The organism is Pseudomonas sp. BGI-2 (assembly GCF_004310295.1).
Classification (GTDB): Bacteria; Pseudomonadota; Gammaproteobacteria; order Pseudomonadales; family Pseudomonadaceae; genus Aquipseudomonas.
In genome coordinates this window covers 1-54541 of sequence record NZ_SISB01000047.1, presented here as the reverse complement: position 1 = coordinate 54541, position 54541 = coordinate 1, and the positions used below count along the sequence as shown (strand labels likewise).

At 58.9% G+C, this 54541-nt stretch carries 52 protein-coding genes and 6 pseudogenes; 31 read left to right on the top strand and 27 right to left on the bottom strand.

The window, feature by feature from the left end; all coding sequences use genetic code 11:
- Positions 1-197 (top strand): annotated as a pseudogene (locus EYC95_RS30385) (CopD family protein); the annotation flags it as partial.
- 93 nt (positions 198-290) lie between these two features.
- Here the strand turns inward: EYC95_RS30385 and EYC95_RS25645 are convergent.
- Positions 291-677: pseudogene (locus EYC95_RS25645) on the bottom strand (potassium transporter Kup); the annotation flags it as partial.
- Between the two features lie 26 nt (positions 678-703).
- Between EYC95_RS25645 and EYC95_RS25640 the strand changes: the two are divergent.
- Positions 704-1069 carry an SDR family oxidoreductase gene (locus tag EYC95_RS25640; protein ID WP_371928435.1) on the top strand — a complete coding sequence of 122 codons (366 nt, stop codon included), beginning with the start codon at positions 704-706 and terminating at the stop codon, positions 1067-1069.
- Here the strand turns inward: EYC95_RS25640 and EYC95_RS25635 are convergent.
- Positions 1043-1807, bottom strand: coding sequence for a tetratricopeptide repeat protein (locus EYC95_RS25635; protein ID WP_131062808.1), 765 nt, complete (start codon positions 1805-1807; stop codon positions 1043-1045). The genes EYC95_RS25640 and EYC95_RS25635 overlap by 27 nt on opposite strands.
- A gap of 298 nt (positions 1808-2105) precedes the next feature.
- Positions 2106-2219: pseudogene (locus tag EYC95_RS30760) on the bottom strand (hypothetical protein); the annotation flags it as partial.
- 289 nt (positions 2220-2508) lie between these two features.
- Here EYC95_RS30760 and EYC95_RS25620 point away from each other — a divergent pair.
- The 3 genes from EYC95_RS25620 (at position 2509) to EYC95_RS25610 (ending at position 4453) form a co-directional block, all read left to right on the top strand.
- A complete protein-coding gene (locus EYC95_RS25620; protein ID WP_131062806.1) occupies positions 2509-3051 on the top strand; it encodes a DUF3455 domain-containing protein in 543 nt (180 codons plus the stop codon).
- A gap of 107 nt (positions 3052-3158) precedes the next feature.
- Entirely contained in the window at positions 3159-3725 is a 567-nt protein-coding gene (locus tag EYC95_RS25615; protein ID WP_131062805.1) for a sigma-70 family RNA polymerase sigma factor, read from the top strand.
- The gene (locus tag EYC95_RS25610; protein WP_131062804.1) at positions 3722-4453 is read left to right on the top strand and encodes an anti-sigma factor domain-containing protein; all 732 of its coding nucleotides are present in this window, start codon (positions 3722-3724) and stop codon (positions 4451-4453) included. Before EYC95_RS25615 ends, EYC95_RS25610 begins: the two co-directional genes overlap by 4 nt.
- Before the next feature lie 49 nt (positions 4454-4502).
- On the opposite strand, the gene EYC95_RS25605 is transcribed toward EYC95_RS25610, so the two are convergent.
- Positions 4503-6404 (bottom strand): potassium transporter Kup, encoded by a 1902-nt coding sequence (locus EYC95_RS25605; RefSeq protein ID WP_131062803.1) that lies wholly within the window; start codon positions 6402-6404, stop codon positions 4503-4505.
- A gap of 410 nt (positions 6405-6814) precedes the next feature.
- Complete coding sequence (locus EYC95_RS25600) at positions 6815-7501, bottom strand: N-acetyltransferase (RefSeq protein WP_131062802.1); 687 nt, start codon at positions 7499-7501, stop codon at positions 6815-6817.
- A 662-nt stretch (positions 7502-8163) separates the two neighbouring features.
- On the opposite strand from EYC95_RS25600, the pseudogene EYC95_RS25585 reads away from it, so the two are divergent.
- The 6 genes and pseudogenes from EYC95_RS25585 to EYC95_RS25560 form a co-directional block, all read left to right on the top strand.
- A pseudogene (locus tag EYC95_RS25585) lies at positions 8164-8256 on the top strand (LysE family translocator); the annotation flags it as partial.
- A 102-nt stretch (positions 8257-8358) separates the two neighbouring features.
- A complete protein-coding gene (locus EYC95_RS25580; RefSeq protein ID WP_131062812.1) occupies positions 8359-8829 on the top strand; it encodes an arsenate reductase ArsC in 471 nt (156 codons plus the stop codon).
- A complete protein-coding gene (gene arsH, locus EYC95_RS25575) occupies positions 8829-9518 on the top strand; it encodes an arsenical resistance protein ArsH (protein WP_131062801.1) in 690 nt (229 codons plus the stop codon). The genes EYC95_RS25580 and arsH overlap by 1 nt, the downstream gene beginning before the upstream one ends.
- 64 nt (positions 9519-9582) lie before the next feature.
- Positions 9583-10665 carry a bifunctional transcriptional activator/DNA repair enzyme AdaA gene (locus EYC95_RS25570; protein ID WP_131062800.1) on the top strand — a complete coding sequence of 361 codons (1083 nt, stop codon included), beginning with the start codon at positions 9583-9585 and terminating at the stop codon, positions 10663-10665.
- Positions 10666-10706: 41 nt separating this feature from the next.
- Complete coding sequence (locus EYC95_RS25565) at positions 10707-11510, top strand: isocitrate lyase/phosphoenolpyruvate mutase family protein (RefSeq protein ID WP_131062799.1); 804 nt, start codon at positions 10707-10709, stop codon at positions 11508-11510.
- 5 nt (positions 11511-11515) lie between these two features.
- A complete protein-coding gene (locus tag EYC95_RS25560) occupies positions 11516-12133 on the top strand; it encodes a DNA-3-methyladenine glycosylase (RefSeq protein WP_131062798.1) in 618 nt (205 codons plus the stop codon).
- A 115-nt stretch (positions 12134-12248) separates the two neighbouring features.
- On the opposite strand, the gene EYC95_RS25555 is transcribed toward EYC95_RS25560, so the two are convergent.
- The 3 genes from EYC95_RS25555 to EYC95_RS25545 all read right to left on the bottom strand — a co-directional run bounded on the left by EYC95_RS25555 (position 12249) and on the right by EYC95_RS25545 (position 15443).
- Entirely contained in the window at positions 12249-13346 is a 1098-nt protein-coding gene (locus EYC95_RS25555) for an extracellular solute-binding protein (protein WP_131062797.1), read from the bottom strand.
- A 2-nt stretch (positions 13347-13348) separates the two neighbouring features.
- A complete protein-coding gene (gene aguA, locus EYC95_RS25550) occupies positions 13349-14458 on the bottom strand; it encodes an agmatine deiminase (RefSeq protein ID WP_131062796.1) in 1110 nt (369 codons plus the stop codon).
- Between the two features lie 100 nt (positions 14459-14558).
- Complete coding sequence (locus EYC95_RS25545) at positions 14559-15443, bottom strand: LysR substrate-binding domain-containing protein (protein ID WP_131062795.1); 885 nt, start codon at positions 15441-15443, stop codon at positions 14559-14561.
- 250 nt (positions 15444-15693) lie between these two features.
- Here EYC95_RS25545 and EYC95_RS25540 point away from each other — a divergent pair, with 250 nt between their 5' ends.
- The 3 genes from EYC95_RS25540 (at position 15694) to EYC95_RS25530 (ending at position 17524) form a co-directional block, all read left to right on the top strand.
- A complete protein-coding gene (locus EYC95_RS25540; protein ID WP_131062794.1) occupies positions 15694-16098 on the top strand; it encodes a PaaI family thioesterase in 405 nt (134 codons plus the stop codon).
- Between the two features lie 46 nt (positions 16099-16144).
- Positions 16145-16633 carry a GFA family protein gene (locus EYC95_RS25535; RefSeq protein WP_131062793.1) on the top strand — a complete coding sequence of 163 codons (489 nt, stop codon included), beginning with the start codon at positions 16145-16147 and terminating at the stop codon, positions 16631-16633.
- A 102-nt stretch (positions 16634-16735) separates the two neighbouring features.
- The gene (locus EYC95_RS25530) at positions 16736-17524 is read left to right on the top strand and encodes a MipA/OmpV family protein (RefSeq protein ID WP_131062792.1); all 789 of its coding nucleotides are present in this window, start codon (positions 16736-16738) and stop codon (positions 17522-17524) included.
- Positions 17525-17660: 136 nt separating this feature from the next.
- On the opposite strand, the gene EYC95_RS25525 is transcribed toward EYC95_RS25530, so the two are convergent.
- The 3 genes from EYC95_RS25525 to EYC95_RS25515 all read right to left on the bottom strand — a co-directional run bounded on the left by EYC95_RS25525 (position 17661) and on the right by EYC95_RS25515 (position 20510).
- Positions 17661-18947: an ATP-binding protein gene (locus tag EYC95_RS25525; RefSeq protein ID WP_131062791.1), complete on the bottom strand. Its 1287-nt coding sequence runs from the start codon at positions 18945-18947 to the stop codon at positions 17661-17663.
- Positions 18948-19655 carry a response regulator gene (locus EYC95_RS25520; RefSeq protein ID WP_131062811.1) on the bottom strand — a complete coding sequence of 236 codons (708 nt, stop codon included), beginning with the start codon at positions 19653-19655 and terminating at the stop codon, positions 18948-18950.
- 246 nt (positions 19656-19901) lie between these two features.
- Positions 19902-20510 carry a tRNA-(ms[2]io[6]A)-hydroxylase gene (locus EYC95_RS25515; protein ID WP_105345386.1) on the bottom strand — a complete coding sequence of 203 codons (609 nt, stop codon included), beginning with the start codon at positions 20508-20510 and terminating at the stop codon, positions 19902-19904.
- 162 nt (positions 20511-20672) lie between these two features.
- On the opposite strand from EYC95_RS25515, the gene EYC95_RS25510 reads away from it, so the two are divergent.
- A complete protein-coding gene (locus EYC95_RS25510) occupies positions 20673-21536 on the top strand; it encodes a universal stress protein (RefSeq protein ID WP_131062790.1) in 864 nt (287 codons plus the stop codon).
- A 134-nt stretch (positions 21537-21670) separates the two neighbouring features.
- Here EYC95_RS25510 and EYC95_RS25505 read toward each other — a convergent pair whose 3' ends face one another.
- A complete protein-coding gene (locus EYC95_RS25505) occupies positions 21671-22141 on the bottom strand; it encodes a DUF1289 domain-containing protein (protein WP_131062789.1) in 471 nt (156 codons plus the stop codon).
- A gap of 510 nt (positions 22142-22651) precedes the next feature.
- Between EYC95_RS25505 and acnB the strand changes: the two genes are divergently transcribed.
- On the top strand, positions 22652-25261 hold the full coding sequence (gene acnB / locus EYC95_RS25500; RefSeq protein WP_131062810.1) for a bifunctional aconitate hydratase 2/2-methylisocitrate dehydratase: 2610 nt from the start codon (positions 22652-22654) through the stop codon (positions 25259-25261).
- Between the two features lie 216 nt (positions 25262-25477).
- Here the strand turns inward: acnB and EYC95_RS25495 are convergent, their stop codons facing one another.
- On the bottom strand, positions 25478-26758 hold the full coding sequence (locus EYC95_RS25495) for a serine/threonine transporter (protein WP_131062788.1): 1281 nt from the start codon (positions 26756-26758) through the stop codon (positions 25478-25480).
- A 266-nt stretch (positions 26759-27024) separates the two neighbouring features.
- Here EYC95_RS25495 and EYC95_RS25490 point away from each other — a divergent pair, with 266 nt between their 5' ends.
- The 3 genes from EYC95_RS25490 (at position 27025) to EYC95_RS25480 (ending at position 29145) form a co-directional block, all read left to right on the top strand.
- The gene (locus EYC95_RS25490; RefSeq protein WP_131062787.1) at positions 27025-27408 is read left to right on the top strand and encodes a tautomerase family protein; all 384 of its coding nucleotides are present in this window, start codon (positions 27025-27027) and stop codon (positions 27406-27408) included.
- 70 nt (positions 27409-27478) lie between these two features.
- A complete protein-coding gene (locus EYC95_RS25485; RefSeq protein ID WP_131062786.1) occupies positions 27479-28066 on the top strand; it encodes a TetR/AcrR family transcriptional regulator in 588 nt (195 codons plus the stop codon).
- 110 nt (positions 28067-28176) lie between these two features.
- Positions 28177-29145 (top strand): 2-hydroxyacid dehydrogenase, encoded by a 969-nt coding sequence (locus EYC95_RS25480; protein WP_131062785.1) that lies wholly within the window; start codon positions 28177-28179, stop codon positions 29143-29145.
- Between the two features lie 2 nt (positions 29146-29147).
- Here the strand turns inward: EYC95_RS25480 and EYC95_RS25475 are convergent.
- Positions 29148-29312 (bottom strand): annotated as a pseudogene (locus EYC95_RS25475) (type VI secretion system protein TssA); the annotation flags it as partial.
- A 211-nt stretch (positions 29313-29523) separates the two neighbouring features.
- Between EYC95_RS25475 and EYC95_RS25470 the strand changes: the two are divergent.
- The 3 genes from EYC95_RS25470 (at position 29524) to EYC95_RS25460 (ending at position 32861) form a co-directional block, all read left to right on the top strand.
- The gene (locus EYC95_RS25470; protein WP_131062784.1) at positions 29524-30591 is read left to right on the top strand and encodes a phosphotransferase family protein; all 1068 of its coding nucleotides are present in this window, start codon (positions 29524-29526) and stop codon (positions 30589-30591) included.
- Positions 30592-30654: 63 nt separating this feature from the next.
- A complete protein-coding gene (locus EYC95_RS25465) occupies positions 30655-31407 on the top strand; it encodes an SDR family oxidoreductase (RefSeq protein ID WP_131062783.1) in 753 nt (250 codons plus the stop codon).
- A gap of 338 nt (positions 31408-31745) precedes the next feature.
- On the top strand, positions 31746-32861 hold the full coding sequence (locus EYC95_RS25460) for a Gfo/Idh/MocA family protein (protein WP_131062782.1): 1116 nt from the start codon (positions 31746-31748) through the stop codon (positions 32859-32861).
- 3 nt (positions 32862-32864) lie between these two features.
- Here the strand turns inward: EYC95_RS25460 and EYC95_RS25455 are convergent, their stop codons facing one another.
- The 7 genes and pseudogenes from EYC95_RS25455 to EYC95_RS25430 all read right to left on the bottom strand — a co-directional run bounded on the left by EYC95_RS25455 (position 32865) and on the right by EYC95_RS25430 (position 38256).
- Positions 32865-33263 (bottom strand): trimeric intracellular cation channel family protein, encoded by a 399-nt coding sequence (locus tag EYC95_RS25455; RefSeq protein WP_256656999.1) that lies wholly within the window; start codon positions 33261-33263, stop codon positions 32865-32867.
- 24 nt (positions 33264-33287) lie between these two features.
- Positions 33288-33406: pseudogene (locus EYC95_RS30755) on the bottom strand (TRIC cation channel family protein).
- Positions 33407-33508: 102 nt separating this feature from the next.
- Entirely contained in the window at positions 33509-33730 is a 222-nt protein-coding gene (locus tag EYC95_RS25450) for a hypothetical protein (RefSeq protein WP_131062781.1), read from the bottom strand.
- A 170-nt stretch (positions 33731-33900) separates the two neighbouring features.
- Positions 33901-34155 (bottom strand): DUF1652 domain-containing protein, encoded by a 255-nt coding sequence (locus EYC95_RS25445; RefSeq protein WP_131062780.1) that lies wholly within the window; start codon positions 34153-34155, stop codon positions 33901-33903.
- Positions 34156-34350: 195 nt separating this feature from the next.
- Positions 34351-35847: a helix-turn-helix transcriptional regulator gene (locus EYC95_RS25440; protein ID WP_131062779.1), complete on the bottom strand. Its 1497-nt coding sequence runs from the start codon at positions 35845-35847 to the stop codon at positions 34351-34353.
- 321 nt (positions 35848-36168) lie between these two features.
- On the bottom strand, positions 36169-37452 hold the full coding sequence (locus EYC95_RS25435) for a Zn-dependent hydrolase (protein ID WP_131062778.1): 1284 nt from the start codon (positions 37450-37452) through the stop codon (positions 36169-36171).
- 183 nt (positions 37453-37635) lie between these two features.
- The gene (locus EYC95_RS25430) at positions 37636-38256 is read right to left on the bottom strand and encodes a TetR/AcrR family transcriptional regulator (protein ID WP_084320882.1); all 621 of its coding nucleotides are present in this window, start codon (positions 38254-38256) and stop codon (positions 37636-37638) included.
- Positions 38257-38394: 138 nt separating this feature from the next.
- On the opposite strand from EYC95_RS25430, the gene copC reads away from it, so the two are divergent.
- Both copC and copD read left to right on the top strand, forming a co-directional pair.
- Entirely contained in the window at positions 38395-38760 is a 366-nt protein-coding gene (copC, locus tag EYC95_RS25425) for a copper homeostasis periplasmic binding protein CopC (protein WP_131062777.1), read from the top strand.
- Between the two features lie 3 nt (positions 38761-38763).
- Entirely contained in the window at positions 38764-39621 is an 858-nt protein-coding gene (copD, locus tag EYC95_RS25420; protein ID WP_131062775.1) for a copper homeostasis membrane protein CopD, read from the top strand.
- A gap of 25 nt (positions 39622-39646) precedes the next feature.
- On the opposite strand, the gene EYC95_RS25415 is transcribed toward copD, so the two are convergent.
- Positions 39647-40447: a sulfite exporter TauE/SafE family protein gene (locus EYC95_RS25415; RefSeq protein ID WP_131062774.1), complete on the bottom strand. Its 801-nt coding sequence runs from the start codon at positions 40445-40447 to the stop codon at positions 39647-39649.
- Between the two features lie 162 nt (positions 40448-40609).
- On the opposite strand from EYC95_RS25415, the gene EYC95_RS25410 reads away from it, so the two are divergent.
- Positions 40610-41473 (top strand): MBL fold metallo-hydrolase, encoded by an 864-nt coding sequence (locus EYC95_RS25410; RefSeq protein ID WP_131062772.1) that lies wholly within the window; start codon positions 40610-40612, stop codon positions 41471-41473.
- Here the strand turns inward: EYC95_RS25410 and EYC95_RS25405 are convergent.
- On the bottom strand, positions 41460-43181 hold the full coding sequence (locus EYC95_RS25405; RefSeq protein ID WP_131062771.1) for a hypothetical protein: 1722 nt from the start codon (positions 43179-43181) through the stop codon (positions 41460-41462). The genes EYC95_RS25410 and EYC95_RS25405 overlap by 14 nt on opposite strands.
- 134 nt (positions 43182-43315) lie before the next feature.
- Positions 43316-43804 (bottom strand): Bkd operon transcriptional regulator BkdR, encoded by a 489-nt coding sequence (bkdR, locus tag EYC95_RS25400; protein WP_131062770.1) that lies wholly within the window; start codon positions 43802-43804, stop codon positions 43316-43318.
- Between the two features lie 186 nt (positions 43805-43990).
- Here bkdR and EYC95_RS25395 point away from each other — a divergent pair, with 186 nt between their 5' ends.
- From EYC95_RS25395 to EYC95_RS25375, 5 genes are all read left to right on the top strand, one after another.
- The gene (locus EYC95_RS25395; RefSeq protein ID WP_131062769.1) at positions 43991-45226 is read left to right on the top strand and encodes a 3-methyl-2-oxobutanoate dehydrogenase (2-methylpropanoyl-transferring) subunit alpha; all 1236 of its coding nucleotides are present in this window, start codon (positions 43991-43993) and stop codon (positions 45224-45226) included.
- A gap of 1 nt (position 45227) precedes the next feature.
- Complete coding sequence (locus EYC95_RS25390) at positions 45228-46286, top strand: alpha-ketoacid dehydrogenase subunit beta (RefSeq protein WP_131062768.1); 1059 nt, start codon at positions 45228-45230, stop codon at positions 46284-46286.
- Positions 46287-47558, top strand: coding sequence for a dihydrolipoamide acetyltransferase family protein (locus EYC95_RS25385; protein ID WP_131062767.1), 1272 nt, complete (start codon positions 46287-46289; stop codon positions 47556-47558). It abuts the gene before it with no gap.
- A gap of 16 nt (positions 47559-47574) precedes the next feature.
- The gene (gene lpdA, locus EYC95_RS25380; protein WP_131062766.1) at positions 47575-48957 is read left to right on the top strand and encodes a dihydrolipoyl dehydrogenase; all 1383 of its coding nucleotides are present in this window, start codon (positions 47575-47577) and stop codon (positions 48955-48957) included.
- A gap of 253 nt (positions 48958-49210) precedes the next feature.
- The gene (locus EYC95_RS25375; RefSeq protein WP_131062765.1) at positions 49211-50230 is read left to right on the top strand and encodes a branched-chain amino acid aminotransferase; all 1020 of its coding nucleotides are present in this window, start codon (positions 49211-49213) and stop codon (positions 50228-50230) included.
- Between the two features lie 53 nt (positions 50231-50283).
- Here EYC95_RS25375 and EYC95_RS25370 read toward each other — a convergent pair whose 3' ends face one another.
- From EYC95_RS25370 to EYC95_RS25360, 3 genes are all read right to left on the bottom strand, one after another.
- Positions 50284-51120 carry a TIGR03915 family putative DNA repair protein gene (locus EYC95_RS25370; protein ID WP_131062764.1) on the bottom strand — a complete coding sequence of 279 codons (837 nt, stop codon included), beginning with the start codon at positions 51118-51120 and terminating at the stop codon, positions 50284-50286.
- Complete coding sequence (locus EYC95_RS25365; protein WP_131062763.1) at positions 51117-52337, bottom strand: putative DNA modification/repair radical SAM protein; 1221 nt, start codon at positions 52335-52337, stop codon at positions 51117-51119. The genes EYC95_RS25370 and EYC95_RS25365 overlap by 4 nt, the downstream gene beginning before the upstream one ends.
- A gap of 80 nt (positions 52338-52417) precedes the next feature.
- Entirely contained in the window at positions 52418-53167 is a 750-nt protein-coding gene (locus EYC95_RS25360; protein ID WP_131062761.1) for a helix-turn-helix transcriptional regulator, read from the bottom strand.
- 82 nt (positions 53168-53249) lie between these two features.
- On the opposite strand from EYC95_RS25360, the gene EYC95_RS25355 reads away from it, so the two are divergent.
- Positions 53250-54362 (top strand): cytochrome P450, encoded by a 1113-nt coding sequence (locus EYC95_RS25355; RefSeq protein ID WP_131062760.1) that lies wholly within the window; start codon positions 53250-53252, stop codon positions 54360-54362.
- Positions 54363-54541 lie beyond the last annotated feature (179 nt).

Sequence of the window (54541 nt, the reverse complement as noted above, 5' to 3'; positions counted from 1 at the left end):
TGCTGGTACTGGCCGCACTGAACCGATTTCACCTTGGCCCGCTTTTGGAGCGGTCGTTGCGGGAGGGGGAATATCGAGTGGCGGCGAATGCGTTAAGGCGCAGCGTGTTGGTCGAGTTATCGACAGCAGTTTTGATTGTGGGGCTAGTGGCTTGGTTGGGAACGTTAAGTCCTGATATGGAGATAACCTCCCAATAGTGTTTCCAATGAGCAGGAAAATGACCTCCTGCTCGATTAATGCCTGCCTCAACAGAGAATTTCGTGCTGTCAGATGTTTGTGTGCGGGCCGCTTTACGGCTTCGTTTGCCTCCACATCTCTACTTGTGTTCCCAGCTCGATCACTCTATTCAACGGTAACTTGAAGTATTTCAAGTTGCTGTTGGCATTTTTCAGCAGGAACGCGAACAGGCTTTCGCGTCAGCGCGCCATACCAATGCGCTTGGTGGGGATCACTGTCTCCCGGCTGAGGAAATAGGTCGTGCGCATCGGACTGAGATCCAGTTCCTTCAGCTGACAAAGACTTAGCGCCATGGGTACGTCGGGCTCCTCCATGAAACCAAAGTGCAGACGGACCCGAAAAAACCCTTCGCAATAAGCTTCAACCTCAAACCGGCGTTCAGCAGTCACCCGAGGGCTGTCTTCGGACACTACCGTCAGCAGCACCACCTGCTCGTGTAGGCGAACAGAAGAAGAAACCGATCATGTTGTTGAACGTCAAAGACAAAGTCATCGCAATCACCGGCGCAAGCAGCGGTATCGGTGAGGCTACCGCGCGGCTGCTGGCAAGCCACGGCGCGAAAGTGGTGCTCGGTGCTCGTCGTACCGACCGACTTGAAATGATTGCTGGCGATATCAACGCCTCCTGCGGCAAGGCGGAATTACGTGCTCTAGACGTCACAGACCGAAAGGATGTCCAAGACTTCATCGACTTCGCCGTTACCCGGGTCGATCAGGTCGATGTGCTGGTGAACAACGCTGGAGTGTCCGGAATGGCGGCAACTGTAGTTCGGACCGATATCGGACAGAAGTGGATGTTCAGAAACTCAACCGTGCACCAAGTAGGCCCCTGACGGAACCCGTTTTCGCAGTTTCTTGCATTTGCCGGGTGCGGGCTGATGCCCCGGCGGGCGATCAGGAAACCAGATTCGGCATTTACCTGGAGGCGGCAAATGGCCGCGGGGAATCTCAACCTCATCGTACGCAGGCCCTGGCTCGACGGAAGCCATTTGCGATTTTCCTTCGGGCCGAGGCCTGCCAACTGTCGATGAATCCAATACCTGGTCTGCCGTTGCGCGAGCGAAGTTGCCAGCGTCGCGCCCAGTGTCCTGAGTGGATTGTTCAGCAACGCCCATTTCTGCTTCGCTGAGCCTTTGGGTCTCCACTTCCAGCCTCTTCTGAACTGCGACCTGGTCCGCTTTGGCGCTGGGCGGGATACCCGAAGACTGGGCCTGCTGCGCCGTCTGGATCAATTGGAAGTTGCGATTGCGTAACTCGACGTTGCGACCAACCCGCATATTCGAGCGCGTCGCCAAGGTTTCAGCCTGCTGATACTGCCCCTGCTGAAGACGCAACACACCGAGGTAATGCAGCGTCGCGGGATTGTTCGGCTGGATATGCAGGGCTCGCTCCAGCGTGGCAGCGGCTTGTTCCAACTGACCATTTCCATACTGCCGCGAGGCGGTTTCGATTAGGGTGGTTGATGCGCTGTTGCTTTGCGCTGCCGCTCTTCGCTCAGCAGCAACCGAACAAAGAGACGCGACGGCGCAGAACACCAGGATGAGACCCGGCAGAAAACTCTTGGTTGGCATCAGGGGGCGGACTCGACTGATCTCGGATGGCACTGCCGTAAAAAAGACCACAGCGCTAATCGGCATTTCCAATACAGGCACCAATTGACCTGGCCGGTACCCTGAAGTTCCCGCTGCAACGGCCACCTCAACCAGCATCTTTTTTTACCTCCCCATCATCTAAGCGTGAAGTCAGAGTGGGGAACCCCTCGGTCAAGGGGACGATATGAATGTCTGCAAAGGGGCCAGGCTGTGTGAAAACGCGCTAAATACGTCGAAAACTGAGAGTCGCGAGGATTGCCTCTGGAATAAGCGGGCGGTTGCGGTCGCGATTATTGACGGCTTTGAATTTGCTGCCGTCGATGGCGATGATCGATTGAGAGAAGAGATTGAGGTAGCCGTAGATATAGATCTTCAGCAACACCGCTGGGTGTGCGTCCGAGCCTCACCCTCAATAAATCGCTTCATGATCGTCCCCGATACGATCCAGACAATCAGAAGGTTAGACAATCACTGGTGTTTTCACACAGCCTGGGCCGTTAGCTACCCTTCACCACGGGCAGCTGTTGGCCTGACACTCACATTGTCAAGCTATCAAGCAGTGACGCTACAACCCTTTCTGCTCGATATTTTTTAATCAGCTGCATCCAGTTTGTCCTCCAGCGGGTAGTACAGGCAGTAGCCATAGCTGCTGAACTGATCACCTTTCTGGAGAGATTTGCATGAACGCTAAAAGATTCCTGCGCATTGCCAGTACTACGCTTGCTGCCACCTGCTTGTTGGTCACAGTGCCAGCTGCGTATGCGCAAACAGATCTGCCCGACAGCATTAAGGTCCCGGACGGTCATAAGGTCGCGTTGGAGACCGTGGGCGTGGGCGAAATCACGTATGAGTGTCGCGACAAGGCTAACTCCGCCGGCCAGACTGAATGGACTTTCGTAGGACCCAAAGCGGTACTAAATGATCGCAGCGGCAAACAAGTCGGCACCTACTTCGGCCCCCCGGCTACCTGGCAAGCTAATGACGGTTCTAAAATCACTGGAACGCAACTGGCGGTTGCACCCTCAGGTACTGGTGACCTCCCTTATCAGTTGGTCAAAGCCAACCCTGCGGAAGGCAAAGGCGCGATGAGCAATGTCAGTTATATCCAGCGGGTGGCCGTTAAAGGCGGCGTGGCGCCAATGATCGAATGCTCCGCCGCAAACAAAGGCAAACGTGAGGTAGTGAAATATCAGGCTGACTATATTTTTTGGGCAGCCAATTAAGCCAACGATCCAGGACAGGTTGTTAACGCACAAAGTCGTCTACTCTGCTCCGATGGAACCCCAGCCTTAGGGCTGGGGTAATTACCACCTGCTGGCGGCTGAAAACCTTGTCCCTACCTGAGCCCTGTTTTGACTACGAAGCCTGTTTAGCTGCTTGTGCCCGAGGCGAGCAGCAGGCATTGCAAGACTTGTATGAGCAGGAAAGTGCTCGTCTTTTGGGTGTTGCCAAGCGAATCGCTCGCAGTAACGCCTTGGCCGAAGACATCGTGCACGATGTCTTTATCAAAATATGGACCCGTGCCGCCAGCTTCGATCCGGCACGAGGTTCTGCCCGTGGCTGGATCTTCAGCGTGACGCGGCATTTAGCACTCAACTTCATGCGAGATAACGCCCGGGAGATACAGGTCAGCGAGCAAAGCGAAATGGCATTGCTCGCTTTAGCATCCATGGAGGCATCGTCAGAGTGTGTGGACGCCTTCGATTTTCGAGCCCGTTCAGGACGTATTTATATGTGCCTTGAACAACTGGAGCCGGCGCGTCGCAACTGCATACTCCATGCGTATGTAGACGGCTATTCGCATTCAGAAATATCGCAGAAACTGGGCGCACCTCTGGGGACCGTCAAAGCCTGGATCAAACGCAGTCTGGTGGCATTGCGGGAGTGCATGGGATGACCATAAGCCCAGAGGATGACAGCGCCGACAACATTGACGAACTGGCGAGTGAGTATGTGTTAGGCACGTTGCCGGCCGAGCAACGCATCGAGATACAAAAGCGTCTTGCCCAGGAGACAGATTTGCGAGCTGCTGTTGATGCATGGGAACAGCGTTTGCTTGCCTTGACCGAACTGGCTGAACCGCAACCCCCTACTCCACTTCTCTGGCGGCGAATCGAGCGCAGCTTGAACAGCAATGACCGGCGAGCACCAAGAGTGACGGCCGCTGTGAAGCCAATCTCGTGGTGGAACCTTCTACCGCTATGGCGCGGGCTCGCGGGGACTGGTCTTGTCGCAACGCTGTTGCTTGGAACAGTTGTTCTGACACGAACAGCTCCGTTGAATCCGACCACCTACCTGGTAGTTCTGGTGGCTCCGCAGAACCAGGCACCCGGCTGGGTCATTCAGGCGAGCAACCGAAAGGAAATCCAACTGATTCCTTTAGGGGAAGCGCAAGTCCCAACCGACAAAGCACTTGAGCTCTGGACCAAAGCGGACGGCTGGCAAGGACCGGTGTCCCTTGGATTGGTCAAACCTGGGCAAACGCTTTCTGTCCCTTTGGATAAATTACCGCCGCTGGAATCCAACCAGCTCTTTGAATTGACTCTGGAGAACCCCCATGGATCGCCGACGGGCAAACCCACAGGACCGATTCAGTTCATTGGCCGGGCGGTTAAAGTGATCTGACCTCGGGTGTCTTAGAGGAAAAGGCCGCATAGGCGGCCTTGTTTGTCCGTCACATCTCTACCTGAGTTCCCAGCTCAATCACTCTATTCAGTGGCAGTTTGAAATACTTCAGGTTGCTGTTGGCGTTCTTCAACAAAAACGCGAAAAGACTTTCCCGCCAGCGCGCCATCCCAATGCGCTTGGTGGGGATCACCGTCTCCCTGCTGAGGAAATAGGTCGTGCGCATCGGACTGAAATCCAGTTCAGTCAAGTGACACAGACTTAGCGCCAAGGGTACGTCGGGCTCCTCCATAAAACCAAAGTGAAGACTGACCCGGAAAAACCCTTCGCCATAAGCTTCAACCTCAAACCGCCGTTCAGCACTAACGCGAGGGCTGTCTTCAGACACCACGGTGAGCAACACGATTTGCTCATGCAAGACTTGGTTATGCAGCAAGTTGTGCAGCAACGCATGTGGTACAGCGTCGGCTCTGGCCGTCAGAAACACTGCGGTGCCTTGTACGCGATGGGGTGGCAGTGAACGGATACTACTGATGAACAGCGGCAAAGGCAGCGCGGTTTCATCCAGTCGTTCAACAATGATTTTCCTGCCCCGCTTCCAGGTGGTCATCAAGATGAACAGGCCAATGCCGGCGATCACAGGGAACGCACCGCCTTGGAAAATCTTCGGTGCATTGGCGGCAAAATACAGGCCGTCGACCAGCAGAAAACCAAGCAGCATAGGGATGGCCAGCCAACGTGGCGTTTTCCAAAGGAGCAGGACGACAGCCGAAGACAAGATGGTGGTGATCAACATGGTGCCCGTGACCGCAACCCCATAGGCAGCAGCCAAGGCACTGGACGACTCGAAACCGATCACCAACAGCACGACACCGACCATCAATGCCCAGTTAACGGTACCGATGTAAATCTGCCCTTGTTCCTGGCTCGAGGTGTGCTGGATAAACATGCGCGGGACGTACCCTAGCTGTATTGCCTGGCGTGTCAGGGAGAAAGCACCAGAGATCACGGCTTGAGAAGCAATGATGGTGGCGAGAGTAGAGAGAGCAACCATCGGCAGCAGTGCCCAGCCAGGCGCGAGTAAATAGAATGGATTGCGCACCGCCTCCGGGTTCTCCAGGATCAAGGCACCCTGACCAAAATAATTGAGTACCAGTCCTGGCAACACCAGAATGAACCACGCACGAGAAATGGGTTTGCGGCCAAAGTGGCCCATGTCGGCATACAGTGCTTCAGCACCGGTCAACGCCAACACGACAGCCCCCAAAATCGCCACGCCCATGCCCGGATGAACCACGAAAAACTGCACTGCCCAAGCAGGGTTGAGCGCTTGCAGCACCTCGGGGCGCTGCAAAATCCCGTAGATCCCGAGCGCGCCTAACACCACAAACCACAGCACCATGACCGGGCCGAACAGAATCCCAATGCGAGCAGTGCCGTGTTTCTGTATCAGGAACAGCGCCACCAGCACGATCACGGACAGGGGCACCACCCAGTGCTCGATCCCGTCAAACGCCAGCTGTAACCCCTCCACCGCAGAGAGCACCGAAATCGCCGGGGTGATCATGCTGTCCCCGTAAAAAAGTGCGGCGCCGAACAAGCCGAGCAACACCAATACCTTGCTCATGTGCGGATACGGGGTGGAGGCGCGACGGGCCAAAGCCGTCAGCGCCATGATGCCGCCCTCACCCTGGTTATTGGCACGCAGGATGAACAGCACGTATTTGATCGAGACGACCCAGATCAGCGACCAAAAGATCAACGACAGAATACCCAGCACGCCGTCGTGATTCACCTGGACGCCGTAGTGGCCGGAAAATACTTCTTTCAGCGTGTACAGGGGGCTGGTGCCGATGTCCCCGTAAACCACCCCAACAGCAGCGACGAGCAAGCCCACGCCTGAGGTTTTGGATGGGGAGTCTTCGTTTGCAACGGTCGCTGTCTCACTCAAGGGGCGAATCTCTCAATTAGCGGGAAGTAACTGCACGCCATCCTTGGGCAATACATTTTTCCAGGGCCATCGGAAAAGCGAGGCGCATGGACGATCTAAAAAATCGCGGCCAGTATCGTTGCGGTCAAAAACACTGACCGTAAAGAAAGCGTAAAAATTTTACGGCGATTACGCCCCATTTTCGAATACTCGGGCTTCGAACCGGCTTCGGTTGTACTTCAATGTGCAGGAGCTTGACACCGTGCAGTAGCGAGCGAAAGGAGTCCTCGTTTACCGGAAACTTCAGAGTCGTCGAGAAAAGGTCTAATGCGCCACAAGGGTGTTTGTTCCTATAAAGAACAGCCAGCCGGTGGCGGAATAGACAATGAGGTGTTCATGTGGTGGAAGCAATCGATCTCAGCTTTTGCATCTCACGCTGAGGCAGCCACTGTCGGACGCCCGGGTTTGCGTAGGAGATCGAGTCGCGAGCCGCTGTAGCGGGATTCGCGGAACAAACGCCAGCGCCCGAAGAAGCCATAGACATGCATGACCCGACCCTGCTCGTGGTACCCCATGCGGATGTGCAATTTGAGCGCCGGGACGTTATGCGTCTCACAGACGTCCACTACCTTGTTACACCCTTGCGCTTGCATGGTCTGCCACAATCTGATTTGGGCATCGACTGAAAGGGCCGTACCGAAGTAAGGTCGCGTCATCTCGCCCCCGAACTCGAAGAACTCGCCGTCCTTGACCGGGAACCAGCAGCCGTAGTAGTGGCGATCATGGTAATTGCGTTTGCTGCCCCAAATGAAGGCCACGGCATCGTCGTTTTCGTCCAGGTACATGTGACCTGTATGCCCTTCGGCGGCCAGTTCGCGCATGGTTTCCACGCGGTCGCCAAAGTGCTTGGTGAACGCATCAGCGTTCTGTGTATCGATGTCGACCAGGCGTAACCCCGAATAGGGTCTGAGCGTGCAGGGTGGCACCGGCGTGACCAAGTCACGCTCCATCCACAGCAGCTCCCAGTGGAAAAACACATAGCGCTCCCACAGTGTACGGAAGGTGCGACGCAGGCCTTTTTGTTTGATTCGGTCTTGTAGCTTCTGCAATGCACTCATAATGCTCTCCCGGCGGAACTGGGGCGCCGTTATAAAAGTCAGTGACGATTGAAATCCACAATGGACAATCAGCAACGTTTCAGTTGAGTGGGTATATGAGCAGCTAATGGGCTGCAGTCGATGCGACTCTTGGGATGAAGTGCCAGCCACATCCATACACTTGAAGTGGGTATAGATCAGCGCGGCAGGCACATATCAAAAAGACACCAACAGTTTTGTAACAAACTATTCTGCTTTTCGCTGAATGAAGCTAAGTCTTCGCTGCACATGAATTTTTAGGCCACGCCGTTCTTCGCGACCGAGCGATGCCTGCTGGAACCAACCCTTCAGGGAATCAAAGAAACAGGAGCGAGTCAGCTCGGGGACACATGCCCAGTCAGTTTGTGCGGATGCGAGACGCAGGTCCTCAACACCTGCTGTTTTTCTCATGCCTCTTTAGGCAGTTTTTTTGCCTGACAGTTTTGGCAGCAGTTTTGCCAAGTCAGCTAATTGAGCTTCTGCTTTTTCGAGTGTGGTGGCTGAGCAGCTTTTCCAGACCTTTTCCAACGGGCGCAAGTCAGATTCCTTTGGAAACAGCCGACGACGCGTTAACTCATTTATTGGAAAGGCACGGCCAATGCCCGCTGGTAATTGTTGATCTGGGTTTGCCTGGACAAATACAAGCCGAGCCTCGGGGCACGCGGATATTCAACCGCTGCTGTGGGGGGCTCTTGTCGGCGGCGGCTTCGGTGTTGTTGAGGGCGCGCCGTGCTTGAAGGTGACGGTGCGGAAAACGGAGTTGGCAACTCGGGTCGGCATCCGTATATTCGGATATCCATATATTCGAGCCTTCAGCGATGACCCCACTTCCCTATCCCATCAGGATTCTCTTCATGTGCACCGCCAACAGCTGCCGCAGCGTGTTGAGCGAAGCGCTGTTCAATCACCTGGCTCCCGCGGGTTTTGAGGCGGTGAGTTCCGGCAGTTTCCCCAGCGGCCGGCTAAACCCTCAAGCCGTGCAGACACTGCACAACCTCGGTGTCTCGACCGAAGGCCTCTACAGCAAAGATTCTTCGGTGTTCGCCGATTCCCCACCCGATATCGCCATCACCGTGTGCGACAAAGCCGCCGGGGAAGCCTGCCCGGTGTATTTCGGCCCGGCGATCAAAAGCCATTGGGGACTGGCCGATCCGTCGGAGGTGCATGGCACCGAGCAGGAGATTCAGGCAGCGTTTGCCAGCACCGTTGAAACGATCAAGCAACGGTTTGCAGCGTTCTTCGCGCTGGACCTGAAAAACCTTTCGGACGCCGAACTGAAAGTCGAACTGGACCGCATCGGAGCCCTGTGATGAACGACGACCTGCCCAATCTCGACCTGGAACTGCTGACGCTTTCAACCGAAAGCACCCACAAACCGCGCATCCTGCTGCTCTACGGCTCGACTCGCGAGCGCTCCTTCAGTCGGCTGCTGACCGAGGAAGCCGCACGAATTCTGCGTCTGCTGGGGGCCGAAACGGTGATCTTTGATCCTTGCGGCCTTCCCCTCCCCGACGATGCGCCCAGCGACCACCCGAAGGTCCAGCAACTGCGCGAGCTGGTGCTCTGGTCGGAAGGCCAGGTCTGGTGCTCACCGGAACGCCACGGTTCGATGTCGGCGGTGTTCAAGGCGCAAATCGACTGGATCCCGCTGACGATGGGCGCGGTTCGTCCGACCCAGGGCAAAACCCTGGCGGTGATGCAGGTCTGTGGCGGCTCCCAGTCGTTCAACACGGTCAATCAACTGCGCGTGCTGGGCCGCTGGATGCGCATGTTGACCATCCCCAATCAATCCTCGGTGCCCAAAGCCTTTATGGAGTTCGACGAGGCTGGCCGGATGAAGCCTTCTGCGTACTACGACCGTGTGGTGGATGTGATGGAAGAACTGATGAAGTTCACCGTGCTGGTGCGTGGCCGGGAGGAGTTCCTGGTCGACCGCTATTCGGAGCGCAAAGAGAGCGCTGAAGAACTGTCGAAGCGGGTCAATCAACGCTCGATCTGAGGGAGCGGAATTCTCTGTCGATTTTCCGGTGGAGGCGCCGGCCAACGCGTCTTATGCTCAGCCCATGAACCTACAAAACGCTTTGCTTCCGCCCCACGCCGAGATGGTTCGCGCCATGCTCGAACGAGACACCGCCTACGAGGGGGTGTTCTTTACTGCCGTGAAGACCACTGGGATCTTCTGTCGCCCCAGTTGTACGGCGCGTAAACCCAAACCGGAGAACGTCGAGTTCTTCGCCCATGCCGATGAGTGCATGTCGGCGGGCTACCGCGCGTGTCTGCGCTGCAGGCCGCTGGACGCCGCCGCCATTGCGCCGGACTGGGTGCAGGCATTGCTCAAGTCGGTGGAGAGCGATCCCGACCTGCGCTGGACCGATGCCCAGCTCGTGGCCGAGGGCATCGAGCCGCTGAAACTGCGGCGCTGGTTCAAGCAGCATTTCGGCATGACCTTCCACGCCTGGCTGCGCACCCGGCGCCTGGGCATGGCGTTGGGTGGTATCAAACAGGGTGATTCCATCGACAACGCGGCGTTCGACTCGGGTTACGAATCCCTGAGCGGTTTTCGCGATGCGTTTCAAAAATCCTTTCACATCACACCGGGCCGCGCGGCAAACAGTGAACCGCTGCTGTTCACTCGCCTGATCACGCCGCTGGGGCCGATGATCGCCATGGCCGAACACCGTGGGCTGGTGCTGCTGGAGTTTCTGGATCGTCCGGCGCTGACCCGGGAAGTCGAAGAACTGCAAAACCGTTATGGCTATGCCGTGGCGCCGGGACACAACGCCCATTTGCAGCAGATTGAAGCCGAGTTGACGCAGTATTTCGCCGGCAAACTCACTGAGTTCCGCGTTCCGCTGCACCTGCCCGGCAGTGATTTCGCGCGGCTGGTCTGGGCCGAACTGGCAAAGATCCCCTACGGCCAGACCAGCACCTACGGCACCATCGCCGCCACACTGGGCAAGCCCGGCGCCAGTCGTGCAGTGGGCATGGCCAACGGGCACAACCGTCTTTCGATTGTGTTGCCCTGCCACCGGGTGACCGGTGCAGACGGCTCGTTGACGGGCTATGGTGGAGGACAACCGCGCAAGGCGTTTTTGCTCCGGCTGGAAAAAGCCGCCGTGCAGGTGACCGAACAACTCGCATTCTGACCCCTTGGTTTTCTCTAAAAAGTCATAAGGAAGGAGACTCGATGGACACGCAATTTCATCAACTGCACCACGACGGCTTGTTGATCCTCACCAACGTCGCCGATGCCACCGGGGCGCGCATCGTCGAGCAACTGGGCTGCAAAGCCGTGGCCACCAGCAGCGCGGCGGTGGCCTGGGCGCATGGGTATGCGGACGGCAATGCCCTGCCCCTCGAACGCCTGATATCGACCGTCGAATCCATCGCCCGCGTGATTTCGGTGCCGTTGACCATCGACGTCGAGGCCGGTTATTCCGATGACCTGACGCGGGTAGCCGAAGTCATCGAAGCGGTGATCGCGGCCGGTGCGGTCGGGATCAATATCGAGGACGGCGCTGCCTCGCCGGAGTTGCTGGTGCGCAAGATCGAAGTCGCCCGGCAGGTTGCCGATCGCCGCAACGTGAAGCTGTTCATCAATGCCCGCACCGACGTGTACCTGAGGGGCCTGGTGCCTGCCGAAGATCGCGTCGCCGAAACGCTCAAGCGTGCCGCGTTGTATCAGGCGGCGGGCGCCGATGGGCTGTTCGCAGCGGGCGTCACTGCAAAATATGAAATTGAGGCGCTGTGCCAGGGCACCTCGTTGCCGGTGAATGTACTTGGGCTGCCGGGTTTGCCATCGCCTGAAGAGCTGCAAGCGCTCGGCGTGCGGCGTCTGAGTGCCGGCTCGGGCATCGCCGAGTTTCTGTATGGCGCCATGGCCTCCCTGGCCAAAGGCTTTCTGCAGACCGGCAAACTCGACAGCAGCCACCTCAAGGCCTTCACGTATGGGGAAGTTAATGCTCTGTTGAAAATGGCCGGGAACACTTGATCGCCATGCCCGATCCCTACCTGCCCGCGACCGAGTTTCTGTCATCGATCGATGACGACTGGCGACGCCATATCGCCGCCGTCGGCCCGTGCCTGCATCAGCCCCATGCGGCTCGCGATCCGTACGAGTCGCTGGTGCGGGCGATTGCCTATCAGCAACTGCACGCCAAGGCTGGGGATGCGATTGTCGGTCGGTTGCTGGCTTTGTTTCCGTCGACGACGTTTCCAAGGCCCGAGCAGATTCTGGCGACAGGGTTTGATCAACTGCGCAGTTGCGGGTTTTCCGCGGGCAAGATCGCCACCATTCAAGGAATTGCGCAGGCGGCTTTGGACGGTGTGGTGCCGGATTACGCAACAGCACTGGCGATGGACGATGAGGTGCTGATCGAGCGCTTGATCACCTTGCGTGGGGTTGGGCGCTGGACGGTTGAGATGCTGCTGATTTACAGCCTGGAGCGCCCGGATATTTTGCCGGCGGATGACTTTGGAGTGCGCGAGGGGTATCGGCGGCTGAAGGGGCTGGAGGTTCAGCCTACGCGCAAGCAGATGGTTGAGATCGGATTGGCGTGGAGTCCGTATCGCACGGTGGCTTCCTGGTATTTGTGGCGGATGACTGGCAAATAGACCGCGTTATCGTTCTTCGCGAGCAAGCCCGCTCCCACATTGGAAATGCGTTCCCTAGTGGGAGCGGGCTTGCTCGCGAAGGCGATTTCACAGTCACCGCAGCACCCAAAGCCAATCACAACCCGGATTTCAACCGAGTAAACGCCCGAATCAGCGCCCGGTTGAATGCCTTGCCATTGTCATTCTTGCTATATAACGAAGCCCTCACCTGCGCCGACGGATACGTCCCCGGATCATTGCGAATCGCCGGATCGATCAACCCATCCGCCGCCGTAATCGCGTTGGCGTAGTGAATGGTGTCAGTGATAGGCGCAATCACTTCGGGCGTCATCAGGTAATCCATCAACGCCAGCCCGGCCTCGGGGTGCGGTGCATCCTTGGGAATGACCATGGCGTCGAACCAGATCAGCGTGCCCTCTTTCGGTATCCGGTAGCTGAGCTTGAACGGCTTGTTCGCCGCTTCGGCCTGCCCGGCCGCAATGGCCACGTTGCCGTTCCACGACATTGCCACGCAGGTGTTGCCGTTGGCCAGGTCGCTAATGTTCAGGTCATTGTCAAAATAGCGAATGTACGGCCGAATCTTCGCCAGCTGTTGCTCGGCCAGTTTCAGGTCATCGAGATTCTGCCTGTTGATGTCCAGGCCCATGTACTTCATGACCGCGGCGAAAACCTCGTTGGGATCATTGAGCAGGCTGACCCCGCAATCGGCAAATTTCGACACCACGGTCGGGTCGAACAGCATCGCCCAACTGTCCCGTGGCGCGTCCGGCAGGCGCTGCTTGATCGCCTCTTCCTGATAGCCGACGCCGGTAGTGCCCCAGGCGTAGATCCCGGCGTAACGATTGCCCGGATCGAACGCCGCCATGTGTTGGCGGAACTCCGCCCCTACGCCGGCGAAGTGCGGCAATTGCTGCGGGTTCAATGTCTGAATTGCCCCGCTCTGGATCGCCCGGGACAGGTGCTGCCCCGCCGTCAGCACCAGGTCATAACCGCTGCGGCCGGTCAGCAGTTTGGTCTCGACGGTTTCCAGGGAGTCGAAGTGATCGACCACCACATGGATGCCGGTTTTCTTCTCGAAATTGGTCAGGGTATCCGGGGCCAGGTACTCGCCCCAGATGTACAGGTTCACTACCGGTTTCGCGGAGTCGGCGGCCTGCACACACAAGGGTGCAAGCACCAGCAATAACGCTTGAGTCAGTTTGTGCAGGCCCATGTTTACACCCCCTTCCCGGCGTATTGCGGCATGGTGATGCAGGCGACATTGCCGCCACCGAGAAGGATTTCCCGAGAGTTTTCGATGCCGACGATTTTGTGTTGCGGGAACAGTTCGGCCAGGGTCGCCTGCGCCGCCTGATCATTGCGATCACCAAACAGCGGCACCACGATCGAGCTGTTACCGGCGTAGTAATTGATGTACGACGCGCAGATTTGGGTCCCGGCCTGACGGGTATGAGTGCTGTCCTGCTGGTCGAGGCCCTCGGCTTCTTCAGCGGTCCACTCCAGCACATCCGGTTGCGGCAGCTTGTGCACGATCAACTCGCGGCCACGGCTGTCGCGGGTGCTGCGCAGAATGTCGTAGGCCTCTTGATAGATCTCCCACTGCGGGTCATCGCGATTGTCGGTCCATTGCAGCACCACTTCGCCGGGGCGCACGAAGCAAGCGAGGTCGTCGACGTGGCCGTCGGTTTCGTCGAACTTGCAACCCCGTGGCAACCAGATGATTTGCTCGGCGCCGAGGTAGTCGGTCAGACGGCGTGTGACTTCTTCCTTGCCCAGATGCTGGTTGCGATTACGGTTGAGCAGGCATTGTTCGGTAGTGAGGATGCTGCCTTGGCCGTCACTCTGGATCCCGCCCAGTTCGGCAATCAACGGCGCGCGATAACGGTCGAAGCGTTCGATTTCTAGGATTTTGCTGGCGATCTGATCGTCCTTGTCCCACGGGTAGTACAAGCCGCCGTCGAGACCGCCATAGGCGTTGAACTCGAAGTCGACGCCGCGCACTTCACCGCTGGCGTCGTTGACCACAAAGCACGGGCCGCTGTCGCGGAACCAGGTGTCGTTGCAGGTCATTTCCACGACTCGCACCTGCGGCGGCAACTGGCGGCGAGCGGTGGCGAATTGCGCGGCCGAAGCACACACGGTCACAGGTTCGCTTTGGGCAATGGCGGCGACGATTTGCACCCAGACCTTCTGCGCAGGCTTGGCACCGTTGCGCCAGACGTCGGTGCGCTCCGGCCAGCCGAGCCAGCAACCGGCCTTGGTTTCGAATTCGCCGGGCAGGCGGAAGCCGTCGAGTTTCGGGGTGGAATCGAGCAAGCGTGCCATGGTCAGACCTCATCAACGGGGATTGGAATGACCACAGGCTAAGGTCGTCGGCACCCTCCTCGCCAACGATGATTATTTCGGAATACTTGAATTCAACTCATCAATCGATCAACTGATCGTTGAACCATTCCAGCATCTGCGCCACAGCCGGACGCTCCAGGCGCACCCGCTCACACACCAGTGCATATTGCCCGAGCGCGGTCATGCTGGCGGTGAAGGGCCGGACCAGACGACCGCTGAGCAAGTCTTCCTGGGCCGTCAAATTGTCGCCCATGGCCACGCCCTGACCTTGCACCGCGGCTTCCAGCGCCAGGCCCGCATGGGCAAAATACAGTTGCCGTTCGGGACGCTGATCGCCGGCATGACTGGTGAGCCATGCGGTCCAGGTCTTGCCGTCCTGATCGTCGTGCAGCAGGCAATGGCGCGCCAGGTCCTTGGGTGTTTTCAGGGTGCCCTGGTTGAACAAGCCGGGGCTGCACACCGGGAAGAATTGCAGCGCCGGCAAGGGTCGGACGAAGTACGCGCTACTGTCGACCGGACCCGTGCCGTAGGTGATCGCCAAGTCAATGTCTTCCCCCGGTGCCGTGGCGTCGATCGGTTGTTCGTAGAGGTGCAGCGTGATGTGTGGATAGCGCGCGTAGAAGTCCGTGAGGCGACTCATCAGCCACTTTTGCGCCAGCTCGGCGGTGACCGCCAGACGCAACACGGCCAGCGAGGACGGGTCGCGCAATTCATCGCAGGCTTCTCCGATCAGCTCGAAGGCTTGCTGCAGGCTTTGCATCAATCGGCCAGCGGCCATGGTCGGGCGAATTTGCCGGCCTTCGCGGATGAACAGCGAAACGCCCAAGTGCTCTTCGAGCTGGCGGATTTGATGGCTGACGGCGCTGTCGGTGACGCACAGCTCGGCGGCTGCGCGGCCGAAATGGGCGTGACGGGCGGCGCATTCGAAGGTTCTGAGTGCTGCTAAGGAAGGCAGTCGTCGCATGAATTCAGCCCCGGTGATGAAGGCGACCATGCTGCCTTGGGTATTGTTGGGCGTCCAGTCAGACCGAGTTATCGTTCTTCGCGAGCAAGCCCGCTCCCACAGTTGAAATGCGTTCTCCTGTGGGAGCGGGCTTGCTCGCGAAGGGGCCGGTACATTCACCACAAATCCTGCTGCCCATCACCCACCCTTATCCACCATGACTTCCCCCCAAACCCGGCGCATGTTGGTGCCTCAACCGGAGGGATTCGCCATGCTCAATGCACTCAAACAGATCAACTCAACCTCAGCCTTCAACCGCTGGGCCGGTTTCGAAGTGACCGCTGCCGCGAGCGGCGAAGCCGAGCTGACCCTGGCTTTTCGCGAGGCCGACATGGCGCAATATGCCGGTTTTCTCCACGCCGGCCTGATCGGCGCGTTGCTCGACACGGCCTGCGGATTCGCAGCAGGAACGGTGGCCGGCAACGTGCTCGCTTCGCACTTTTCGGTGAACTGCCTGGCGCCCGCCGTTGGTGAAGTGTTCATCGCTCGGGGTCGGGTGGTGAAGGCCGGTAAGAAACAGGTGTTCGCCCGCGCCGAGCTGTTCGCGCAAACCGGCGACCAGTTGAAACTGGTGGCGACCGGCGATGCGATTCTGGTGCCGGTCGAGGGACGCTGACGGTCTAGGCTGTCTTGGGTAAACCCAACCCTCGTCGGAGGTTCCCATGCAACTCGAAGGTTCGTGCCATTGCGGCGCTGTGTCGTTCAGTTTGACCAGCGCCCACCCCTACCCGTATCAACGTTGCTACTGCTCGATCTGCCGCAAGACCCAAGGCGGTGGCGGTTACTCGATCAATATTGCCGGTGATGCCGCCAGCCTGAAAGTCCACGGTCGCAAGCACGTCGCGATCTACCATGCGCAACTCAAGAACGAAGGCGACAAGCGCGCCCATCGCAGTAGCCTCGGCCGGCATTTCTGTTCGGTCTGCGGCTCGGGCTTGTGGGTGTATAGCCCCGAATGGCCGGAGCTGATTCACCCGTTCGCGTCAGCCATCGACACCCCGCTGCCGGTGCCGCCGGAACACACGCACTTGTTGCTCGGTTCCAGGGCGCCGTGGGTAGAAGTCGAAAAGCGCTCAGGAGACAAGCAGTTCGACGTCTATCCCGAGGAGTCCATCGCCCAATGGCATGAGCGTCTGGGTTTGAGCCGCTGAAGCCGCGTCACAGTCTTTGACAGTTTCCCGACAAAGCTCTCAAAGATTGCGGGCCAGCAGCCGCCTAGCATGGGCGTATCCAATCTCCCTTCGGGTACTCCCATGTTACGTTCGCTGCCTCTGTCGTTGACTTCGCTTGCCCTGCTCTTTCCCGCCGACTCATTGCGCGCTGAAGACTGGCAATACACTTTACGCGCCGGTGCCGCCAGCGTGCCGCGTTACAGCGGCAGTGACGAGCGCGTGGTCGCGCCGCTGCTGGGCGCCAAGGTTGTCAGCCCGTATGGAATCTTTCTGGACACTGAAAAGGGATTGGGCTGGGCGTTCGATGAAGACGACTTCGGCCTGAGCGTGTACATCGGCGCGAGCGATGTGCGCAAGGATCGCAAGACCGGCTTCAAAGGCTCGGATGAGCTGGACGGCATGGGTTCGATCAAGTCGCGACCTGTGTTGGGTCTGGACGGGACTTACCACATGGGCCCGATCATTCTCGGTGCCAGTTTTGAGCATGCGCTGGAAAAGGACGATGATGATCACGACACCGGCACTGCCTGGAATCGTCTGAAGCTGAGCATCAGCGCGCCGTTTTATGAGGGTGATTACGGCAAGGTCGTGGGCAGCCTGAACAGTCAGTTTGGTGACAGCAATTACGTGCGCACCTGGTATGGCGTGAGTGCCGCCCAGGCTTCGCGCAGTCAGTTCAGGGCGCATGACACTCACGGTGGGCTGGTGAGTCGCGGAGCGGATTTGACCTGGTCGTTGCCGATCAATGAGCAATGGAGTGTTTCGACGGTGCTGGCCGTGCAGTATCTGGCGGGTGATGCGGCGGACAGTCCGATTGTTGAGCGGCGGATGCAGACTTCTGTGGGTGGGCAGGTGGAGTTCACCTTCTGACAATGCTTTGTTGCTGATGGCCTCTTCGCGGGCAAGCCTCGCTCCTACAGGATTCAGTCGCTCAAATAATAGGTGTACGACTTCGGATCTGTAGGAGCGAGGCTTGCCCGCGAAGGGGCCGGTGAGATCGACACAATTAATCCAGATGCGCCCACGTCATGCGAAACGACGCCCCACCCCACGGCGAATCCGCCACTTCCACTTGCCCGCCATGGGATTGCGACACCCGTCTGACCAACGCCAGCCCCAGACCAAACCCACCCGTGCGGCGGTCGCGGCTGGCGTCCAGGCGCGAGAACGGTTCGAAGATTTTCTCGCGCCCGTCCACCGGCACGCCCGGGCCATCATCGTTGACCAGCACTTCGTAGCGATCACCGGTACGGACCAGCGACACTTCCACCCGCCCATCGGCATAACGAATGGCATTGCGCAGCAGATTGATCACCGCGCGGGCCATGAAGCGCGGTTCAAGGCGCACCTGATCGACCTTACACTCGACAATCAACAACTGCACCCCGGCGGCCTCGGCCTCCAGCGCCACGCTGCCGACCACGCTGTCCAGCCAGCTGTTGGCCTGAATATTTTCCCGAGTGATGACCGTGGCGCCGCGCTCAAGGCTGGCGTAGGTCAACAGCTCGGAAACCATCTCCTCCAGCTCGCCAAGGTCGGCGTACATGTCGGCAATCAGCTCGCGGTTCTGGGCCGGATCGGGTTGTTGCTTGAGCTGATCGAGTTCGAAAGACAACCGGGCAATCGGCGTGCGCAGCTCATGGGACACCGCGTTGGTCAGCTCGCGCTGATTGGCGATCAAGCCTTCGATGCGCGCCGCCATCAGGTTGAAGTGTTCGGACAAATCACGAATGTTCGAGCGCTTGGACAGCTGGATCCGCGACGACAGGTCGTTATCGCCAAAACGCTCAGCCGCCAGGCGCAGCTTCTCCAGGTCTCGCCAATGCGGCCGAACCCAGAACATCAACACGAAACCGATCATCACCGCGATCATCAGATACGCCGCAGCGATGTAGAACGGCATCAGGCTGGGCTCGGCCGGCAGCTTGATGCTGAGCAACTGAGAACCTTCGTCGATGCGCGAGATAAACTGCGTGTACTTGTCGCGAATCACCAACAGCCCCAGGGCCAATTCGGCTTTCTCCTGATCGGTCAGGGACAGTCGACCGCTCTCGACCAAGGTCAGGCCCAAGCCATAGTGGGGGCGCACCGCGTCCAGTTGTCGCTCCCGGTCCGAAGCGTCCAGATCGCGTAACTGCTCGACCAGCGACCAGGCCTGGCCACGCACCGCCTCGCGGTTGTAGCTCTGCATCTGACCGTCGAGCAGCGCGTCGAACGTGCGCTCGACCGTTTGCAGCCCCAGTACCAGGCCAACCGTCATCACCAGAAACAGCCCGAGAAATAACCGCAGCATTTACAGCTCCCACGCAAACGGATTGAACAAGTAACCCTTGCCCCAGATGGTCTTGATGCACACCGGTTCGCGCGGGTTGTCCTTGAGCTTGCCGCGCAACTTGCTGATGTAGACGTCGACACTGCGGTTGAGGCCGTCGAAAGCGATGCCGCGCATGCGGTTAAGGATGTCGTCGCGGGACAGAATCTTGCCGGCGGCACTGGCCAGCAACCACAGCAGCTCGAATTCCATGGTGGTCATTTCAATGACATCGCCCGCCAACCGCACCTCGCGACAGCTGCGGTCAATGCTCAGGTGGCCGAATTCCAGGGCGCTGCACACGCTGCTGTCCGGGGTCTGACGCCGTTGCAACGCACGCAGACGGGCCAGCAGCACCGGCGGTTTGATCGGTTTGATCACGTAGTCGTCGGCGCCGGACTCCAGGCCGAGGATGTGATCGAGGTCATCTTCCTTGGCCGTGAGGATGACGATCGGCGTGTCGGACACGCTGCGGATCTCGCGGCACACGTGCAAGCCGCTCTGACCCGGCAGCATCAGGTCAAGCACGACAACTTTCGGTTTGAACTCGAGAAATGCGGCCAGCGCGAGGTCACCGCGATGCACCTGTCGGACCTCAAAGCCATGTTGGGACAGGAAATGCGCGATCAGCCCGGCGAGCTTCTCGTCGTCTTCCACCAGCAATACTTTGCCAAAACCCAGGTTATCCATAGCTGCCGTCTGCTGCCCCTTGTGTGAAGTGGGCGGCATTATGGCGCCAATCGGTGACGGGACGGTTATGACGGGCAGCAAAAACCGGCCTCGGGGGCCGGTTTTGGGTGATGTTTCATGTTTTTAAGAGTTTTTAAGAGTTTTTAACAATGTTGAATCAAAGCATGACGTTTTTTGTAGGAGCGAGGCTTGCCCGCGAAGGCGATCTCAAGGACGCCTTCGCCGGCAAGCCGTGCTCCTACAGGGTTATGCGGCGGCCGGGACGCCACTGTGAAAACGGAACTCCACGTCCGGCGACTCAATCAACTCCTGCTCGGCAGCGCGAACCCGGTCTATCACCTGGGCAATGTCCTTGGCATCACCGTACTGGTAAGCCAGTTTCAGGTAACCCTGAAAATGTCGCGCTTCGCTTTTCAACAAGCCGAAATAGAATTTGCCCAGTTCTTCGTCCAGATGCGGCACCAGCGCCTCGAAACGCTCGCAGCTGCGGGCCTCGATAAAAGCGCCAACCACCAGGGTGTCCACCAGTTTGACCGGCTCGTGGCTGCGCACCACTTTGCGCAGACCCGAGGCGTAACGCCCGGCCGAAAGCTGACGCAACTCGATTTTGCGTTTTTTCATCAGGCGCATGACCTGCTCGTGGTGCACCAGCTCTTCCCGGGCCAGGCGCGACATCAGGTTGATCAGGTCGACGTGGGAGTGATACTTGGCGATCAGGCTCAACGCCGTGCTGGCCGCCTTGAACTCACAGTTCTTGTGGTCGATCAGCAGGGTTTCCTGATCGGCAAGCGCGGCCTGGACCCAGCCATCGGGGGTGCGGCAGCCGAGGAACTCGTGAATTTCGGGAAGGATCATGGGGCTCACGGAATAAAAAGGTATAAATCGAAGGGCGCCGATTATACCGGCCTGCCGCAAGACCACCAGTCGCGACCGTTGATATGCATCAAGTACCGGGTTGGCGGCGAACAACTATAGTTGTCCAACGCAGTATTCTTTACCTTCCTGGAGATCCCGATCATGCAAGCCATTCGCAGCATCCTGGTGGTCATCGAACCCGAACACTCGGAAAGCCTGGCGCTCAAACGGGCCAAACTGATTGCTGGCGTGACCCAGGCGCATCTGCATCTGCTGGTGTGCGATCGCAAGCATGACCACAGCGGCATGCTGGGCGTGCTCAAGGCGGCCCTGCTCGAGGACGGCTATAGCGTCACCACCGAGCAGGCCTGGAATGAGAGCCTGCACGAAACCATCGTCGGTGTGCAGCAGGCTGAAGGCTGCGGGCTGGTGGTCAAACAGCACCACCCCGACAGCCCGTTGAAAAAAGCCCTGCTGACCCCGGCAGACTGGAAATTACTGCGTTATTGCCCGACACCCGTGCTGCTGGTGAAAACATCAAAACCGTGGACGGGCGGGGTCATTCTGGCGGCAATCGACGTCGGCAATACCGATGGCGAACACCGCACCTTGCACGCCTCCATCGTCGATCACGGTTACGACATCGCCAGCCTGGCCAAGGCTCGTTTGCACGTGGTCAGCGCCCATCCGTCACCGATGCTGTCGGCGGCCGACCCGACGTTGCAGCTCAGCGAAACCATCCAGGCGCGCTATCGCGAGCAGTGCAAATCGTTTCAGGCCGAGTTCGATATCGATGATGAACACCTGCACATCGAGGAAGGCCCCGCGGATGTGTTGATTCCGTTCATGGTGCACAAGCTTCAGGCGGCCGTGATCGTCATTGGTACTGTCGCGCGGTCCGGGCTGTCCGGGGCGTTGATCGGGAATACGGCGGAGGTGGTGCTGGATGCGGTGGAGAGCGATGTGCTGGTGCTGAAGCCGGATACGATCATGGATCATCTGGAGGAGATTGTGACTCAGCATTGATACAGGCGGCGCCAATAAGGACGCCTTCGCGGGCAAGCCTCGCTCCTACAGGTTATCGGTGTTGTCATGATCGACGCATGACCTGTAGGAGCGAGCGGTGCGGCGATCCGACTTGCCCGCGAAGCTTTTAAGATTTACCCACCGAAAGCGTCTTTGAGGAAACCGGGCGCTATGTAGCGCTGGTAATGCGCCTCAGACAGCAAAAAGAATTCCCGATCAATGGCATCGCGCAACTCCGGCAAGTTCCAGTCGCGAAACTCCGGCATCAGCACCATCCCGTAGGCTTCCAGATTGTTGATCACCCGCGCACCACGGGCGATCAGCTGATAAGCCCAGCAATATTCGGACTGATGCGGCACAAAGCGGATCTTGCGCTGCTCCAGCTGCAAGCGCAGGCGCTGGGCATCGAAAACCTCCAGCTTGCTGGCCATCACCTGGGACAACAGCTGCTCAAGACGCAGCCACACCGCGCGCTTTTCCTCCTCGTTGTAACCATTCCAGTTGATCACTTCATGGTGGAAACGCTTGCAGCCACGGCACACCAGATCACCGTAAACAGTGGAGCAGAGGCCGACGCAGGGGGTCTTGATGGTCTGATTGGGCATAGGTAGGCAAAACACGGGAAAGCAGAACAGGCCGGCATGTTAGCCCTTTGTCCGGCATTCATCACCCCTCAAAATGCAGGGGCTCAGGGTCTGTGGGACTTCGGTGACGCCCGTAAGGGATGCCCGCGCGTTGCTTCGCACACGTCGGCCCGGCAACGCGGCTCGCCACCAAAGTCCAATAGCCCCTGACTTACCTTTAATTTTTTTTTGCCGTAGAATCAGCCAGCCTTTTAAGGCGCCAATGTCCGTTAGAAGCTGTTTTCAAAGCGTCACGAGCACAGTCGTTCCTTCAGAGCGGTGTTGGCGATGGGTTTTTCCAGCGGGGAAAAGCCAATCGCCAACCCTCATCAGCTCCCGTTCTGCAGGCGTAAAACTTTGAAAGCAGCTTCTGTAAGGAATTGTCGGTAATTCTGGCTAAGTGGCCCACAACGCCACGCAGCGCATGAGTACGGCAATTTCGGGATGAGCGTCCCGGACACCCATTTGGGACCACTGATGAGGGTAATAACTGTGCTTGAAGCCTACCGCAAACATATCGAAGAGCGTGCAGCACTGGGTATCGTTCCCCAGCCGCTAAACGCCGAACAAACTGCAGGCCTGGTTGAGCTGCTGAAGAATCCCCCGGCTGGCGAAGAAGCTTTCCTCGTTGACCTGATCACCAATCGAATTCCGCCTGGTGTGGACGAAGCGGCCTATGTAAAGGCTGGTTTCCTCTCTGCCCTCGCCAAAGGCGAAGCAAAATCCCCTCTGATCGACAAGAAACGCGCTGTTGAACTGCTTGGCACCATGCAAGGCGGCTACAACATCGTGACGCTGGTTGACCTGCTCGACAGCGCCGAACTGGCCCCTGTCGCTGCCGCTCAACTCAAGCACACCCTGCTCATGTTCGATGCGTTCCACGATGTTGCGGAAAAAGCCCGCAACGGCAACGAACATGCCAAAGGCGTGATCCAGTCCTGGGCTGACGGCGAGTGGTTCCGCAACCGCCCAACCCTGGCCGACAAGATCAGCCTGCGCGTGTTCAAGGTCACCGGCGAAACCAACACCGATGACCTGTCCCCTGCTCCGGACGCCTGGTCCCGCCCGGACATCCCGCTGCACGCCCTCGCCATGCTGAAAATGGCTCGTGAAGGCATCGTGCCTGACGCCCAGGGCGTTACCGGCCCGATGAAGCAGATCGAAGAAATGCGCAACTCCGGTTTCCCAATCGCCTACGTCGGTGACGTGGTCGGTACCGGTTCGTCGCGTAAATCGGCCACCAACTCGGTGCTGTGGTTCTTCGGCGACGACGTTCCTAACGTTCCGAACAAACGTGCTGGCGGTTTCTGCTTCGGCAGCAAAATCGCTCCGATCTTCTACAACACCATGGAAGATGCCGGCGCACTGCCGATCGAATTCGACGTCTCCAACATGCACATGGGCGACGTGATCGACCTTTACCCGCATGCTGGCAAAGTCTGCAAACACGGCACCGACGAAGTCCTGACCACCTTCGAAATGAAGACCCCGGTGCTGTTGGACGAAGTTCGTGCTGGCGGCCGTATTCCGCTGATCATCGGCCGCGGTCTGACCGACAAGGCCCGTGCCGAATTGGGCCTGGGCCCTACCGATCTGTTCAAACTGCCTGAAGCACCTGTCGACACCGGCAAAGGCTTCACCCTGGCACAGAAAATGGTCGGCAAGGCTTGCGGTCTGCCAGAAGGCAAAGGCGTTCGTCCAGGTACTTACTGCGAACCGAAAATGACCACCGTCGGCTCTCAGGACACCACCGGTCCTATGACCCGTGACGAACTGAAAGACCTGGCGTGCCTGGGCTTCTCGACCGATCTGGTGATGCAGTCCTTCTGCCACACCGCGGCCTATCCAAAGCCGATCGACGTGACCACCCACCACACCCTGCCAGACTTCATCATGACCCGCGGCGGCGTTTCCCTGCGTCCGGGCGACGGCATCATCCACAGCTGGTTGAACCGCATGCTGCTGCCGGACACCGTCGGTACCGGTGGTGACTCGCACACCCGTTTCCCGATGGGCATTTCGTTCCCGGCCGGTTCCGGCCTGGTAGCGTTCGCCGCAGCCACTGGCGTGATGCCGCTGGACATGCCGGAATCGATCCTGGTGCGCTTCAAAGGCAAAATGCAACCGGGCGTCACCCTGCGCGACCTGGTTCACGCCATTCCTTACTTCGCGATTCAGGCTGGCCTGTTGACCGTTGAGAAGAAAGGCAAGAAGAACGCCTTCTCCGGCCGCATCCTGGAAATCGAAGGCCTGGACAACCTGAGCATCGAGCAAGCGTTCGAGCTGTCCGACGCCTCGGCTGAACGTTCGGCTGCCGGTTGCACCATCAAGCTGTCGAAAGAGTCGATCACCGAGTACCTGAACTCCAACATCACCCTGCTGCGCTGGATGATCGGCGAAGGCTACGGCGATGCTCGTACCCTGGAACGTCGTGCTCAAGCGATGGAAGCCTGGGTTGCCAACCCTGAGTTGATGGTTGCCGATGCTGACGCCGAATACGCTGAAATCATCGAAATCGACCTGGCCGACATCAAAGAGCCTGTGCTCTGCGCGCCAAACGATCCGGACGACGCCCGTCTGCTGTCCAGCGTTGCTGGCGAGAAGATCGACGAAGTGTTCATCGGTTCGTGCATGACCAACATCGGTCACTTCCGCGCTGCCGGTAAATTGCTGGATCAGGTCAAGGGTCAGCTTCCAACCCGTCTGTGGCTGTCGCCGCCGACCAAAATGGACGCTCACCAGCTGACCGAAGAAGGCTACTACGGCATCTACGGCAAGGCCGGCGCACGCATGGAAATGCCAGGCTGCTCGCTGTGCATGGGTAACCAGGCACGTGTAGAGCCGAACTCCACTGTGGTGTCGACGTCGACCCGTAACTTCCCGAACCGTCTGGGTGACGGCGCGAACGTTTACCTGGCTTCGGCTGAGCTGGCGTCTGTTGCTTCCATCCTGGGTCGCCTGCCGACCGTCGAGGAGTACATGGAATACGCTGGCAAGATCGACAGCATGGCGGCCGATGTCTACCGCTACCTGTCCTTCGACCAGATCGCCGAGTTCCGTGAAGCTGCTGCGAACGCCAACATTCCGGTCGTTCAAGCCTAACGCTGCAACGCAATAGAAAACGCCGCCCATCGTGAGATGAGCGGCGTTTTTTTATGCCTGAACAAGTATGGGGTTCACAGCTTGGCTTACTTGAGGATCGAGTCGCCCCAATCGCGAGCAGGCTCGCTCCCACAAGGACCGCGCAAAACCTGTGGGAGCGAGCCTGCTCCGGGCGGCGTTCCGACGATAGCGGACTCTCATCCCCCACAGAATCCATCAGGCAGTCAGCGAATAGATCAACGCCGAAATCGCCACCAAACCAACCGCCGTCACGAACACGTTGGACGCTTGGCCACGGAACCGTGCCATCGCCGGCACCTTACGGATCGCGTACATCGGCATCAGGAACAGGATCGCCGCGATGACCGGGCCGCCGAGGGTTTCGATCATGACGAGGATACTCGGGTTCAGCGTGGCGACAATCCAGCACACCACCAGCATGAACGCGGCAGTCATGCGGTCCAGGGTCTTGGGCGCCGGGCGTTTGCCGCTTTTCATGATCAGGCCTTTGAGGCCTTCACTGGCGCCGATGTAGTGGCCCAGGAACGACTTGGAAATCGCCACAAAAGCAATCAACGGCGCCGCAAACTCGATGGTCGGGTTGCTGAAGTGGTTGGCCAGGTACGACAGGACCGACAGGTTTTGCGCCTTGGCTTCCGCCAGTTGCACCGGCGACAGGGTCAGCACGCAGCTGAAGACGAAGAACAGCACCATCACCACCATCAAGGCGTGGGCCCGGGACAGGATCTGCGAGCTGCGCTCTTCAGCGTGTTCGCCGTAACGACGTTTCTGGTCCACCGCAAACGCCGAGATGATCGGCGAGTGGTTGAACGAGAACACCATCACCGGAATCGCCAGCCACAGCGTGTGCAGCAGCGCCGACGGTTCAGGCAGGGTCGACGCGGTGGCCAGGATGCCGCCGTTCCAGTGGGGAATCAGGAACACCGCCAGGAATAGCAGCGCCACAATGAACGGATAGACCATCAGGCTCATGGCCTTGACGATCATTTGCTCGCCGCAACGCACCACGGCCAACAGGCCGAGGATCAATACCAACGACAGCACGGCGCGTGGTGGCGGCATGATGTGCAGTTGATGCTCGAGGAAACTGCCCACGGTATTGGTCAGGGCCACGCTGTAGATCAGCAGGATCGGGAAGATCGCGAAGAAGTACAGCAAGGTGATCAGCGCACCAGCCTTGATGCCGAAGTGTTCTTCAACCACTTCGGTGATGTCCGCGCCTTCGCGTCCGGACAGCACAAAACGGGTCAGGCCACGGTGCGCATAAAAGGTCATGGGGAACGCCAGCACCGCCAGGATCAGCAACGGCCAGAATCCGCCAAGGCCCGCGTTGATCGGCAAAAACAGGGTACCGGCGCCGATTGCCGTGCCAAACAGGCCCAGCATCCAAGTGGTGTCATGGCGATTCCAGCGGGTGAGAGTCGCTGGTGTCGCCGCTACATAGCGCTCGTCGACGCTATTGGCCTGATCTTTCATCCGGTGGGATCTCCGCATTCCGGTCATTTGCTACCCGGTCAGGACGAGTCGGAAAAATCCGACGGGCAGCGCCCTGGCCGAAACAGGGGCGCGATTGTCCGGGATTAATGAACAGAAGCAAAGACTTAGCTGAGGAGTGGTTGTGCGGATCAGATTTCGGAGTACTTTATCAAATAGATGTTTAAAAAAATCTATTTGATAAAAAATCAGCGTCAGGTACTTTCAACCCTGCCTGCTGACCAGCAGCCTAAGTGCGGAGCCCTCCCATGCCACTCGTTCGCGTCGACATCAAAAAGCATCAAGACCCCACTTTCGCCAAACGTGTCGGGCAGTTGATTTACGCCGCCATGCACAGCTCGATTGGCGTGCCGGAAAACGATAATTTCCAGATTCTTGCCGAGCACGATGAACAGCATTTCATCTTTGATCCCGGCTACCTGGGCATCAGTCGAACCGACAGCCTGGTGGTGATTCAGATCACCCTGAGCGAAGGCCGCACCGTCGAGCAGAAGAAACTCCTCTATAAAACCATCGCCGAAAGCCTTAACGCGGAACTGGCGGTGCAGCTGGAAGACGTCTTCATCAATCTGGTGGAAGTGAAGAAAGAGAACTGGTCGTTTGGCAACGGCATCGCTCAATACGCCCTTTGAGCGGCCTGACACGCGACCCACTGCCCCCAAGATGCAGTCATCCACACACCCTCAACACCTGTGAGCCGCCATGCCTCGAGTCTCCCGTAAACAAGCCGAACTCAACCGCGAGATCATCGTCGAAGCCGCCACGCGGCTGTTTCGCGAGCGCGGCCTGCACGGGATCAGCGTCGTCGATGTGATGGGTGCGGCGGGTCTGACCCATGGCGGGTTCTATGGCCATTTCGAATCCAAGGAAGCGCTGGCGAAAGAAGCCTGCACTCGGGCGTTCACGCAGTCGATGGAGCGCTGGAAACAGAAAATCGATGCCAATGACGACAGCGTCTCGGCGCGCACGAGCATCATCGCGCCCTACCTGTCGTCGGCCAATCGCGACAATCCGGGCGAAAGCTGCCCGGTGACGGCGTTTGCCGGGGACATGTGCCATGAAACCGCCGAAAGCGGTTTGCACCAGACCTACACCCAAGGGCTGGAAGCCTTGTTGCAGATACTCATTCCCTTGATGGGCGCCGGTCAGCCCGAAGCCAATCGCCAACAAGCCTTGGTGGAGTATTCCTTGATGGTCGGCGCTTTGACCCTGGCCCGCGCCACACGCGGGGACGGGTTGTCCGATGAAATCCTCGACGCCGCCCGGAATTTTCTGACCTCGCAAGGTTAATCAATCTGACCAACAGCATGTGCGATCCCTGGTAATTGCTAAACTCTTCTGGAATCAGCAATCTGAAGCAACATTCGAGATCCGACATTCAATATCCACAGGAGCCCCGCATGCCTGCAACTGTTCTGGTACTGGTTGAAACCATCAATGACTACTTGCCGATTCTCGAACATCAGGGCTTTCACCTGATTCTGGCCCCGACGCCCGCCGAACGCGTCGCCGCCATCACACGGCATGGCGCCCAGATCGATGCGGTATTGACCCGCGGCCCATTGGGCCTGTACGCCGATGAAATCGCCGCCCTGCCCAACCTCAAGATCATCTGCGTGATCGGCGCCGGTTACGAACACGTCGACCTGCAAGCCGCCGCCGACCGGGACATCACTGTCACCAATGGCGCCGGCGTCAATGCCTCTTCAGTCGCCGACCATGCCATGGCGATGTTGCTGGCGCTGGTGCGCGATATTCACCGATGCGACGCCGCCGTACGCCGCGGCGAGTGGCCGAAGATCATGCGCCCTTCCCTGGCCGGCAAGCGCCTTGGGATTCTCGGCCTCGGTGCAGTCGGCATGGCCATCGCGAAACGCGCCGCCGCAGGCTTCGACATGACCGTGAGCTACCACAACCGCCAACATCGCAGCGACGTCCCTTATACCTTCTGCTCGACGCCGACCGAACTGGCACGCGCCTCGGACTTTTTGATCATCGCCACGCCCGGCGGCCTTGGCACCAAACACTTGATCAACAAACAAGTACTCGACGCCCTGGGCCCCAACGGGTTCATCGTGAACATTGCCCGAGCCTCGGTAATTGCCACCGCAGACCTGGTCAGCGCGCTTGAACAACGACGCATTGCCGGTGCCGCACTGGATGTGTTCGATGCCGAACCTCACGTGCCGGATGCACTCAAGGCGCTGACCAATGTGATCCTGACGCCGCATGTCGCGGGATTGTCCCCGGAAGCGACTCAAGGCACCGTTGAGCTGGTGGGACAGAACCTGATGGCGTTCTTTGCCGGCCTGCCGGTATTGACGCCCATTGCCTTGCCCGCGCCGCTCACGACCGCACACGTTCGCTGAGACTAGAGGACGCCCAACAGCGTCCAGAGGCGCCGGGATTCGGCGTCGGCCGACATCAGTTCGCCCGGCAGCTCGCTCAGGGGCTTGTTGCCCCACTCCACCCCGCACTTGATCAAATACGGGACGGGGCTGTGGGGTTCGGTGCGCGCCAGGTACTCGGCAATCAACGACTTGCGCACAGCCCATTTCGAACCTCCTTCCTGGAAGCACTCTCTCCCGTTGAACCATCGTCCCCCGCGCCTGTTCTTGCGCATCAGGAACACTGATTATCCAGCAACACGCTAACCTATAAGACCGTGCCACGCTTGTGGCGCCCCCGGCGCACCCATTAGATTAGCCAATGATGTCTGGCCTCCAAAATAAGCAGAAGGGATAAGCATGGCGCTTACTGACCAGTCCACCCGTATCCGCACCGGCGAAGAACTCAATGCCAGCCTGATCGATCCGTACCTCAAGGCCCACATTCCGGGCTTAAGTGGCGTGCCTGTGATCAGCCAGTTTCCCGGCGGTGCGTCGAACCTGACTTACCTGCTGGAATACCCGGAGCAGGAGTTTGTCCTGCGTCGACCGCCGTTTGGCCACAAGGCCAAGTCCGCACACGATATGGGCCGCGAGTTTCGCATCCTCAATCAGCTGCGCGACGGTTTCCCGTATTGCCCCAAAGCCTATGTGCACTGCACCGATGAAACGGTGATCGGCGCCGAGTTCTATGTGATGGAACGGGTCAACGGGATCATCCTGCGCTCCGAACTGCCGCCGGAACTGGGCCTGGACTCGGCGAAAACCGAAACCCTGTGCAAAAGCTTCATCGACAAGTTCGTTGAACTGCATCGGGTCGACTACAAGGCTTATGGCCTGGGCGACCTCGGCAAGCCCGAAGGCTATGTGGCGCGGCAGATCAAAGGCTGGAGCGATCGCTACGAAAAAGCCCTGACCCCGGACGCGCCGAAGTGGGAAGCGGTCAAGGCCTGGCTCAACGACAAGATGCCGGCCGATCACCCGACTTCCAGCATCGTCCACAACGACTACCGCTTCGACAACGTGATCCTCGACCCGAACAACCCGATGCAAATCATCGGTGTACTCGACTGGGAGCTCACCACCCTCGGCGACCCGCTGATGGACCTCGGCAACACCCTCGCCTACTGGATCGAAGCCGCAGACCCGGCGCCGGTGCAACTGATGCGACGTCAACCGAGCCACGCCGCGGGCATGCTGACCCGCCGCGAATTCGTCGATTACTACGCCGAGCGCTCCGGCATCCAGATCGACAACTTCGACTTCTACTACACCTATGGCCTGTTCCGTCTGGCCGGCATCGTGCAGCAGATCTACTACCGCTTCTTTCACGGTCAGACCCAGGACAAACGCTTCGCGCAGTTCATTCACATGAACAAACTGCTGGAGCAGATGAGCCTGCAAGTCATCTCGAAATCCAGCCTCTGATCGCGCGGCTCTGATTACATTCCCTGGCCTCTATAACAAGGAAAAACCACGTCCAAGACTCAGTTGTTCGACCTCGACGGCAAAATCGCATTCGTCTCCGGCGCCAGCCGCGGCATCGGTGAGGCCATCGCCAAATTGCTGGCCCAGCAAGGCGCCCACGTCATCGTCTCGAGCCGCAAGCTCGACGGCTGCCAACACGTAGCCGACGCGATCATCGCCGCCGGCGGCAAAGCCACCGCCGTCGCTTGCCACATCGGTGAAATGGAACAGATAAGCCAGGTCTTCGCCGGCATCAAGGAACAGTTCGGGCGCCTGGACATCCTGGTCAACAACGCCGCGACCAACCCGCAGTTCTGCAACGTACTGGACACCGACCTCAGCGCCTTCCAGAAAACCGTCGACGTCAACATCCGCGGCTACTTCTTCATGTCGGTCGAAGCCGGCAAACTGATGCGCGAAAACGGCGGCGGCAGCATCATCAACGTTGCGTCGATCAATGGCATCTCGCCGGGTATCTTCCAGGGCATCTACTCGGTGACCAAGGCAGCCGTGATCAACATGACCAAGGTGTTCGCCAAGGAATGCGCGCAGTTCGGCATCCGCTGCAATGCCTTGTTGCCTGGGCTGACTGACACCAAGTTTGCGTCAGCACTGGTAAAGAACGATGCGATCCTGAAGACCGCGTTGCAGCAAATTCCGCTCAAGCGCGTGGCCGATCCGAGTGAGATGGCCGGTGCCGTGCTTTATCTCGCCAGCGATGCGTCGAGCTACACCACCGGGGTTTCGTTGAACGTGGATGGCGGGTTCTTGTCCTGATTCATTTTTCTGGATGAACAAAAGGCCGTCTTGGGGCTAATGCCGATAAGTTAAAGCGTTGAACGCCGCAATCCTTGTGGGAGCGAGCTTGCTCGCGATAGCGGTTTAACATTCAGCAGGTGTGTTGCCTGCCAGTCCGCTATCGCGAGCAAGCTCGCTCCCACAGTTTTGTGCTCTGATCGGTATTAGTCTTAGGGCTGCTTTTTTGTTCACGTTGATCGTTCCCACGCTCTGCAAAGGAACGCCCAACTAAAGAATATTTATTCCGACGATTGCAATAAGCGAATATTTATTCCATAAAGTGCCTTCTGAAAATAAAATTCAAAAGGCCTTCCATCATGCGCGAACTCGGAATCGGACTCATCGGCACAGGTTTCATGGGCCGCGCTCACGCCCTGGCCTTTCGCAATGTCAGCGCAGTGTTCGAACTCCCCCTCAAGCTCAAACTGGCCGCCCTCGCCGACGCCGATCCACACCGAGCACGGCACTGCGCCGACGCCTGGGGTTTCGAAACCGCACACACCGACTGGCAACAGCTGATCGATGACCCAAAGGTCAATCTGATCGCCATCACCACCCCCAATCATCTTCACTACCCCATGGCCATGGCCGCCCTCGCCGCTGGCAAACCGGTGTATTGCGAGAAGCCTTTGGCGGTGAATCTGCAGCAGGCCAACGCCATGCGTCAGGCGGCGAAAGCAGCGGGCGTGGTGACGCGGGTGGGTTACAACTATCAGCACAATCCGATGATCGGGCTGGCCCGGGAGCTGATCGACAGCGGCAAGCTGGGGCAGATCATCAGTTTCCAGGGTGAGTTCAGCGAAGACTTCATGGCTGACCCCGCTTCGCCGTGGTCCTGGCGTTGCGACGCCGAGCACGCGGGCGGCGCACTGGCGGATCTGGGCAGTCATTTGCTGGCAATGGCGCGCTATCTGGTGGGCGATGTCGAATCCGTATGCGCCGACACACAAACCGTACACCGGCAGCGTCCAGCGACGACGGGCAGCCAGGAACAACGGCACATTGCGGTCGACGATCAGGTCCACGCGTTGCTGCGATTTGCCAACGGCGCGCGCGGTACGTTCAGCAGCAGTTGGCTCAAGCATGGCTACAAGAATCACCTGAGCTTCGAGGTCAGCGGCACCGAAGGCACGCTGGCGTTCGATCAGGAGCGTTTAAACGAGCTGCGGCTTTTTCGCGCCGGTCAGGACGGTTTCCAGCGGTTGCTCGCGGGGCCGAATCTGCCAGGTTACGCGGCGTTCTGTCCGGCGGCGGGGCATCAGTTGGGATACAACGAACTCAAGACGCTGGAAGTGCATGACCTGGTGATGGCGCTGGCCGGCCTTTCCAAGGGTGGCACTGACTTTGAGCAAGCGTGGGAAGTCGAACGCCTGGCGACGGCAATCCGCTTGGCGGCCAACGAGTCACGCTGGGTCAGCATCGAGGACGTCTGAAGCTCAGGCGCCCATGACTTTCGGCAACTGCCAGCCGTAACTCACCGACAGCAATCGCAACGCCAGGCACGCTACCCCCGCCAGCAACGCGCAGGCCACGGGCGGTACACCGCAACGCCGTCCGATAATCAGCACGGCGGCGCCGACAAAGGCCGAACTCGCATACAGATCGGCCTGCAACACCACCGGCACCCGCGCCAGCACGATGTCGCGCAGCACCCCGCCACCCACGCCGGTAATGGTGCCCATGAGCATCGACACAAACGGCGAGATGCCAAAATTCAGCGCCTTCTGCGCCCCGGCCACGGCGAACAACGCGAGCCCGGCGGCGTCCAGCACGATCAACGTCGAACCGGACCAGCTCAGCACCTGTTCATGCAGGACAAATGCGACCCCACCCATCAAAAAGGCCAGCGCCGGATAACGCTAATCGGCGACGGCATTGGGTGGCGTGGCGCCGATTAACAAGTCCCGGGTGACCCCACCGCCCAGAGCGACGATGAAGGCATCACCATCACCCCAAGCAGGTCGAGGTTGCTGCGCATGGCGCTGATCGCGCCTTCAACGGCAAACACCGCGGTGCCAACCAGGTCGGCCACCAACACGATTTTTTCAACACGGGGCTTCAACGATGCAGTCGCCCTGGCTTACTGCGTGACGCAACGGGTCAGCGTCGTTTCCCGGGTCACTTCCTCGGTCACTCGCGCGTCACCCATCACATCGGTTTGCTCAGTAGTTTCGCAAGTGCGTTCCGGAATAGGCGGTGGTGCCGCAGGCGGCAGAGGTGGCGGACTGGCGCAACCGCTGAGAATCGCTACGCAGAAGGCGAGCGACAGAGGCGAAAAAGCACGTTTCCCAAGACTGTTCATAGGCTGTCCCGCGATAAGTAATCGACACTTTCCGCGACCCGACACACCTACCGAGAAGCCGCGGATTGGTCACAGAAAACAATACCCTCGCATTTCTTATAGCCTAGCCAGCCGCCAATGCCAGCAAACAAGGCACTTTACCCCTTTTCAACCCTGAAAAACGACAGATCCTACGAAGCAGCGTCCGACCGCTGGTGCAAGCTGTTGCTCTCGAGCTCATAACGCAGCTCATCAATCAACGTCGTGACCGCTTCCGGGGTTCTGAGGTGCTCGACACTCAACCCACTGACCACCAGATCCACCTGCCCCGACACCGGGTGATACAGTTTTACCGTCACCGAGTTGTCACCCGACACGCTGCAATCACAAGCCAGCGGGGAAAAGTGCTGTTCCAGTTGCGCACGCAATTGCGTCAGATAAATCATCGCGATTCACCCATGGGCCGGCTGACCCCGTCGACTGAAAACCTGTTGAATTGGCCGAGCATGTGACTGTTCCTTAAGCTGTTTCGTAGAGGACACAACACCGGCAAAAGACCCGTGTCGCACCCTTACAGACTAAGAATTGCCACCGTCCGCCAAAACATCCATTTGCACTGCCCGAGCTAGTGCATTTGCACCTTATCGCTGACCCTTTGGTCTCCACTCGCTGGAGAACAAACCGCGCTCCCGTGCCCACACAATCGCCTCGCTGCGACTGTGCACATCCAGCTTTGAATACACCGTCGACACATGGTTGCGCACCGTGTTGGGCGCCAGTTTCAAGCGTGCGGCGATTTCCTTGTCCGCAAGGCCTTCGCAGATCAGGCCCAGCACATCGCGCTCGCGGGCAGTCAGGTCGGTGAAGGACACGCTGGGCAACTGCGGCGAGTTGATGTTCTTCACGTTGGCGAGTTTTTCGATCAGCGTGCGGGTGAACCAGGAGGCGTCTTTCATCACCTCCTCGATCGCCGCCACCAGCTCCAGCTCGGTGCGTTTGCGTTCGGTGATGTTCATCAACACCAGCAGGTAGCAAGGGTTGTCCTGAATATTCACAGTGTCGGCCGACACCGTGCAGTCAATCAAGGTCGAATCTTTCCTGCGGATCCTGACATCGACCCGATCCAGGCTTCCGGCCTTCTCCAGCGCCGCAAAGAGCCGGGTGCGCGCGCCCTTGTCATCGATAAAGTCGATCTCTGCAACCGTTTTGCCGAGCACTTCTTCACTGGGGTACGCGAGGGTATCCAGGAAGGCTTCGTTGACGTCGATCACCACCTGATCCCGCGCATCGCAGACCATTGTCGGTACCGGCGTCAGGCGAAACGCCTTGGCAAACCGCTCCTCGCTCTGACGCAGGGCGACCTCGGCCTTGTGCCGCGGCTCCATGTCGACGAAGGAAAACAGCATGCAGTCTTCCTCGTTGAACTCCAGCGGCTGCCCGGCGACGATCACCTGCTTGATGCCGCCGTCAGCCATTTTCAGCTCTGCCTGCATCTGCGGAATCGTGGCGTGCTCGCGTAGGCGCTCGATCGCCAGGTCTTTCTTTTCGGCACCTTCAAGGATGTCCAACTCATAAGTCGACACCCCAATTACTTGATCACGGGTATAGCCGGTCATTTCCAGGAAGCCTGCATTGACCTTGATGTAACGCAGATCACTGAGACGACAGATCACCGCCGGCGCCGGGTTGGCGTTGAAGGTCTTTTCGAACCGCTGCTCGGCGCTCGCCCACTCCGTGACATCGTCCATGATCAACACCAACAACTCCGGCTCGCCAGCGCTGTCGGCCAGCACCAGGCTGCGCACGCTGTGAACCCAAGTGCGCTCTTCGTCATCGGCCGGCGTCACCTCCACCAGCACATCGCTGAACATCTCGCCTTTGGCAACGCGGCTGATCGGGTAATTTTCTGGCGGCAACGGGTGATTATTGCGATAGCGCAAGGCAAAGCGCTTGGCGTATTCCTTGGCATTGACGCCCAACTCGCCGATCCGACTGACGCCGTGCATGGCCAGCGCGGCATCATTGGCCCACAGGATCGTCTGATCCAGCTCCAGCAGAATCACCCCGTCGGACAAACCGGCGATGATCTGCTGCAACTGACGGCGATTGGTTTCGGTGGTCAGGACGTCCTGGCTCATTGGCTCTCCACGGATGCGGCGGCGCAGTGACGCGCCGCCTGTGAAGATTACGACCGCGGGGGGGTGGGATAGTGCGAAGCAGGTGCAGCGACTGGGCACGTGTAGCAGCTGTCGAGCTTGCGAGGCTGCGTTCGGCGACGAAGTCGTCGCTGGATCCGGCACTGCGGTGTATCAGGACGATCCAGCATTCAGGATTTACGACGACTGCGTCGCCGAACGCAGCCTCGCAGGCTCGACAGCTGCTACGAACAGTGTGAAGGATGACGATTGAGGTATCGGGTTTGTGACGTGCGCTGATAGTTTCAGCGCACGTCACGGGTTTCAGGCCGCCAACTGGCCGCTGGCAATCGCTGCCGACGCCGCCAGCATCGCCCGCAACAACACCGCACACCCGCCTGCCAGATCATCCGGCGCGGCGTTTTCGATTTCGTTGTGGCTGATGCCGCCTTCGCAGGGCACGAAGATCATCCCGGCCGGGCCAAGTTCGGCGAGGAAGATCGCGTCGTGCCCTGCGCCGCTGACGATGTCCATGTGCGATAGCCCCAGACCTTGAGCGGCGCCGCGTACCGCTTCGACGCAACCCTTGTCGAAGTAAAGCGGCGGGAAGTCGGCGGTGGGCGTGAGTTCGAAGGTCAGGCCGTGTTCTTCGCAGGTGGTTTCGATGACTTCGCGGACTTCGGCAATCATCGAATCCAGCCGCGCCGGTTCCAGATGCCGAAAGTCGAGGGTCATGCGCACTTCGCCGGGGATGACGTTGCGTGAGCCGGGATAGGCTTGCAGGCAACCCACGGTGCCGCAGGCGTGAGGTTGATGGCCGAGGGCGGCGCGGTTGACGGCACCGACGATCACCGCGGCGCCGACCAGGGCGTCCTTGCGCAGGTGCATCGGCGTCGGGCCGGCGTGGGCTTCGACGCCGCGCAGTTTCAGGTCGAACCATTTCTGGCCGAGGGCGCCCATTACCACGCCAATGGTTTTGTGTTCGTCTTCGAGGATCGGGCCTTGCTCGATGTGCGCCTCGAAATAGGCACCGACGGCGTGGCCGCTGACCTTGCGTGGGCCGGCGTAGCCGATGGCATTGAGGGCTTCGCCAACGGTGACGCCTTCGGCATCGACCTTGGCCAGGGTTTCTTCGAGGGTGAATTTTTCCGCGAACACGCCAGAGCCCATCATGCACGGGGCGAAGCGCGAGCCTTCTTCGTTGGTCCAGACCACCACTTCCAGCGGCGCTTCGGTTTCCACGCCGAGGTCGTTGAGGGTGCGCAGTACTTCGACGCCGGCCAGTACACCGAAGCAGCCGTCGAATTTGCCGCCGGTGGGTTGGGTGTCGATGTGGCTGCCGGTCATCACCGGAGGCAGGTTCGGGTTGCGGCCCGGGCGACGGGCAAAGATGTTGCCGACGGCGTCAATGCTGACGGTGCAACCGGCCTCTTCGCACCAGTTGACGAAGATGTCCCGGGCCTGGCGGTCCAGATCGGTCAGGGCCAGACGGCAGACGCCACCCTTGACCGTGGCGCCGAGTTTGGCCAGGTCCATGAGCGACTGCCACAAGCGGTCGCGGTTGATGTGCTGATGGGTGGACTGCAGAACGTCTACAGCAGCGTTCATGATGATCTCCTCAGGCAGTTTTGTTATAGGTTTCTTCAGGCTGATCGTTGTCGTTTTTGAGGCCGCCTTCGCGGGCAAGCCTCGCTCCTACAGGGGTTGTGTCGATCATTGAACGGTGGTTCGACACAAACCCTGTAGGAGCGAGGCTTGCTCGCGAAGGGGCCGGTAGCCATCCGCAAAATCTCATGGCTCCAACCCAATCCCCCGCAAAATCACACTCGTCACCGTCTGCACCGCCCGCTCGAACTGCATGTCCGACAGCGGCTGATGATCATTCAAAATGTTCACCTGATGATCAAAATCCGCGTAATGCTGGGTCGACGCCCAGATCATGTACAGCAAGCTTGAAGGCTCCACCGGGAGGATGCGTTTGTCGTCCACCCACTGACGGATTTTTGCTTCTTTCATCTTGGCCCAGTCATACAGGCTCGCGTCCAGCGCCACGCCCAGTGTGGGTGCGCCGTGGATGATTTCGTTGGCCCAGACTTTCGAACCATAAGGCCGGCTACGGGAGTGGTTCATCTTGGCGCGGATGTAGCTGCTGAGCACCACGCGCGGGTCGTCGAACATCTCGAAGCACAACGCGTCCTGCTTCCAGACTTCCAGCAGATCGAACAGCACCGCGCTGTACAGCTCGGTCTTGGTGCTGAAGTAGTAATGCAGATTGGAGCGCGGCAGTTGCACTTCAGCGGCAATGTCGGCCATGGCGGTGCCGCCGAAGCCTTTTTCGGCGAAGACCTTTTCGGCCCCCAGCAAAATCTTCTCGACGTTACTGCGACGAATCTCGATCTTGTGATTGCCCATGAAGCCTCCCTGACAACAGCGTTGGCCAAGACTAGCATCCGCTCTACCTCGCGGCGACATGGGAAAACGAAACATCGTTTACCCAGGTTCTCGCAGGTAAACTGGCGCCTCTTCGAACTTGCCTCTGAGGTCTTCACGATGCTGCTCAAGAAAGCCCTGACCACCGCCGCCCTCCTTGGCTCGCTGCTCGCCGCCTCGTCGGTGTTCGCCCATGCCCATCTGAAAAGCCAGACCCCGGCCGCCGACAGCACCGTGGCAGCGCCAACGGAACTGCGCTTGGTGTTTTCCGAAGGCGTTGAAGCGACGTTCACCAAGGTCACGATCAGCAAGGACGGTGCCGATGTGCCGGTGAAAAACCTGGCCACCGAAGGCAGTGACAAGAACACCCTGATCGTCACCCCAGCCGCACCACTGGCGGCCGGCGCATATAAAGTCGAATGGCGTGCGGTGTCGGTCGATACCCACAAAAGTGAAGGTGCGTACAGCTTCAAGGTTGGCCAGTAATTCATGACGAGCGCGATGGTGCTGTGCCGCTTTCTGCATTTCACCGTGGTGCTGATGCTGTTCGGGGCCTGGGTGTTCAGGCCTGTGCTTTCAGGCCGTGACACGGCGCTGGATCAGCCGCTGGCGCGAGTGACTCGCTTGCTTGCGGCGGTGGCGCTGGTCAGTGGGGTGTGCTGGTTGCTGCTGATCACTGTCAGCATGGCCGGGGCCTGGGACGCGGCGCTCGATCCATCGACCCTGCGGCTGGTGGTGGGCAACACGTTTTTCGGTCAGGTCTGGCGCTGGCATCTGCTGTTCAATGTTCTGTTGGTGGCGTTGCTGCTGACCCCATTGCGCTCCAGCATGCCCCTGCGCATTGGCCTCGCGAGCCTGCTGTTGGCAACCCTTGCCCCGGTTGGTCACGGTGCCATGCTTGATGGCCTTCAAGGTCAATTGCTGATCCTCAATCAAATCATTCACCTGACCTGCGTCGGCGCTTGGCTCGGCGGGTTGATGCTGTTGGTGATGATCCTGCGGCAACCGACGGGCCATGCAGTCAGCGCAATACTGCTGCGTTTCAGTGGCGTCGGTTACGCCTTGGTCGCCGGTTTGCTGGTGACCGGGTTGATCAACGTACGCGTGCTCACCGGGCAGTTATGGCCGACGCCGTTGCTGTCCGGGTTTGCGTTGATTCTGCTGATCAAGGTGGTGTTGGTGGCCATGATGCTGGGGTTGGCGTTGTTTAATCGGTTGCGGATCAAGGCGTGCGAACAACGCCCGGCGACGCTGAAAACCAGCGTGATCGTGGAATGGTTGTTGGGGATTGGCGCGGTGGCGGCAGTTTCCCTGCTGGGCGCCCTGCCCCCGATGATCGTGAACTGAAACCGATATTTCGGCAAAGACAAACTCAGGCTCTAACCAGCATGTACACCGCGACGATCAGACAAACACTGGCGAACCCAACCTGCAGTGCCCGCGCCGGCACCCTGGCGCAAATCTGTCGGCCGATGATCATGCCAACGATGCTGGCGACAATGAACGCCCCACCCAATGCGTCAATCCTGACCCCGGCATGAAATGCGCCGATCACCCCGACGGCGGAAATCAGACTGATCACCATCAAGGAAGTGGCGACGATGCCGCGCATCTGCACATCGGTCAGTTGCTTGAACGCAGGCACGATCAGAAAGCCACCACCCACCCCGAGTAGCCCGGAAACAACACCGGTCACCGCGCCCAGTGCCGCCAGGGTCGCGGTGCATTTGGCGGTCCAGGAAAAACGCCCGGTCTGCTGATCGAGCATGCAGTTTTTCTGGCCCCAGTTGGCGTGGCCGTGGTCGCTCGGCCCTTCGTCCTGGCGCTCACGACGCAGCATCCGCCAGGCCACCATGACCATCAGCAGGCTGAACAGGACCATCAGGATTTTTTCCGGCAACTGATGGGCGAAGTAGATCCCGACCGGTGAAAAAATCGCCCCCAGCAGTGCGATCAGCAACGCCGCGCGATAGCGCACCAGGCCATGGCGCAAACCATCAATGGCTCCGACCGCCGCCGCACTGCCCACCGCGAACAATGCCACCGGCGCGGCCTGGGTCATGGTCAAACCCAGCCCCAGCACCAGGGCCGGCACCGCAAGAATGCCGCCACCGGCCCCGGTCAATCCAAGGACCAGGCCCATCACCACACCAAAAAAACTCGCCAACAACATAAAACGCTCGTGATCCGCGAAAAAAAGCCGGGAACGCCCGGTATCGATGAGTGACAGGATAGAGCCCGTGCGGATTTTTTCCTTCATGAATTAACGCAGGGCTGGTCAGCGCAGGGAAAATGAAACTACCCTCTTGGCTTGTCCTGAAAGAAAACGGCCACCATGCCTGCCTTGATTGAAGCTTTTTTAGACCCTGCCTCGTCGACCTACAGCTACGTGATCTACGAAGGAAATGGCGGTCAATGCGCCATCGTCGACCCGGTCCTCGACTACGACCCCGCCGCCGGGCGCACCGCCACCACCCAAGCCGACAAGATCATCGCCTTCGTTCGCGACCATCAGCTGCACGTGCAATGGCTGCTGGAAACCCACGCCCATGCCGATCACCTGTCTGCCGCTCCGTATCTGCGTCGGGAGCTGGGTGGCAAAATCGCCATTGGCCAGTCGATCAGTAAGGTTCAGGACGTGTTCAAAACCCTGTTCAACCTTGAGCCGGAATTTCGCAGCGACGGTTCGCAATTCGACCATCTGTTCGCCCCGGACGAGTCGTTCATGATCGGCAACCTCAAGGCCACGGCCCTGCATGTGCCCGGCCATACGCCGGCGGACATGGCTTATTTGATCGACGGTGATGTGATCCTGGCGGGCGATACCTTGTTCATACCGGACGTGGGCACTGCCCGTTGCGACTTCCCTGGCGGCAACGCCAACCAGATGTTCGCCTCGATTCACAAACTGCTGGCCTTCCCCGCCAGCGTTCGGCTCTACGTCTGCCACGACTACCCGCCCGAAGGCCGCGAATCCCGGTGCATGACCACGGTGGGCGAGCAGCGAAAAAGCAACATCCATATCCATGACGGCGTGGATGAAGCGGCATTCGTCGCCATGCGCACCCAGCGGGATGCCGGGTTGGGCATGCCGATGCTGTTGCTGCCGGCGATTCAGGTGAATGTGCGGGCGGGGAATTTGCCGCCTCCCGAGGAAAACGGCGTGACGTATCTGAAGATTCCGATCAATCAGTTGTAACGTGCGTCATCACTGACTCCAGGCTCCAACTACCGACCTTGGCGTTGTACATGAACGTACAGGTCTCTCCGGACCGTATGACATGTTCAATATCATCCGGTCCCAGATCATGGCGGATTCTGGTTTCCTGCAATGCATTGGAAACGACCAATACCACGCTATTTGCCTCTGCCATAGTTGGCAGCGACACCAGCGGTACGTAGTTGCCATGAGAGATCGTGTATCGAATGAATTTTTCACCATTGCCAGGGGCGGGAATCCTGTTTCCCTGTTCGTTAGGCGTGCAATCTTGAACCTGCAATGCCCACTGGCGGGACCCGTCAAGGCAAACAAACGCAACGGCATCGCCTTTGAACAGGGTGACGTGCTTGAGTGCAACGTCACTGCCCTGCAAGTCCAACTCCATTTCAGCGTTTGCATCCGAACACACCAGTAACCTGTGCGGTTCGTCATCCAGAATCGGCGGCAACGTCACGCTTGGTGTCCAGTGCTGATCGTTGATGCTGAGCATCGCATGCCGGATTGGAGACATGCCCTGAATCGCCGGATCACCTGGGCGCACATGCTCAAGATCCTGCAGACCTAAAGCCCGGGCGCGAAACTGGTTGGAATAAATGATGTTATCAACGAGCCGATGACGTAAGGACCAATCACAGTTGATGATGAAGTGCTTCATGATCGGATGGCTGGCAGAGCCCGCTGCAAACCAGGACATCAGTTGACCCGACATGTCCGAGGGTATAAAGAATGGCAACGCGTAGCGCGCGGCCTGAATGGAGCGGAGTTCACCCGCAGGTTTACTTTCTGCCCCGACACGATCAATAAAAGCCTTGAGCTCAGAATCCGAGGGTGTGTTGGAGCCGATCCAGCGTTGATTGACGCCTGGCCAGAAGCTCCTGTCACGGGCGTCATTGTGGTAAGCGATAACTACGTTTTTAAAACCCGGCAGCCCCCATATTTGCGAAATACTCAACTCTTTGTAAGTAGGTGAAATAATCGAATCACCAAAAGAGGTTTTTAAAAGATCTACAAACTCAGCATGAACGGCGGCAGTGAAGTTCTTGAATTCGTGAAAATCGAGGATAATCACCTCACGTCTTCGATCCCACCCTTGACCATACTGATAGTGTTTTACACCTTGAATAATATCGTGCTGAACCGTTCTCCCGTTGGTACCACTGTGAAATATCGAAAAGCGTAAAGGGTCCCCCACCGGGTACCCAAAAAAATATTGAACGCGAATATCCAGAACTCGAATACCCGAATTTAATTGCACATGAGGCGAAACATCCTGACAAACTTCATTGCTCGGAGCGTAGGGGGCCTGTTTATCAAATGCCGAGTTGTGAGTGCCCGGCAAGATTGCCAAGTGGACTGGCAAATTACGCACACCGTTATAAGTACTCATCCAGTGCGTACGATTATTGTTGAACGGTTTACAGACGCCACCGCTTGCACTGCCATTGGGACACCAACCACTGGCAATTTCTACCTCGCCACTGTCACCGACCGATTCTGCCCCTGCCTCAAAAAGCGACTCAGGGTCGATGGATTTAAATTCAAAATCATCTTCAAAGTAAGGTCCAAATACTGGAGGAATAGACTCCTTTAAATTGCCATTCTCATCCAGACCATCAAGGCGCACATCGAGTGCACTGGCCAATAAAACATTATCCCGCGCAGCCTTATCAAACACTTCATACTTCATATTATCTCTCCTGACTGCACAATGCGCCTAACTAAGGAGGGACAAATATAAAGCAAATAACGCTCCAGCCAAATACACTGTTGTAACGTCACATTTAAACGAGCAAACTTGCCAACAAACAAAACCAAATAAAACTACTTAGTTAGTATCATTCCACCCGACGGCAACGGCAGCGCCGTTTTATACCGCACCTGCTTGAGCGCAAAGCTCGATCGAATATTAGCGACACCGGGGACTTTGGTGAGGAAGTCCATCATGAAGCGCTCCAGCGACTGAATGGTCGGCACCAGCACCCGGATCAGATAATCCGGGTCCCCCGCCATCAAGTAGCACTCCATCACTTCAGGGCGATCCGAAATCGCTTCCTCGAAATGCTGCAGCGCCTCTTCCACTTGTTTCTCCAGGCTCACATGAATGAACACATTCACATGCAGCCCCAGCAGGTCGGCGTCCAGCAGCGTCACTTGCTCGCGAATCAGCCCCAATTCCTCCATCGCCTTGACCCGGTTGAAGCATGGCGTCGGCGACAGGTTGACCGAGCGTGCGAGGTCAGCGTTGGTGATGCGCGCGTTCTCCTGAAGGCTGTTCAAAATGCCGATATCGGTACGGTCCAGTTTGCGCATGAGAAAAAACCACCTGTTTTTTATGTTTATGCAGATTTTTTATCCTCAAATGATCTCCAGTGCAATGAAACAGAGATAAATTTTCTTCTGCGCCGGGCCTATGATGTTTGTAGGACAAGATTTCCATAACACGTGGAATGACGGTCAGCTCACTACAAGAAATTCACAAGATCGAGCGTAGAAGCCATGAACCAAGCGTACGAACCGCTGCAACTGCACGTTCCCGAACCATCGGGCCGTCCTGGCTGCAAAACCGACTTTTCCTACCTGCGTCTGACCGACGCCGGCACGGTGCGCAAACCCCCAATCGACGTTGAACCGGCCGACACCGCCGACTTGGCCAAAGGCCTGATCCGCGTGCTCGACGACCAGGGCAACGCCCTCGGTCCATGGGCTGAAGGCGTACCGGCCGAGATCCTGCGTCAAGGCATGCGCGCCATGCTCAAGACGCGGATCTACGACAACCGCATGGTGGTCGCCCAGCGTCAGAAAAAAATGTCGTTCTACATGCAGAGCCTTGGCGAAGAAGCCATCGGCAGCGGCCAGGCCCTGGCGCTGAACGTCGATGACATGTGCTTCCCGACTTACCGCCAGCAAAGCATTCTGATGGCGCGGGAAGTGCCGCTGGTGGACCTGATCTGCCAACTGCTGTCCAACGAGCGCGATCCGCTCAAGGGCCGTCAACTGCCGATCATGTACTCGGTCAAAGACTTCGGCTTCTTCACTATTTCCGGCAACCTCGCCACCCAATTCGTACAGGGAGTGGGCTGGGGCATGGCGTCGGCGATCAAGGGCGACACCAAAATCGCCTCGGCGTGGATCGGCGACGGCGCCACCGCTGAATCCGACTTCCATACCGCCCTCACCTTCGCTCACGTCTACCGTGCGCCAGTGATCCTCAACGTGGTCAACAACCAGTGGGCGATCTCGACGTTCCAGGCGATTGCCGGTGGTGAAGCCACTACGTTCGCCGGTCGTGGCGTCGGTTGCGGCATTGCCTCCCTTCGGGTCGACGGCAACGATTTCGTCGCGGTTTACGCCGCCTCTGCCTGGGCTGCTGAACGCGCCCGCCGCAACCTCGGCCCGACCATGATCGAATGGGTTACCTACCGCGCCGGCCCGCACTCCACTTCCGATGATCCGTCCAAATACCGTCCGGCCGACGACTGGAGCTACTTCCCGTTGGGCGACCCGATTGCGCGCCTGAAGCAGCACCTAATCAAAATCGGTCAGTGGTCCGAAGAAGAACACGTTGCCGTCAGCGCCGAACTGGAAGCCGAAGTGATTGCCGCGCAGAAAGAAGCCGAGCAGTACGGCACCCTCGCCGGTGGCCAGATTCCGAGCGCCGCGACCATGTTCGAAGACGTCTATAAAGAGATGCCGGAGCACTTGAAGCGCCAGCGTCAAGAGTTGGGGATCTGACATGAACGATCACAACAACAATATTCAGCCGGAAACCGCCATGACCACGACCACCATGACCATGATCCAGGCCCTGCGCTCGGCCATGGATGTGATGCTTGAGCGTGACAACAACGTCGTGGTGTTTGGCCAGGACGTCGGCTACTTCGGCGGCGTGTTTCGCTGCACCGAAGGCCTGCAGAACAAGTACGGCACCTCCCGGGTGTTCGATGCGCCGATCTCCGAAAGCGGCATCGTCGGCGTCGCCGTGGGCATGGGTGCCTATGGTCTGCGACCAGTGGCCGAGATTCAGTTCGCCGATTACGTGTACCCGGCGTCGGACCAGATCATTTCCGAAGCCGCGCGCCTGCGTTATCGCTCGGCCGGCGAGTTCACCGCACCGATGACCCTGCGCATGCCTTGCGGCGGCGGCATCTACGGCGGCCAGACCCACAGCCAAAGTATCGAAGCGATGTTCACCCAGGTCTGCGGCTTGCGCACGGTCATGCCGTCCAACCCTTACGACGCCAAAGGCCTGCTGATCGCCTCCATCGAAAACGATGACCCGGTGATCTTCCTTGAGCCAAAACGCCTGTACAACGGCCCGTTCGATGGCCACCACGACCGTCCGGTAACCCCGTGGTCGAAACACCCGGCTGCACAAGTCCCGGATGGCTACTACACCGTGCCGCTGGACGTTGCCGCCATCGCCCGTCCGGGCAAAGAAGTGACCATCCTGACCTACGGCACCACCGTTTACGTCTCGCTAGTTGCCGCGGAAGAAACCGGGATCGACGCTGAAGTCATCGACCTGCGCAGCCTGTGGCCGCTGGACCTGGACACCATCGTCAAGTCGGTGAAGAAAACCGGCCGCTGCGTGATCGTTCACGAAGCGACCCGTACTTGTGGCTTCGGCGCCGAACTGGTCGCCCTGGTGCAAGAGCATTGCTTCCATCACCTGGAAGCGCCGATCGAACGCGTCACCGGTTGGGACACTCCCTACCCGCACGCGCAAGAGTGGGCGTATTTCCCTGGTCCGTCCCGAGTGGGCGCGGCTTTGAAACGGGTCATGGAGGTCTGAATGGGCACGCACATCATTAAGATGCCGGACATTGGTGAAGGCATTGCAGAAGTTGAATTGTCGGTGTGGCACGTCAAGGTCGGCGACATGGTCGTCGAAGATCAAGTGCTGGCCGATGTGATGACCGACAAGGCGATGGTCGACATCCCTTCGCCAGTGCACGGCAAGGTGATTGCGCTGGGCGGTGTGCCGGGCGAGGTCATGGCAGTTGGCAGCATCCTGATCAGCATCGAAGTCGAAGGCGCGGGCAACGTTAAAGAGTCGGCCCAGCCTGCACCTGTTAAAGAAGCGCCGGTTGCAGCGCCGAAAGCTGAAGCCGTGGTGGCAAGCAAACCGGTCGCGGCCGCAGCGCCACGAGCCGCCGTTTGCCAAGGCCCGATGGTCGCTCGCGAAGCCGACGAACGCCCGCTGGCCTCCCCGGCCGTGCGCAAACATGCGCTGGACCTCGGCATCCAGTTGCGTCTGGTCCGTGGCACCGGCCCTGCGGGTCGCGTGCTGCACGAAGACCTCGACGCTTATCTGGCTCAGGGTCAGCAACCGCAATCGACCGTGGCCGCCGCTTACGCCCAGCGTAACGACGAAGAACAAATCCCGGTCATCGGCTTGCGCCGCAAGATCGCTCAGCGCATGCAGGACGCCACGCAGCGCGCCGCTCACTTCAGTTATGTCGAAGAAATCGACGTGACCGCCGTGGAAGAACTGCGCGCGCACCTGAACGAAAAACACGGTGCGACCCGTGGCAAGCTGACTTTGCTGCCATTTCTGGTCCGCGCCCTGGTCGTCGCCCTGCGCGACTTCCCGCAGATCAACGCCCGTTACGACGACGAAGCGCAGGTCATCACTCGCCTAGGTGCTGTCCACGTGGGCATCGCTACGCAAGCCGACGTCGGCTTGATGGTGCCGGTGGTGCGTCACGCCGAAGCCCGCAGCTTGTGGGACAACGCTCAGGAAATCTCCCGTTTGGCCACCGCCGCACGCAATGGCAAGGCCAGCCGCGATGAACTGTCCGGCTCGAGCATCACCCTGACCAGCCTCGGCGCGTTGGGCGGTATCGTCAGCACGCCGGTGCTGAACCTGCCGGAAGTGGCGATCGTCGGCGTCAACAAAATCGTCGAACGCCCGATGGTCGTCAAAGGCCAGATCGTGATTCGCAAGATGATGAACCTCTCCAGCTCCTTCGATCACCGCGTGGTCGATGGCATGGACGCGGCGCAATTCATCCAGGCCGTTCGTGGTCTGCTCGAACAACCCGCCACCCTGTTCGTGGACTGATTTTAGAGGAGCATGCATGCAAACCTTGAACACCACGCTGCTGATCATCGGTGGCGGCCCTGGCGGTTATGTGACGGCGATCCGTGCCGGCCAGCTGGGCATCTCGACCATTCTGGTGGAAGGCGAATCACTGGGCGGTACCTGCCTGAACATCGGCTGCATTCCGTCGAAGGCGTTGATTCACGTCGCTGAACAGTTCCACCAGACGCAGCATCACAGCCAGCATTCGGCGCTGGGCATCAGCGTTTCGGCACCGACCCTCGACATCAGCAAGAGCGTCGAATGGAAGGATGGCATCGTCGATCGCCTGACCACCGGCGTCGCGGCCCTGCTGAAAAAGAACAAAGTCCAGGTCATTCAAGGCTGGGCCAAAGTGATCGACGGCAAAACCGTTGACGTGGGCGACACGCGGATCCAGTGCGAGCACCTGGTGCTGGCGACCGGTTCGAAAAGCGTAAACCTGCCGATGCTGCCGATTGGCGGGCCGATCATCTCCTCCACCGAAGCCTTGGCGCCGACGTCCGTGCCAAAACGGCTGGTCGTGGTCGGTGGCGGTTACATCGGTCTGGAGCTAGGGATTGCCTATCGCAAACTGGGCGCTGACGTGAGCGTGGTCGAGGCGCAGGAGCGCATTCTGCCGGCCTACGATGCCGAACTGACCCAGCCGGTACACGACGAACTGAAAAAACTTGGCGTGAAGCTTTACTTGAAGCATAGCGTCCAAGGCTTTGATTCTGCTAGCAATACACTGCAAGTTCTTGAGCCGGGTGGCGATACCCTGAACCTGGAAACGGATAAGGTATTGGTGGCCGTCGGTCGCAAACCAAACACCCAGGGCTGGAATCTTGAAGCACTGAATCTGGACATGAACGGTTCGGCGATCAAGATCGACAACCGCTGCCAGACCAGCATGCGCAATGTGTACGCCATCGGCGACCTGAGCGGCGAACCGATGCTCGCGCACCGGGCCATGGCTCAGGGCGAGATGGTTGCCGAACTGATCAGCGGCAAGTCCCGCGAGTTCAACCCGACCGCCATTGCAGCCGTGTGCTTTACCGACCCGGAACTGGTGGTCGTCGGCCAGACCCCGGACGACGCCAAGGCTGCGGGCCTGGACTGCATCGTTTCCAGCTTCCCGTTCGCGGCCAATGGCAGGGCGATGACGCTGGAATCCAAAAGCGGCTTCGTGCGCGTCGTGGCACGGCGTGACAATCATGTGATTGTCGGCTGGCAAGCGGTGGGCGTGGGCGTTTCGGAGCTGTCGACCGCGTTCGGCCAGAGCCTGGAAATGGGTGCGCGGCTGGAAGACATTGCCGGCACGATTCATGCGCATCCGACGCTTGGCGAGGCGGTGCAGGAAGCCGCGTTGCGGGCGTTGGGGCATGCGCTGCATCTGTAATTCAGGGAAATTGATGGCGTAGTTGATGGCCCCTTCGCGAGCAAGCCCGCTCCCACATTGGTTTTGTGTACGACAACGATCCATTGTGGGGGCGGGCTTGCTCGCGAATTCTCAAGGGCGACATCATTTATATGCCAATCAGCCGATAGTCCGGGCTGCGAATTGGGCCCGGAATGAAGTATTGTTGTCCCCATCCAGAAAAACGTCAGAAGCCTTGAACCGTTTCGGCGGTTGTTAAGTGATAGAGGGTGTCATGGGTAACGAAAGCATCAATTGGGACAAGCTGGGTTTTGATTACATCAAGACAGACAAGCGCTATCTCTCGTACTGGCGTAATGGCGAGTGGGACAAAGGCACCCTGACCGAAGACAACGTGCTGCACATCAGCGAAGGCTCCACTGCCCTTCACTATGGTCAGCAATGCTTCGAAGGCATGAAGGCCTATCGTTGCAAGGACGGTTCGATCAATCTGTTCCGCCCCGATCAGAACGCCCTGCGCATGCAACGCAGCTGCGCACGCCTCCTAATGCCGTTCGTGGAAACCGAGCAGTTCATCGAAGCCTGCAAAGAAGTGGTTCGTGCCAACGAGCGTTTCATCCCGCCTTACGGCACTGGCGGCGCGCTGTACCTGCGTCCGTTCGTGATCGGCGTGGGTGACAACATCGGCGTGCGTACTGCGCCCGAGTTTATCTTCTCGATTTTCTGCATTCCGGTCGGCGCCTACTTCAAGGGCGGCCTGACCCCGCATAACTTCCTGATCTCCAGCTACGACCGCGCCGCCCCACAAGGCACCGGTGCGGCCAAGGTCGGTGGCAACTACGCGGCCAGCCTGATGCCAGGTTCCCAGGCTAAGAAGGCGCATTACGCCGACTGCATCTACCTTGACCCGATGACCCACACCAAAATCGAAGAAGTCGGTTCGGCCAACTTCTTCGGGATCACCCACGACAACAAGTTCATCACGCCGAACTCGCCGTCGGTACTGCCGGGCATCACCCGTCTGTCGTTGATTGAACTGGCCAAATCGCGTCTGGGCCTGGAAGTGGTTGAAGGTGATGTGTTCATCGACAAGCTGTCCGACTTCAAAGAAGCCGGCGCTTGCGGTACTGCTGCCGTGATCACTCCGATCGGCGGCATCAGCTACAACGACCACTTGCACGTGTTCCACAGCGAAACCGAAGTCGGCCCGGTCACCCAGAAGCTCTACAAAGAGCTGACCGGTGTACAGACTGGCGACATCGAAGCACCCGCGGGCTGGATTGTTAAGGTTTGATCTGACCCCTGCTGCATCAAAGCCCTCCATCGCATTAGCGATGGGGGGCTTTTTTATGAGCGATGATCGGCGTCTGCCTGCGCAATACGCTTACCACCCCGGCCTTTGATTCCACTCGCCTGACCATCCCGTTGCTTACCGGTGCGTGCCTGGGTGATCAGCCCCGGAATCAGCGCGCCTTCAGGCAGGTTTTTCCAGAACCGCGCCGGCAAGTGCCCCTGCATGACTTTCGGGTTCAAGCGCGCCGGGTTGAAGATGTGGCTGTAATAGGTCAACCACATGTCGCTGTGCGGGTCGTCGACGTTTTGTGCCAGTTGCTGCCATTCAATCGGGCACTGCCGCTGGTGGATCAACTGCTCACCATCGTAGTAAACCCCGTCCCTGGGCGTCGCGATCAACCAGCGATGCCGGCCCATGCGCCCTACAAAGTGCTCACTGGCACTGTGCAGGATGTCGTGGGCCGGTTCGTGCCAGGCGACGTACTGCGGCCCCTCACCTTCAGGCATCGCGACAAAACGTACAAATGCATGTAAATGATGAGCTTCTCGCTGTACCTGTTTGATTCTTCTATGAAATTCACTGCCAAGCTTGTCACCGGCCAGCATCGCGGTGTGGTCACCATGACTGACCCGCCACAGCACTTCGTACAACAGACTCCAGCGTTGATCACCCCGGTAACGGGCGGCGCGCTCAAGGGTGTCCAGCAGCGTTCGCGGTATCCGCGCCTGAAACGGGCCCTGGGTTGAGGGTGGTGCATCGTCACTGGCGAACAGATCGGGCACGCCTTCACTGGCCCAACTCACGCGGCTCGGGTCCACCTCATGACTGAGCAGCCAGCGAGCCTGCAGGCGCCAAGTGTCAAACAGGTCGTCGCAATCCAGACTGATCATCCCCATAACCCCATTTGTTGCGGCTGCGGCCGGTCGCGCAATTGCTGATAAAGCAAGTGGCTGGTGACCTCGGCCTGCTGCGGGTGGTAGTCGCTGGTGATGAAGAACGGCTTGGCCTTGGCCAGCACGCAGCGCATTCGCGCCAGGTCTTCGTAGCGAATGCGTCGTTGACGGCGCAACTCCACCAGCCGCTCGGTGGTGCGCAGGCCGATACCGGGAATGCGCGCGATCAACGCTGCATCGGCGCGATTGAGGTCCAGCGGGAACACCTCGCGGTTCTCCAGCGCCCACGCCAGCTTCGGGTCGATGTCGAGCGCCAGATGCCCAGGGCCCTTGAACAGTTCGCCAGCGGTGAAGCCATAGCTGCGCAACAGGAAGTCCGCCTGATACAAGCGGTGTTCGCGCATCAGCGGTGGCGCGGCCAGTGGCACGCTTTTCGGACTGTTGGGGATCGGGCTGAACGCCGAGTAATAGACCCGGCGCAAACTGAAGTTGCCATACAGCGCCTGGGCACTGTGGAGAATGGTGCTGTCATCGGTGTCATCGGCGCCGACGATCATTTGCGTGCTCTGCCCGGCCGGGGCAAATTTCGGCGCGCGCGGTTCGTTGAGTACGGTTTGCACGCCGGTGTAGATGGTTTTCATCGCTTGTTTGATCGAGCCCAGCTGTTTCTCCGGGGCCAGGGTTTGCAGGCTGGCGTCGGTGGGCAGTTCAATATTCACGCTCAAGCGATCGGCATAGCGCCCCGCCTCTTCAATCAGCGCAGGATCAGCTTCGGGAATGGTCTTGAGGTGGATGTAACCGCGGAACTCGTGGTCTTCGCGCAGCAACTTGGCCACGCGGATCAGCTGCTCCATGGTGTAGTCCGCCGAGCGAATGATCCCGGAACTGAGAAACAGACCGCTGACGCAGTTGCGTCGGTAGAAATCCATGGTCAACGTCACCACTTCTTCCGGCGTGAAGCGTGCGCGTGGCACATCGCTGGAGCGTCGGTTGACGCAATACTGGCAGTCGTAAAGACAGAAGTTGGTCAGCAGCACCTTCAGCAAAGAAACGCAGCGCCCGTCGGGCGTGTAGCTGTGACAAATACCCATGCCGTCGGTCGAGCCCAGGCCGCTCTTGCCCTCGGAACTACGCTTCGGCGCTCCACTGCTTGCGCAAGACGCGTCGTATTTGGCGGCGTCGGCGAGAATGCTGAGCTTGTCGATGAGTTCCATGGGGCACGCCTGATACTGTGTGCATATACAGTATAGGGTCGACCTCCAACGCACAAGCCATCAAAGAACCCTTGGTCGGGTCAGATCACATCATGCACTGGCAGAGGTTGGCGCTGTGCCCGGACGGGCTGTACGCCTGGCAGCGTCAGGTCGAACCGTACGCGAAACTCCTTGCGCCCCAACCCCGTCAACGCCAGCGCCCGGCTGTCCAGATCCTGGGTCACCCATTTGCGCTTGATCGCCGCTTGCAACAACGCCGCCCCCAGCGAACCACCCAAATGTGGCCGACGCATGCTCGAGTCCAGGCACGGGCAAGCAAAGCGGCGGCGCAAGGTGTTCAGGTCGTTGACTTCGATGCCCAATCCTTCCATCAACGCCTCACCGCTGTCACTCAGGCGATAAACCTGCTCGTCGGTTTCCAGCAACCAGCCTTTTTCCAGCATCCGGTCATGCAGCAACACCGCCAGCGTACCAGCCATGTGGTCGTAGCAGGTGCGGGCGAATTGCAGGCGATCCGGTGTTCGCGAATCGAAGGTCGGCGCGCTGTTCTGGCCGATCACCATCAGCGCTTCCAGCGCCTGGGCCACGCGCTTGTCCGCGAGGCTGTAATAGCGATGGCGGCCCTGCACATGCAAACGCAGCAGCGCCAGGTCCTTGAGCTTGGCGAGGTGCGCGCTGGCGGTGGAGGCGCTGACTTCGGCAATCGCCGCGAGCTCTGTGCTGGTGCGGGCGTGGCCGTCCATCAACGAACAGAGGATTTTCGTCCGGGCCGGTTCCGCGATGGCCGCGGCCACTTGAGAGACACCGATGTCGTGTTGTTCAACGTTCATATTTCGCTCCCGGACGAATCAAGGCCCTTTCGAACTGGAGATAGTAGCAACACTTTCCCCACCACGAACAAGGCTGCGACCCATGGACCCGATCATCGCTGCGACTCATGCCGATCCCTATCCCTATTACGCTCGGCTGCGCGCCGAAGGTGGGCTGGTGTTTCACCAAGGATTGAAACTGTGGGTGGCAAGTAGCGCCCGATCCGTTGCGGCGGTGCTGGCGCATCCGGATTGTCACGTCCGCCCCGCCGCTGAGCCGGTGCCCAAGGCGATTGCCGACGGCATGGCCGGCAAGGTATTTGGCCAATTGATGCGGATGAATGAGGGTGAACGTCAGCGTTGCCCGAGGTCGGCGATTCAGCCGGGTCTGGCGCTGATTGATGAGAACGAGATCAACGCGTTGGTAAGCGCGCGGCTGATCACGCCGGATGCCGATGGGTTGTACAACGCCATGTTTCGCGGGCCGGTCTGTGTGGTGGCGGCGTTGCTGGGGTTCTCGCCGGCTCAGGGTCGGGCGATCAGCGAGCTGATGGCGGATTTCATCGCGTGCCTGGCGCCGCTGAGTGATCAGGTACAACTGAAGGCTTCCCATGCCGCGGCGGAACAGTTGAGGGGTTATTTCGTTGAGCTACTGGATGATCCGGACAACAGAAGCGCACTGTTCGCCGGAATTCGGACGCGGTTCGCGGGTGAAGCTGAAACGCTGATTGCCAATCTGATTGGACTGTTCTCCCAGACGTATGAAGCCACCGCCGGGTTGATTGGCAACGCGATAGTGGCGTTGATTCAAAACCCGTCGTTACTGCGCGATTCGACGCGCGTTGACCACTTGATCGCTGAAATTCAGCGCTTTGACCCACCGGTGCAGAACACCCGCCGGTTTGTCGCGGCACTGTGCGAAATCGAGGGTGTGAAACTCAATTCAGGCGATGTGATTCTGGTGCTGCTGGCTTCGGCCAATCGGGACCCGCAACTCAATGACAGTCCCGACGCCTTTATTCTGGATCGCCCGCATCGGCGCAGTTTTACGTTTGGTGCGGGGCGGCATCAATGCCCGGGGCAAATGCTGGCGCTGGGGATTGCCAGCGCCACGTTGAGCGAGATTCTGGTGCATCAACCTGCGCTGGATCGATTGGCCTGGAAGTACCGGCCTTCATTGAACGGGCGTATTCCGGTCTTTAGCGATTCGCCGTAAGACCCAGCCCTTTCAAGGTCTTCGTTTAGAATCTCCCAAAACTCCAGTCAGGGCGACGAGACGATGTGGGAAGAGGTTTTAGCGCGGTTCGAGAAAAAAGCACCGGCCAGTGTCATGGCCAAATTGGTGTTGGAGCAGGCTGTTACAGCTGAGTGGGTCGATCAGGTGTTCGAAGAGCA

Excerpts from the sequence above, each read along its gene's own strand:
- EYC95_RS25365 (WP_131062763.1), bottom strand. The coding sequence starts at position 52,337 with ATGGAACTCATCGACAAGCTCAGCATTCTCGCCGACGCCGCCAAATAC.
- EYC95_RS25535 (WP_131062793.1), top strand. The coding sequence starts at position 16,145 with ATGCAACTCGAAGGTTCGTGCCATTGCGGCGCTGTGTCGTTCAGTTTG.
- EYC95_RS25620 (WP_131062806.1), top strand. The coding sequence starts at position 2,509 with ATGAACGCTAAAAGATTCCTGCGCATTGCCAGTACTACGCTTGCTGCC.
- EYC95_RS25565 (WP_131062799.1), top strand. The coding sequence starts at position 10,707 with ATGGACACGCAATTTCATCAACTGCACCACGACGGCTTGTTGATCCTC.
- copD (WP_131062775.1), top strand. The coding sequence starts at position 38,764 with ATGACGAGCGCGATGGTGCTGTGCCGCTTTCTGCATTTCACCGTGGTG.
- EYC95_RS25520 (WP_131062811.1), bottom strand. The coding sequence starts at position 19,655 with ATGGATAACCTGGGTTTTGGCAAAGTATTGCTGGTGGAAGACGACGAG.
- EYC95_RS25525 (WP_131062791.1), bottom strand. The coding sequence starts at position 18,947 with ATGCTGCGGTTATTTCTCGGGCTGTTTCTGGTGATGACGGTTGGCCTG.
- arsH (WP_131062801.1), top strand. The coding sequence starts at position 8,829 with ATGAACGACGACCTGCCCAATCTCGACCTGGAACTGCTGACGCTTTCA.
- EYC95_RS25455 (WP_256656999.1), bottom strand. The coding sequence starts at position 33,263 with ATGGGTGGGGTCGCATTTGTCCTGCATGAACAGGTGCTGAGCTGGTCC.
- EYC95_RS25450 (WP_131062781.1), bottom strand. The coding sequence starts at position 33,730 with ATGAACAGTCTTGGGAAACGTGCTTTTTCGCCTCTGTCGCTCGCCTTC.
- EYC95_RS25440 (WP_131062779.1), bottom strand. The coding sequence starts at position 35,847 with ATGAGCCAGGACGTCCTGACCACCGAAACCAATCGCCGTCAGTTGCAG.
- EYC95_RS25395 (WP_131062769.1), top strand. The coding sequence starts at position 43,991 with ATGAACCAAGCGTACGAACCGCTGCAACTGCACGTTCCCGAACCATCG.
- EYC95_RS25385 (WP_131062767.1), top strand. The coding sequence starts at position 46,287 with ATGGGCACGCACATCATTAAGATGCCGGACATTGGTGAAGGCATTGCA.
- EYC95_RS25635 (WP_131062808.1), bottom strand. The coding sequence starts at position 1,807 with ATGCCAACCAAGAGTTTTCTGCCGGGTCTCATCCTGGTGTTCTGCGCC.
- EYC95_RS25530 (WP_131062792.1), top strand. The coding sequence starts at position 16,736 with ATGTTACGTTCGCTGCCTCTGTCGTTGACTTCGCTTGCCCTGCTCTTT.
- aguA (WP_131062796.1), bottom strand. The coding sequence starts at position 14,458 with ATGGCACGCTTGCTCGATTCCACCCCGAAACTCGACGGCTTCCGCCTG.
- copC (WP_131062777.1), top strand. The coding sequence starts at position 38,395 with ATGCTGCTCAAGAAAGCCCTGACCACCGCCGCCCTCCTTGGCTCGCTG.
- EYC95_RS25435 (WP_131062778.1), bottom strand. The coding sequence starts at position 37,452 with ATGAACGCTGCTGTAGACGTTCTGCAGTCCACCCATCAGCACATCAAC.
- EYC95_RS25360 (WP_131062761.1), bottom strand. The coding sequence starts at position 53,167 with ATGAACGTTGAACAACACGACATCGGTGTCTCTCAAGTGGCCGCGGCC.
- EYC95_RS25505 (WP_131062789.1), bottom strand. The coding sequence starts at position 22,141 with ATGCCCAATCAGACCATCAAGACCCCCTGCGTCGGCCTCTGCTCCACT.
- EYC95_RS25515 (WP_105345386.1), bottom strand. The coding sequence starts at position 20,510 with ATGATCCTTCCCGAAATTCACGAGTTCCTCGGCTGCCGCACCCCCGAT.
- EYC95_RS25555 (WP_131062797.1), bottom strand. The coding sequence starts at position 13,346 with ATGGGCCTGCACAAACTGACTCAAGCGTTATTGCTGGTGCTTGCACCC.
- EYC95_RS25410 (WP_131062772.1), top strand. The coding sequence starts at position 40,610 with ATGCCTGCCTTGATTGAAGCTTTTTTAGACCCTGCCTCGTCGACCTAC.
- bkdR (WP_131062770.1), bottom strand. The coding sequence starts at position 43,804 with ATGCGCAAACTGGACCGTACCGATATCGGCATTTTGAACAGCCTTCAG.
- EYC95_RS25495 (WP_131062788.1), bottom strand. The coding sequence starts at position 26,758 with ATGAAAGATCAGGCCAATAGCGTCGACGAGCGCTATGTAGCGGCGACA.
- EYC95_RS25540 (WP_131062794.1), top strand. The coding sequence starts at position 15,694 with ATGCTCAATGCACTCAAACAGATCAACTCAACCTCAGCCTTCAACCGC.
- EYC95_RS25415 (WP_131062774.1), bottom strand. The coding sequence starts at position 40,447 with ATGTTGTTGGCGAGTTTTTTTGGTGTGGTGATGGGCCTGGTCCTTGGA.
- EYC95_RS25375 (WP_131062765.1), top strand. The coding sequence starts at position 49,211 with ATGGGTAACGAAAGCATCAATTGGGACAAGCTGGGTTTTGATTACATC.
- EYC95_RS25460 (WP_131062782.1), top strand. The coding sequence starts at position 31,746 with ATGCGCGAACTCGGAATCGGACTCATCGGCACAGGTTTCATGGGCCGC.
- EYC95_RS25390 (WP_131062768.1), top strand. The coding sequence starts at position 45,228 with ATGAACGATCACAACAACAATATTCAGCCGGAAACCGCCATGACCACG.
- EYC95_RS25545 (WP_131062795.1), bottom strand. The coding sequence starts at position 15,443 with ATGCGACGACTGCCTTCCTTAGCAGCACTCAGAACCTTCGAATGCGCC.
- EYC95_RS25405 (WP_131062771.1), bottom strand. The coding sequence starts at position 43,181 with ATGAAGTATGAAGTGTTTGATAAGGCTGCGCGGGATAATGTTTTATTG.
- EYC95_RS25490 (WP_131062787.1), top strand. The coding sequence starts at position 27,025 with ATGCCACTCGTTCGCGTCGACATCAAAAAGCATCAAGACCCCACTTTC.
- EYC95_RS25355 (WP_131062760.1), top strand. The coding sequence starts at position 53,250 with ATGGACCCGATCATCGCTGCGACTCATGCCGATCCCTATCCCTATTAC.
- EYC95_RS25480 (WP_131062785.1), top strand. The coding sequence starts at position 28,177 with ATGCCTGCAACTGTTCTGGTACTGGTTGAAACCATCAATGACTACTTG.
- EYC95_RS25600 (WP_131062802.1), bottom strand. The coding sequence starts at position 7,501 with ATGAGTGCATTGCAGAAGCTACAAGACCGAATCAAACAAAAAGGCCTG.
- EYC95_RS25610 (WP_131062804.1), top strand. The coding sequence starts at position 3,722 with ATGACCATAAGCCCAGAGGATGACAGCGCCGACAACATTGACGAACTG.
- EYC95_RS25470 (WP_131062784.1), top strand. The coding sequence starts at position 29,524 with ATGGCGCTTACTGACCAGTCCACCCGTATCCGCACCGGCGAAGAACTC.
- EYC95_RS25560 (WP_131062798.1), top strand. The coding sequence starts at position 11,516 with ATGCCCGATCCCTACCTGCCCGCGACCGAGTTTCTGTCATCGATCGAT.
- EYC95_RS25485 (WP_131062786.1), top strand. The coding sequence starts at position 27,479 with ATGCCTCGAGTCTCCCGTAAACAAGCCGAACTCAACCGCGAGATCATC.
- EYC95_RS25445 (WP_131062780.1), bottom strand. The coding sequence starts at position 34,155 with ATGATTTATCTGACGCAATTGCGTGCGCAACTGGAACAGCACTTTTCC.
- EYC95_RS25430 (WP_084320882.1), bottom strand. The coding sequence starts at position 38,256 with ATGGGCAATCACAAGATCGAGATTCGTCGCAGTAACGTCGAGAAGATT.
- EYC95_RS25510 (WP_131062790.1), top strand. The coding sequence starts at position 20,673 with ATGCAAGCCATTCGCAGCATCCTGGTGGTCATCGAACCCGAACACTCG.
- lpdA (WP_131062766.1), top strand. The coding sequence starts at position 47,575 with ATGCAAACCTTGAACACCACGCTGCTGATCATCGGTGGCGGCCCTGGC.
- EYC95_RS25570 (WP_131062800.1), top strand. The coding sequence starts at position 9,583 with ATGAACCTACAAAACGCTTTGCTTCCGCCCCACGCCGAGATGGTTCGC.
- EYC95_RS25370 (WP_131062764.1), bottom strand. The coding sequence starts at position 51,120 with ATGATCAGTCTGGATTGCGACGACCTGTTTGACACTTGGCGCCTGCAG.